The organism is Stenotrophomonas sp. YJH_SMC_8, assembly GCF_059371315.1.
The window spans coordinates 224,780-280,352 of sequence record NZ_JCAFUL010000003.1 but is presented as its reverse complement, the minus strand read 5'-3'; the positions used below and the strand labels follow the sequence as shown (position 1 = coordinate 280,352).

The 55,573-nt window shown below is 66.9% G+C and carries 51 protein-coding genes (2 of these 51 cut by a window edge); 18 read left to right on the top strand and 33 right to left on the bottom strand.

Annotated elements, in window-relative coordinates; all coding sequences use genetic code 11:
• Window positions 1–830, bottom strand: the 5' portion of a protein-coding gene (locus AC5P88_RS05100; RefSeq protein WP_099553086.1) for a M20 family metallopeptidase. It extends 664 nt beyond the left edge of the window; 830 of the gene's 1,494 nt are visible here — the first part of the coding sequence; the start codon lies at window positions 828–830; its stop codon lies beyond the left edge, outside the window.
• 200 nt (window positions 831–1,030) lie between these two features.
• On the opposite strand from AC5P88_RS05100, the gene AC5P88_RS05095 reads away from it, so the two are divergent.
• The 4 genes from AC5P88_RS05095 to AC5P88_RS05080 all read left to right on the top strand — a co-directional run bounded on the left by AC5P88_RS05095 (window position 1,031) and on the right by AC5P88_RS05080 (window position 4,165).
• Window positions 1,031–1,357 (top strand): ComEA family DNA-binding protein, encoded by a 327-nt coding sequence (locus AC5P88_RS05095; RefSeq protein WP_239503787.1) that lies wholly within the window; start codon window positions 1,031–1,033, stop codon window positions 1,355–1,357.
• Window positions 1,358–1,709: 352 nt separating this feature from the next.
• Window positions 1,710–2,783 (top strand): L,D-transpeptidase, encoded by a 1,074-nt coding sequence (locus tag AC5P88_RS05090; protein ID WP_495224497.1) that lies wholly within the window; start codon window positions 1,710–1,712, stop codon window positions 2,781–2,783.
• Between the two features lie 16 nt (window positions 2,784–2,799).
• Window positions 2,800–3,525, top strand: coding sequence for a murein L,D-transpeptidase catalytic domain family protein (locus AC5P88_RS05085; RefSeq protein ID WP_004147404.1), 726 nt, complete (start codon window positions 2,800–2,802; stop codon window positions 3,523–3,525).
• 34 nt (window positions 3,526–3,559) lie between these two features.
• Window positions 3,560–4,165, top strand: a complete 606-nt coding sequence (locus AC5P88_RS05080) for a HutD/Ves family protein (RefSeq protein WP_495224496.1) — start codon at window positions 3,560–3,562, stop codon at window positions 4,163–4,165.
• Between the two features lie 136 nt (window positions 4,166–4,301).
• Here AC5P88_RS05080 and AC5P88_RS05075 read toward each other — a convergent pair whose 3' ends face one another.
• From AC5P88_RS05075 to AC5P88_RS05015, 13 genes are all read right to left on the bottom strand, one after another.
• Complete coding sequence (locus AC5P88_RS05075; RefSeq protein ID WP_495224494.1) at window positions 4,302–5,906, bottom strand: sulfite reductase subunit alpha; 1,605 nt, start codon at window positions 5,904–5,906, stop codon at window positions 4,302–4,304.
• Window positions 5,903–6,874, bottom strand: coding sequence for an FAD:protein FMN transferase (locus AC5P88_RS05070; RefSeq protein WP_495224493.1), 972 nt, complete (start codon window positions 6,872–6,874; stop codon window positions 5,903–5,905). The genes AC5P88_RS05075 and AC5P88_RS05070 overlap by 4 nt, the downstream gene beginning before the upstream one ends.
• A 52-nt stretch (window positions 6,875–6,926) precedes the next feature.
• Entirely contained in the window at window positions 6,927–7,730 is an 804-nt protein-coding gene (locus AC5P88_RS05065; protein ID WP_495224491.1) for a DUF4198 domain-containing protein, read from the bottom strand.
• A gap of 121 nt (window positions 7,731–7,851) precedes the next feature.
• Complete coding sequence (locus AC5P88_RS05060; protein ID WP_099590125.1) at window positions 7,852–8,370, bottom strand: DUF2271 domain-containing protein; 519 nt, start codon at window positions 8,368–8,370, stop codon at window positions 7,852–7,854.
• Between the two features lie 26 nt (window positions 8,371–8,396).
• Window positions 8,397–9,035: a PepSY-associated TM helix domain-containing protein gene (locus AC5P88_RS05055; protein WP_106549249.1), complete on the bottom strand. Its 639-nt coding sequence runs from the start codon at window positions 9,033–9,035 to the stop codon at window positions 8,397–8,399.
• 306 nt (window positions 9,036–9,341) lie between these two features.
• Window positions 9,342–11,762, bottom strand: coding sequence for a TonB-dependent receptor domain-containing protein (locus AC5P88_RS05050; RefSeq protein WP_495224489.1), 2,421 nt, complete (start codon window positions 11,760–11,762; stop codon window positions 9,342–9,344).
• Between the two features lie 144 nt (window positions 11,763–11,906).
• Window positions 11,907–12,308 (bottom strand): hypothetical protein, encoded by a 402-nt coding sequence (locus AC5P88_RS05045; protein WP_111112786.1) that lies wholly within the window; start codon window positions 12,306–12,308, stop codon window positions 11,907–11,909.
• 165 nt (window positions 12,309–12,473) lie between these two features.
• A complete protein-coding gene (locus AC5P88_RS05040) occupies window positions 12,474–13,151 on the bottom strand; it encodes a Fe2+-dependent dioxygenase (protein WP_495224488.1) in 678 nt (225 codons plus the stop codon).
• 10 nt (window positions 13,152–13,161) lie between these two features.
• A complete protein-coding gene (locus AC5P88_RS05035; RefSeq protein ID WP_495224487.1) occupies window positions 13,162–13,881 on the bottom strand; it encodes a tetratricopeptide repeat protein in 720 nt (239 codons plus the stop codon).
• Between the two features lie 68 nt (window positions 13,882–13,949).
• Window positions 13,950–16,241: a TonB-dependent receptor gene (locus AC5P88_RS05030; protein ID WP_495224486.1), complete on the bottom strand. Its 2,292-nt coding sequence runs from the start codon at window positions 16,239–16,241 to the stop codon at window positions 13,950–13,952.
• Window positions 16,242–16,386: 145 nt separating this feature from the next.
• Window positions 16,387–16,791, bottom strand: a complete 405-nt coding sequence (locus AC5P88_RS05025; RefSeq protein ID WP_495224485.1) for a hypothetical protein — start codon at window positions 16,789–16,791, stop codon at window positions 16,387–16,389.
• 175 nt (window positions 16,792–16,966) lie between these two features.
• Complete coding sequence (locus tag AC5P88_RS05020; protein ID WP_012479365.1) at window positions 16,967–17,299, bottom strand: non-heme iron oxygenase ferredoxin subunit; 333 nt, start codon at window positions 17,297–17,299, stop codon at window positions 16,967–16,969.
• Window positions 17,296–17,835: a GNAT family N-acetyltransferase gene (locus AC5P88_RS05015; protein ID WP_495224483.1), complete on the bottom strand. Its 540-nt coding sequence runs from the start codon at window positions 17,833–17,835 to the stop codon at window positions 17,296–17,298. The genes AC5P88_RS05020 and AC5P88_RS05015 overlap by 4 nt, the downstream gene beginning before the upstream one ends.
• A gap of 214 nt (window positions 17,836–18,049) precedes the next feature.
• On the opposite strand from AC5P88_RS05015, the gene AC5P88_RS05010 reads away from it, so the two are divergent.
• Complete coding sequence (locus AC5P88_RS05010) at window positions 18,050–18,700, top strand: transposase (RefSeq protein ID WP_495224482.1); 651 nt, start codon at window positions 18,050–18,052, stop codon at window positions 18,698–18,700.
• 15 nt (window positions 18,701–18,715) lie between these two features.
• Here AC5P88_RS05010 and AC5P88_RS05005 read toward each other — a convergent pair whose 3' ends face one another.
• The 6 genes from AC5P88_RS05005 to AC5P88_RS04980 are packed head-to-tail and all read right to left on the bottom strand — an operon-like array spanning window position 18,716 to window position 24,347.
• Entirely contained in the window at window positions 18,716–19,972 is a 1,257-nt protein-coding gene (locus AC5P88_RS05005; RefSeq protein WP_106549258.1) for a cysteine desulfurase, read from the bottom strand.
• On the bottom strand, window positions 19,969–21,231 hold the full coding sequence (gene sufD / locus AC5P88_RS05000) for a Fe-S cluster assembly protein SufD (protein WP_106549259.1): 1,263 nt from the start codon (window positions 21,229–21,231) through the stop codon (window positions 19,969–19,971). The genes AC5P88_RS05005 and sufD overlap by 4 nt, the downstream gene beginning before the upstream one ends.
• Complete coding sequence (gene sufC, locus AC5P88_RS04995; RefSeq protein WP_106549315.1) at window positions 21,231–21,995, bottom strand: Fe-S cluster assembly ATPase SufC; 765 nt, start codon at window positions 21,993–21,995, stop codon at window positions 21,231–21,233. Before sufC ends, sufD begins: the two co-directional genes overlap by 1 nt.
• A gap of 2 nt (window positions 21,996–21,997) precedes the next feature.
• Window positions 21,998–22,402, bottom strand: coding sequence for a hypothetical protein (locus AC5P88_RS04990; RefSeq protein WP_495224480.1), 405 nt, complete (start codon window positions 22,400–22,402; stop codon window positions 21,998–22,000).
• Window positions 22,399–23,874, bottom strand: a complete 1,476-nt coding sequence (sufB, locus tag AC5P88_RS04985; RefSeq protein WP_106549261.1) for a Fe-S cluster assembly protein SufB — start codon at window positions 23,872–23,874, stop codon at window positions 22,399–22,401. Before sufB ends, AC5P88_RS04990 begins: the two co-directional genes overlap by 4 nt.
• Before the next feature lie 17 nt (window positions 23,875–23,891).
• Window positions 23,892–24,347: an SUF system Fe-S cluster assembly regulator gene (locus AC5P88_RS04980; RefSeq protein WP_005408436.1), complete on the bottom strand. Its 456-nt coding sequence runs from the start codon at window positions 24,345–24,347 to the stop codon at window positions 23,892–23,894.
• Between the two features lie 208 nt (window positions 24,348–24,555).
• On the opposite strand from AC5P88_RS04980, the gene AC5P88_RS04975 reads away from it, so the two are divergent.
• Entirely contained in the window at window positions 24,556–25,023 is a 468-nt protein-coding gene (locus AC5P88_RS04975; RefSeq protein WP_010483549.1) for an SET domain-containing protein, read from the top strand.
• An 80-nt stretch (window positions 25,024–25,103) separates the two neighbouring features.
• Here the strand turns inward: AC5P88_RS04975 and AC5P88_RS04970 are convergent, their stop codons facing one another.
• From AC5P88_RS04970 to AC5P88_RS04955, 4 genes are all read right to left on the bottom strand, one after another.
• Window positions 25,104–25,700 (bottom strand): YceB family lipoprotein, encoded by a 597-nt coding sequence (locus AC5P88_RS04970; RefSeq protein WP_005408439.1) that lies wholly within the window; start codon window positions 25,698–25,700, stop codon window positions 25,104–25,106.
• 82 nt (window positions 25,701–25,782) lie between these two features.
• Window positions 25,783–26,313 carry a hypothetical protein gene (locus tag AC5P88_RS04965; protein ID WP_106549263.1) on the bottom strand — a complete coding sequence of 177 codons (531 nt, stop codon included), beginning with the start codon at window positions 26,311–26,313 and terminating at the stop codon, window positions 25,783–25,785.
• A 51-nt stretch (window positions 26,314–26,364) separates the two neighbouring features.
• Window positions 26,365–26,673 (bottom strand): DUF3861 family protein, encoded by a 309-nt coding sequence (locus AC5P88_RS04960; RefSeq protein WP_106549264.1) that lies wholly within the window; start codon window positions 26,671–26,673, stop codon window positions 26,365–26,367.
• Window positions 26,674–26,928: 255 nt separating this feature from the next.
• Window positions 26,929–27,327, bottom strand: coding sequence for an HU family DNA-binding protein (locus AC5P88_RS04955; RefSeq protein ID WP_010483539.1), 399 nt, complete (start codon window positions 27,325–27,327; stop codon window positions 26,929–26,931).
• 371 nt (window positions 27,328–27,698) lie between these two features.
• Between AC5P88_RS04955 and AC5P88_RS04950 the strand changes: the two genes are divergently transcribed.
• The gene (locus tag AC5P88_RS04950) at window positions 27,699–28,130 is read left to right on the top strand and encodes an OsmC family protein (RefSeq protein ID WP_106549265.1); all 432 of its coding nucleotides are present in this window, start codon (window positions 27,699–27,701) and stop codon (window positions 28,128–28,130) included.
• An 80-nt stretch (window positions 28,131–28,210) separates the two neighbouring features.
• Here the strand turns inward: AC5P88_RS04950 and AC5P88_RS04945 are convergent, their stop codons facing one another.
• Window positions 28,211–29,089, bottom strand: a complete 879-nt coding sequence (locus AC5P88_RS04945; protein WP_495224479.1) for a PhzF family phenazine biosynthesis protein — start codon at window positions 29,087–29,089, stop codon at window positions 28,211–28,213.
• Window positions 29,090–29,178: 89 nt separating this feature from the next.
• The gene (locus tag AC5P88_RS04940) at window positions 29,179–30,051 is read right to left on the bottom strand and encodes a PhzF family phenazine biosynthesis protein (protein WP_495224478.1); all 873 of its coding nucleotides are present in this window, start codon (window positions 30,049–30,051) and stop codon (window positions 29,179–29,181) included.
• Window positions 30,052–30,126: 75 nt separating this feature from the next.
• Between AC5P88_RS04940 and AC5P88_RS04935 the strand changes: the two genes are divergently transcribed.
• From AC5P88_RS04935 to murD, 3 genes are all read left to right on the top strand, one after another.
• On the top strand, window positions 30,127–32,721 hold the full coding sequence (locus AC5P88_RS04935; RefSeq protein WP_106549268.1) for a bifunctional aspartate kinase/diaminopimelate decarboxylase: 2,595 nt from the start codon (window positions 30,127–30,129) through the stop codon (window positions 32,719–32,721).
• A 76-nt stretch (window positions 32,722–32,797) separates the two neighbouring features.
• Entirely contained in the window at window positions 32,798–34,150 is a 1,353-nt protein-coding gene (gene murL, locus AC5P88_RS04930; protein ID WP_495224477.1) for a UDP-N-acetyl-alpha-D-muramoyl-L-alanyl-L-glutamate epimerase, read from the top strand.
• Window positions 34,131–35,540, top strand: coding sequence for a UDP-N-acetylmuramoyl-L-alanine--D-glutamate ligase (murD, locus tag AC5P88_RS04925; RefSeq protein WP_495224476.1), 1,410 nt, complete (start codon window positions 34,131–34,133; stop codon window positions 35,538–35,540). Before murL ends, murD begins: the two co-directional genes overlap by 20 nt.
• 124 nt (window positions 35,541–35,664) lie before the next feature.
• Here the strand turns inward: murD and AC5P88_RS04920 are convergent, their stop codons facing one another.
• A complete protein-coding gene (locus AC5P88_RS04920; RefSeq protein ID WP_495224475.1) occupies window positions 35,665–36,258 on the bottom strand; it encodes an SMI1/KNR4 family protein in 594 nt (197 codons plus the stop codon).
• 129 nt (window positions 36,259–36,387) lie between these two features.
• Between AC5P88_RS04920 and AC5P88_RS04915 the strand changes: the two genes are divergently transcribed.
• Entirely contained in the window at window positions 36,388–37,173 is a 786-nt protein-coding gene (locus tag AC5P88_RS04915; protein WP_495224474.1) for a dienelactone hydrolase family protein, read from the top strand.
• 112 nt (window positions 37,174–37,285) lie between these two features.
• Here the strand turns inward: AC5P88_RS04915 and AC5P88_RS04910 are convergent, their stop codons facing one another.
• Complete coding sequence (locus tag AC5P88_RS04910) at window positions 37,286–38,284, bottom strand: polyprenyl synthetase family protein (RefSeq protein WP_106549274.1); 999 nt, start codon at window positions 38,282–38,284, stop codon at window positions 37,286–37,288.
• A gap of 214 nt (window positions 38,285–38,498) precedes the next feature.
• On the opposite strand from AC5P88_RS04910, the gene AC5P88_RS04905 reads away from it, so the two are divergent.
• Entirely contained in the window at window positions 38,499–40,112 is a 1,614-nt protein-coding gene (locus AC5P88_RS04905) for an alpha-glucosidase family protein (protein ID WP_106549275.1), read from the top strand.
• 246 nt (window positions 40,113–40,358) lie between these two features.
• On the opposite strand, the gene AC5P88_RS04900 is transcribed toward AC5P88_RS04905, so the two are convergent.
• Complete coding sequence (locus AC5P88_RS04900) at window positions 40,359–43,115, bottom strand: TonB-dependent receptor (protein WP_495224473.1); 2,757 nt, start codon at window positions 43,113–43,115, stop codon at window positions 40,359–40,361.
• Window positions 43,116–43,340: 225 nt separating this feature from the next.
• Window positions 43,341–45,395 (bottom strand): glycoside hydrolase family 97 protein, encoded by a 2,055-nt coding sequence (locus tag AC5P88_RS04895; RefSeq protein WP_495224472.1) that lies wholly within the window; start codon window positions 45,393–45,395, stop codon window positions 43,341–43,343.
• Between the two features lie 237 nt (window positions 45,396–45,632).
• On the opposite strand from AC5P88_RS04895, the gene AC5P88_RS04890 reads away from it, so the two are divergent.
• From AC5P88_RS04890 to AC5P88_RS04870, 5 genes are all read left to right on the top strand, one after another.
• Window positions 45,633–47,825, top strand: a complete 2,193-nt coding sequence (locus tag AC5P88_RS04890) for an MGH1-like glycoside hydrolase domain-containing protein (protein WP_495224471.1) — start codon at window positions 45,633–45,635, stop codon at window positions 47,823–47,825.
• Window positions 47,822–49,309 (top strand): MFS transporter, encoded by a 1,488-nt coding sequence (locus AC5P88_RS04885; RefSeq protein WP_495224469.1) that lies wholly within the window; start codon window positions 47,822–47,824, stop codon window positions 49,307–49,309. The genes AC5P88_RS04890 and AC5P88_RS04885 overlap by 4 nt, the downstream gene beginning before the upstream one ends.
• Window positions 49,309–51,024: an alpha-amylase family glycosyl hydrolase gene (locus AC5P88_RS04880; RefSeq protein WP_495224468.1), complete on the top strand. Its 1,716-nt coding sequence runs from the start codon at window positions 49,309–49,311 to the stop codon at window positions 51,022–51,024. Before AC5P88_RS04885 ends, AC5P88_RS04880 begins: the two co-directional genes overlap by 1 nt.
• 181 nt (window positions 51,025–51,205) lie before the next feature.
• Window positions 51,206–51,592 (top strand): SseB family protein, encoded by a 387-nt coding sequence (locus AC5P88_RS04875; protein WP_106549280.1) that lies wholly within the window; start codon window positions 51,206–51,208, stop codon window positions 51,590–51,592.
• Window positions 51,593–51,732: 140 nt separating this feature from the next.
• Window positions 51,733–52,191: a GNAT family N-acetyltransferase gene (locus AC5P88_RS04870; protein ID WP_495224467.1), complete on the top strand. Its 459-nt coding sequence runs from the start codon at window positions 51,733–51,735 to the stop codon at window positions 52,189–52,191.
• 129 nt (window positions 52,192–52,320) lie between these two features.
• Here the strand turns inward: AC5P88_RS04870 and AC5P88_RS04865 are convergent, their stop codons facing one another.
• Both AC5P88_RS04865 and AC5P88_RS04860 read right to left on the bottom strand, forming a co-directional pair.
• Complete coding sequence (locus AC5P88_RS04865) at window positions 52,321–52,695, bottom strand: hypothetical protein (protein ID WP_495224466.1); 375 nt, start codon at window positions 52,693–52,695, stop codon at window positions 52,321–52,323.
• Between the two features lie 10 nt (window positions 52,696–52,705).
• Window positions 52,706–53,605: a hypothetical protein gene (locus AC5P88_RS04860; protein WP_495224465.1), complete on the bottom strand. Its 900-nt coding sequence runs from the start codon at window positions 53,603–53,605 to the stop codon at window positions 52,706–52,708.
• A 225-nt stretch (window positions 53,606–53,830) separates the two neighbouring features.
• Here AC5P88_RS04860 and AC5P88_RS04855 point away from each other — a divergent pair, with 225 nt between their 5' ends.
• Entirely contained in the window at window positions 53,831–54,145 is a 315-nt protein-coding gene (locus tag AC5P88_RS04855; RefSeq protein ID WP_495224463.1) for a hypothetical protein, read from the top strand.
• A 109-nt stretch (window positions 54,146–54,254) separates the two neighbouring features.
• Here AC5P88_RS04855 and AC5P88_RS04850 read toward each other — a convergent pair whose 3' ends face one another.
• Window positions 54,255–55,573, bottom strand: partial view of a M1 family aminopeptidase gene (locus AC5P88_RS04850; protein WP_495224462.1) — the 3' end only. 2,266 nt of this gene lie beyond the right edge of the window; 1,319 of the gene's 3,585 nt are visible here — the last part of the coding sequence; its start codon lies off the right edge, out of view — the gene reads right to left on this strand; it ends in the stop codon at window positions 54,255–54,257.

The following is a 55,573-nucleotide window of genomic DNA, read 5'->3' as shown; positions in this document are numbered from 1 at the left end:
GCGGCACGCTTGGCCTGTTCCTGGCGTTCGGCCGGAATCTCGACGTTCATGCCGTCGATCAGGATGCGGCCGGTGTCCTGGTCCTCGATGCGCGAAAGGATCTGGCGCAGCAGGCGGAAGCTGGACGGGATCACGCCGGAGGCATCGCCGGAATGCACGCCTTCGTTGAGCACCTTCACGGTGAAATTGCCGCCGGTCAGGCCGCGCAGCGAGGTGGTGCACCACAGCTGGTCGTAGTTGGCGCAGCCCGAATCCAGGCAGACCACCAGCGACGGCTTGCCGATGCGGTCGGCCAGGTGGTCGACGTAGGCCGGCAGGTCGTAGCTGCCCGATTCTTCACAGGCTTCGATCAGCACCACGCAGCGGGCGTGCGGCAGGCCCTGGGCCTGCAGCGCCAGCACCGCGGCCAGCGAGCCGAAGATGGCGTAACCGTCATCGGCGCCGCCGCGGCCATACAGCTTGTCGCCGCGCAGGACCGGGGTCCACGGGCCGAGGTCGTCGTCCCAGCCGGTCATTTCCGGCTGCTTGTCCAGGTGGCCGTAAAGCAGGATGGTGTCGTCGCCGGTTTCGGCGCCGGTGGCCGGAATTTCCAAGAAGATCAGCGGGGTGCGGCCTTCCAGGCGCACCACTTCGACCTTCAGGCCGGGCAGCTGCTGGGCCTTGGCCCAGTTCTCCATCAGGGTGACCGCCTGTTCCATGTAGCCGTTCTGCACCCAATTGGCGTCGAACATCGGCGACTTGTTGGGAATGCGGATGTAGTCGACCAACTGCGGGACGATCTCGCTGTCCCACTTGTCATTGACGAATTGGCCGAGCTTGGCGCTGTCCATCTGAAACTCCGGTTGCATGGGCTGTGATCGCGCCATTCTACGCCTGTGCCGGGGTAGGGTTTTTCCTACATCACGTCGGGTATTTGGCTGGCTTACGGAAATCCGGGAAACCGATAGGCTGTGCACATGTGGTGACGGACACTGTTCCTACCGACGGGATTGCCGGTCGGGGCGGCCAGAATCACAAGGAGATACACGTCGTGCCTTGGTTTGTCGTGTTGAGGGTGCTGGTACTGGTAATGGGGATCGCTGGGGCGCATGCCGCCGAACCGATCGACATCAACCGCGCCGATGCCCAGGCGCTGCAGCAGGGATTGACGATGGTCGGAGCCGCCAAGGCCGAGGCAATCGTCGAGCACCGGCGCAGACACGGCCCGTTTCATCGCGTCGAGGACCTGACGCAGGTGAAGGGAATAGGGAATGCAATCGTCGAACGGAATCGACAGCGGATCACCGTAGGCAACAGGCTGTTGCCGGCGGATCCGGTACCCGGATCGGTACCGGTGCGAACCGTACCCAGGCGCTGACAGCAGGAATCGTCGGAACCGGCAGGAGGCTGGTTCACCGGACACGGGCAGGACGCCTGTGACCACCGACCGCCGCAGGACGCGGCACCAATCACCAGGATGGTGGCATCACAGACCTGTGGAAGGGGCTGAGATACAAACAGGACAGACGCGGCCGCGTGCAGGATGCAACGCTACCCCCACAGCGCAGGATGCGAGGGGGCGGCAGCAGGCCGACAGGGACGTAACGATTGCCCGGTACGACACATGGCTGTGTCGCCGGGCAGTTTCATTTCAGGCGCCCGGTTTTGCCGCGGCCACCACGGGTCGATGGTGTACGGTGGCTGCTCCGCATGGAAAGGACACCCGCTGGATGTTTCCGCATCGCCCCACGACCCTGATGCTCGCCCTTGCACTGGCCCTGCCGCTGCTGGCCCAAGCTGCGCCGCCGTCGGCTGCCAAGCCTGCCGCTGCGGCCACCGCCGAGGTACGCGGGCCGACCGACCTCAAGCCGGGCGAATACCTGTGGCATCCGGAAATCTCGCCGACCGGCCCGATCGTGCTGGTGGTCAGCCTCGATGAGCAGCGCGCCTACGTCTACCGCAACGGCATCGCCATCGGCCTGACCACGATCAGCTCGGGCAAGGCCGGGCACGAGACGCCGACGGGTGTGTTCACCATCCTGCAGAAGGACAAGGACCACAAGTCCAACCTCTACAACAGCGCGCCGATGCCCTACATGCAGCGGCTGACCTGGGACGGCATCGCCCTGCATGGCGGCAGCCTGCCCGGGCACCCGGCCTCGCACGGCTGCGTGCGACTGCCACAGGCCTTCGCGCAGAAGCTTTTCAGCGAAACCCAGCGCGGCGATACCGTGGTCGTGGCCGATGCCAAGAGCTCGCCGATGACCCTGGCCTATCCGTCGGTGCTGGCACCGGTGAACGCGCGCGGGCAGGCGTTGCCGGAAACCGAGGGGGCGGCCACCCAGGCATGGTGGAACGACAGCGCGGCCCCGGCCGGGCAGGTCGGCATCCTGGTCAGCCTGCACGACCAGCGCCTGTACGTGCTGCGCGATGGTGTGATGATCGGCGAGTCGCCGTTGAAGGCCGACGCGCTGCCGGCCTTCCAGGGCACCACCCTGTTCGTGATGGGGCAGGGTTACAGCGACACCCCCAGCCCGCTGGACGCGAACCAGCGCCTGCACCAGTGGACGGCCTACCCGCTGCTGGGCCAGGACCGGGCCCAGGCCACGCCGGACCTGCTGGCCACGCCCTCGCTGCCGATGGCGCTGCCGGCCGATTTCGCCCGCCAGCTGTACCAGGTGCTGGTGCCGGGCACGACCCTGCTGGTGACCTCGCTGCCGGCGGTCCGCCCAAGCCCGGCTGAATCCGGAATGCAGCCGGTCTTGGAATCCGAGCCGCCAGGGTCCACCCTCAAGGGCAACTGACGCCCTCGTTGTGCCCATGACTGCATCCCGCCTGTGCCGGCTGGCCGCGTTCGGCCTGCTGGCGACCTCGGCCAGCGCCCCGGCGCTGGCACAGACGCCCGCCCTCGCCACCTCTGCCGATGATCTCGCTGCCCTGCTGTCGCGCAGCGCGCCCAAGGCCGACCGCCACGTGCTGCAGCTGGCGGCGCATGCCATGCGCTGCGCACTGCAACGGCCGGAGCTGGGCATCAACGGTGATCGCCTCAGCGTGATCGACTACTCGCGGCCGTCCACCGAGCCGCGGCTGTGGGTGTTCGACCTGGCCCACCAGCGCCTGTTGTTCGAGGAATGGGTGGCGCACGGCCGCAACAGCGGCGAGAACCGCACCGAGCATTTCTCCAACCGCGACGGCAGTTTCATGTCCAGCCTCGGCGCGTTCACCGCGCAGGAAACCTACATGGGCGGCAACGGTTATTCGCTGCGCCTGGCGGGGCTGGAACCGGGCTTCAACGACCGGGCGCGGGAACGGGCCATCGTCATCCACGGCGCGCCTTACGTGAACCCGGCAACCGCGCAGCTGCAGGGACGGCTCGGCCGCAGCCTGGGCTGCCCGGCGGTGCGCCTGTCGGTGGCCAAGCCACTCATCGACGCGTTGCGCGGTGGCACGATGGTGTTCGCGTATTACCCCGATCAGGACTGGCTGAAGCACTCGCAGCTGCTGGGCGGGGAGTGTGGTGGCCAGGGCACGCTCGCCACGCGGTGATGCACGACGGCACGCGGCATGATGCAATGCGCCGATGAACATCGACTCCCTGCTGCACACTCCAAGCCAGGTCATTTCCAGCCTGGACTATCGTCGCGAACGCTGGCGGAATGGACTTGGCTGGACCCGCGAGATCCTGCGCCTGCCCGCGCAGGGCGATGACTGGGCGCTGCGCCTGTCGGTGGCCGAGATCGAGCAGGACGCCGCGTTCTCCGCCTTCCCCGGCGTGGAGCGCGAGCTGGTGCTGCTGCAGGGCAATGGCGTGCGCCTGCGCTTCGAGGATGGCCGCGTGGCCGAAGTGTTGCCACCGCATGGGCGGGTGCGCTTTGCGGGTGAGGAAACACTGCACGGCGAACTGGTGGACGGCACCACCCACGACTTCAACCTGATGTGGAAGCGCGAGCTGCTGCAGGCCGAACTGCTGCACCGGCCGCTGGTGGGGTCGATGTTCTTCTTCTGCGAACCGGGCGTGGCCTGGGCGCTGCATCTCTTGGCCGGGCACGCCGAGTTTGGTGCTGACAGTGGATTGCCGGCCATGCAGGCCGGCGATACCGCGTGGTTGGCAGCCGGTGAACGGCAGCGTCATGCGGTGCAGGGCGGCGGCGAGCTGCTGGCGATCCGGGTAACGAGCGCCGGGTAGCGTCGGGCCGCGCCCGGCGTCACGGTGCGAACCAAGGTTCGCACCCACCAGGAGGCGGTTCGCACCCATCAGAGAGCATTTGTGGTTGGGGGCAGAGCCCTTTCCTGCGGAAAGGGATCCGACCCCGATGGTTCGTTCAATACACATCGCGCCGGTAACGACCGGCCAGCAGCAACGCTTCCTTGCCGTCGATACCCAGCACCTGCTCGATCACCGCATCCACCGCCGGGGCCATGCCCTGCAGGCTGCCGCAGACCAGGATCGTCGCGCCTTCCTCAATCCACTGCTTCAACGTGGCTGCCTCGGCCAGCAGCCGGTCCTGCACGTAGCGGTGCGCACCGCCATCTCGGCTGAACACTGCATCCAGCCGCGCCAGCGAGCCGTCGGCCAGCATCGCCCGTAGTTCTTCACCGAAGTGGAAGTCGTGGGCGGCGGTGCGCTCGCCGAACAGCAACCAGGTGCGGCGCGCGCCACTGCGTGCGCGTTCGTGCAGGTGCGCACGCAGGCCGGCGATGCCGGTGCCGTTGCCGATCAACAGCAGCGGCACGTCGGCGGCGACGCCATGGAAGTTGTCGTTGCGGCGCAGCCGCAGCTGCACCGGCTCGCCGATGACCGCGTGGTCGCACAGCCAGCCGCTGCCGATGCCGGGCGTGCCGTCCGCGCGCAGCTGGCGGCGCAGCAACAGTTCCACCGCGCCATCGGCCATCACCGAGGCGATCGAGTATTCACGATGCGGTAGCGGCTGCAGCGCTGCCAGCAAGGCAGGCAGGTCGCCCGGCGGAACCAGCGAAGGCAGATGCGAGCGCTCAACGCGAGCCAGCAGCGTCTGCCCATCATCCAGCACGGTATCCGCATTGAACCCCTGCGCGTCCAGCCACGCGCGCGCACTGTCCCGTGCGTGTTGTGGTCCGATCTCGGCAATGTCGCCGGCCTGCCAATGTGCGTTGTTGCCTGCCGGTGGCTGCAGGCGCAGCCAGTACACCGCGCCGCCCGGGCTGCCGGGATTCAGATGTGCGCGCTGCAGCAGCGTCCATGGCTGATACTCAGCCGGGCTCCAGTCGGGCAGCTCGCTGGCGCCGCCGCCGAGCTGGCCCAGCAGCTGCTGCCAGTGACGCAGCGCGGCCGGATCGGCGTTGTCGACTTCGATTGCATCGAACAGCGGATGCGCACCGTGCTGGCGCAGCCATTGGTCGAGCTGATGGCCGAATCCACAGAAGTGTCCGTAACTGCGGTCGCCCAGTGCGAGCACGCCGTACTGCAGGTGCTGCAGCGAGGGCGGCGCGGCCATCACCCCGCGCAGGAAGGGCAGGGCGTGGTCGGGAGGGTCGCCCTCACCGGTGGTGCTGGCGATGAACAATGCACGCTGGCTGTCGGCCAGCAAGGTGGCATCGACCTCATGCAGACCGCGCACGCGCACCGGCACGCCGGCACCACGCAATGCCTCGGCACTGCGTTCGGCCAGTTCGCGGGCGAAGCCGGTCTGGCTGGACCAGACCAGCAGGATCGGCGCGATGTCGCCAGAGGCAGCATCGTCGCGTGGTCGCCCACGCCACCACAGTGCGGCGCAGGCCAGCGCATACAGCGCGGTGGCGATGATGGCGATCTGCGATTGCCGTGCCGGCGGTGCACCCTGCCACCAGGCTTCGCCGAGATGCAGTCGCAGCAGCGCCCAGGCGATCAGCGCCAGCAGGATCAGTACAAGCGCGTTGCCAAGCAGTGCGCGCGACGGCCGTGCGCTCATGCGTCCTGCTCGTCGAGCAGGCGCTGGAAGGCGCTGCTGAGGAATTCGCGGGGGCCTTCGGCGGCCCGTTGCAGGTAACGCACGGCCAGTCCTTCGCGTTCGGCCAGCGCCATGCCCTGTTCGTGGCCGAGCACGGTCAGTGCGGTGGCCCAGGCATCGGCGTGCATGGCGTCGTCGGCGACCACGGTCACGGCGGCGGCCACCTGGCGCACCGGTCTGCCGGTACGCGGGTCGAGGCTGTGGCTGTAGGCCTCGCCATCGGCCTCGTACTGGTGCCAGCGATCACCGGAGGTGGCGACCGCCTTGCCGCGCAGCGCCAGCACCCGCGGTGGTGTTCCGGTGTGCGCGTCTTCTTCCGGCGCCGATTCCACCAGTACGCGCCACGGCTGGCCGTCCGGCTTGCGACCATAGCCAGCAAGTTCGCCACCGACCTCGATCAGTGCCGCAGCGATGCCCTGATCGCGCAGCCATGCGGCGACGTGATCGACACCGAACCCCTTGGCGATCGCAGAGAGATCCAGCTCCAAACCGCCCGCCTGCAGCAGTGCATCGTCCTGCCAGTGCAGGCGCTGCCAGCCGCAGCGTTCACGCGTGGCTTGCAGCGTGGCGGCATCGGGCTGGCGGCGTTCACCGGCATGGGCGCCGAAGCCCCACAGTGCCACCAATGGGCCGACGGTGGGATCGAATGCGCCATCGCTGGCGGCGGCGATGGCCTGAGCGCAGGCCAGCACTTGGCGCGTCTCGGCCGGCAGCGTGCACCACTGGCCAGCGGCGGCGTGGTTGAAGCGGCTGAGGTCCGAGCCGGCGTCCCACGTGCTCATCTGCGCGACCACATCATCCAGCCGCGCCTGGATGCCGGCGTGCAGCGGGTGCAGGTCGCGCCGGCGCGGCGCGACCAGCGACACGCTCCACGTGGTGCCCATGGTGGTGCCGCCGAGGCGGGCGATGTCGAGCAGGGAATCGGTCATGGTGAGGCGTTGCGGCTGCGATGCCGGGGTATGCCCGGCATCGCGGTCCCCATTACTGCGGCAGCACTTCCAGCGTGGCGACGTAGCTGAGGCGGCGCTTGGCGGCCTGCTTCACCGAGGTCTTGTTGTCTTCGGTGCCGGTTTCCAGCCAGTACATGCCGGCTTCCGGCCAGGTCACCTTGATCTCACCCTTGGCATCGCTGGTCAGCTTCAGTTCGTCCTGCGCGTTGCGGTAGCGGGTGGCGCCACGCACGATCTCGAATTCGAGGCCGGCGGTCGGCTTGCCATCGACCAGCACGCGGAAGGTGGCTTCCTCGCCGGCGAACAGGTCGTTCGGATGGCCGACAGCCACCAGTTCGATGCCGCGGTTGGTCGGCTTCAGCGCGGTGGCGTTCGGCGCACCGTTGGTGACGAAGGTCTCCACGCGGCCGACCGACTGGCTCACTTCCAGCTTCTTCGCATCCTTCGGCAGTTCACCGAAGGTGGCAACGCTGCCGCGCCAGCGCTTGCGCTCGCCGTTCTGTTCGTAGGTGGCGAACAGGCCGTCATTGACCGAGGCGATGCGGTAGGTGCCCGCCTGCTTCAGTTCCAGGTCGAACACGCTGCGGTACTTGCCGGTGGAGGCGTTCTGCGGCTGCACGCTGCTGCCGTCCGGCGCGGTGATCACCAGCGATTCCAGGCGCAGCGGCACGTGGTTGAAGTAGAACAGGTCGTTGGAGACCGCACCGTCGACGGTGATCCACGGCGCGTTGCCGGCGATCACGGTCTGCGAGGGCAGCAGCCAGGCCTTGTGGGCCAGGGCGGAGAAGGGAAGGGCAGCGGCCAGAGCGGCGGCGAGGACGAGCGTGCGCTTCATGCGGAAGACTCCAGTTGGAAGGGGTCGGATCCCTTTCCAACGGAAAGGGCTCTGACCCCGGGGATGTGGCGATGGGGTCAGAGCCCTTCCTGTGGAAGGGATCCGACCCCGGCTCAGACAATTACGGTTTGACGGCGAGGGTGACCTGGCCCAGTTCGGTGGCGCCCTGCGCCTTGCCGTTCTGCGCGGCGGTGGCTGGCCAGGTGAAGGGGATCTTCAGCAGTTCGCGGCCACCGACTTCGCGCACCGCTTCCACCACCAGGGTGTAGTTGCCCGGTGCCAGCTGCTTCAGTGCCGGCTGCTTGTCGTTGAACGACAGCGCGTGCTTGCCGGCCGGGCGGGTCGGGCCGGTCACGCCGTCCACCGGCACCTGCAGGGTGCGGCCGCTCTTGCGCCACCACTGGCGCAGGTCGGGCAGCCACTTGGTGCCGTGGCCCTCACTGTTGCTGGTCTGCTGGTACCAGACCGACAGGTTGGCCGCGACCTTCTGGTCGGCGCCTTCCAGCCACACCGCCACATACGGGCGGTGGTATTCGGCCACGTTGAGCTTGGGCACTTCGACGTTGATGTCGAGGGTGGCGGCATAGGCCGGCGAGGTGGCCAGCAGGCCGCTGAGGGCGATGGTCAGGGTGACGCGCATGGGGCGGCTCCGGAAACGAGGGAAAGTCAGTGGATCAGCAGCAGGGCGATCAGCAGCGGGATCATCAGGCCCAGGCCGACCAGCGGCCAGGTCATGCGCCGTTGCCGCGCATGCAGGTGCAGCAGGAACAGGCCGGTGATGCAGAACACCAGGCAGGCCACGGCGAACAGGTCCAGGAACCAGCCCCACGCCGGGCCCGCGTTGCGTCCCTTGTGCAGGTCGTTGAGGTAGGACACCACGCCGCGCGAGGTTGATTCGTACTCCACCGCGCCGGTTTCGCGATCGATGCTCAGCCAGGCGTCGCCGCCGGGGCGTGGCAGCGACAGGTAGATCTCTTCGGCCGACCACTCGGCGGGGCGACCGCCGATGGCGATGCCCAGCTGTGTATCCAGCCATTGCCGGGCCGGACGCGGGATCGGCGCATTGCCGTCTTCGCGCGTGCCGAGCTGGCTGAGCAGATCGGCCGGCAGTTCCAGGTGCTGGTTCTGCACCTGTGGCTTGGCCTCGATCTTCGCCGCGTGGTTGAGGGTCAGGCCGGTCACCGCGAACAGCAGCATGCCAATCAGGCACACCGCCGAGCTGATCCAGTGCCACTGGTGCAGCGTCCGCAGCCAGAAGCCACGGCTTTGTTGCTGCTGCACGGTGGAAGAGGCAGGACGGCTCACGGCACGGTTCGAGGCGGACGGGGACTGCCCATTACATCATTGATGAGAATAGCTCGCAATTGCGTGTCGTTCTGTATCCCGGAGGCGGTGTTATCGCCTGCCGGCCAGCGGCCGGCACTACCGCTGCCGCGGGTCGGTAGATCCACGCCACGCGTGGATGAAGCGGTGCCAACCAAGGTTGGCACCCACCAGGACAGGGCGGTGCCAGCCAAGGTCGGCACCCAGGATTGGTAGATCCACGCCATGCGTGGATGAAGCGGTGCCAACCAAGGTCGGCACCCACCGAAGCAGGGAGGTGCGCGGCGATCAGAACTTCGCGTTCAACGAAATCCAATAGCTGCGGCGCTGGTCCTTGGTCGCATAGTCGTCCACGCAGTTGAACTCGCTCTGGCTGATCAGCAGGCACGACTGCGAGACGAAGTTCTTGTCGAACAGGTTGTTGACCCGCGCATTGACCGTCAGCCACGGCGTCGCCTTCCAGCTGCCACCCAGGTGGAAGATGGTGTAGTCCTCGTAGTAACGGGTCTGACTGACGCCGTTGGCGTCGAGCAGCGTGTCGCGGTAGCGGTCGTAGCGGCCCTCGCCGATCAGCGACAGGCTGATGGCCTCGTTGAGCTGCCAGTTCAGGCTGGCGTTGGCCATGTGCTTGGCCGGGGTGGTGCCGGTGATCGGCAGCCCCTTCTGCGGGCCACTGGTCTGCTCGCTCTTGGTCCAGGTGTAGTTGCCGCGCAGCTGCAGGGTGTCGAGCAGGTCGATGTGGCCGGCCAGTTCCGCGCCGCGGGTTTCGGCCTTGTCGATGTTCACGCTCTGGGTGAAGGTGCTGTAGCCCAGTGCGGCCCAGCCCGGGCCGATGTCCACGCAGTAGCCGCTGCCGGCCGGCGCCACTTCACAGTTCGGGAAGGTGCCGCCGCTGGCGATCTTGTCCTCGAACTTGTTGATGAAGCCGGTGACGTTGAAGCCCCAGCGCTGGCCTTCGTAGTACGCGGCCAGCTCGTAGTTGGTGCTGGTTTCCGGCTTCAGGTTCGGCGAGCCCACCAGCGGCAATACACCCTGGCCACCAAAGCCGGTGATGCCCGGGAACAGCTGGTCCGGACGCGGGGTCTTGTAGCCGGTGCTGACGCCACCCTTGAAGGTCCACGCATCGCTGGCGTTCCACACTAGGTAGCCGCGCGGGCTGAGATGGCTGCCGAAGATGTTGTGGTCGTCGTAGCGCAGGCCGAAGGTGGCAGTCAGGGTGTCGGTCAGCGCCCAGTTGTCCTCGGCGAACAGCGCCCACATGCGGTGCTTCTGCTTGGTGTTGCTGCGGTAGCCGGCGCCGTCCATGCCGAACACGCCGTCGATCATGTCGGTGTCGTTGTACTGGCCGCCGACAGTGAGCTTGTGCGCGCCGAAGTCCAGATCCAGCATGGTGTCGAGCACGTAGCCTTCCAGTTCCATGGTGCGCAGCGGACGCGGCAGGAACGCCTGCAGGCGCGCCATTTCGCTGGGATTGAGCGCAGTCAGCGCATTGCCACGGCCGGCCGCGCAGTTGTGGGCCGCCCCGGTGCGACGGCAGACGTCATTCCACAGCGTCTGCAGGTTGGCACGCTCGTCCAGGGTCAGCGGCAGCGAGCGGCCAAGGTTGCTGCTCTTGCTGTGGGTCAGCGAGGTCTGCCAGGTGCCGAAGCTGTAGCGGCCCTGGTGGGTCAGCGACAGCTGGTCGCGCTCGTAGCGCTGGTAGGCGGTGTAGCCCACGCGCGGCTGCACCACGCGGCGGGTGACCGTGCCGCTGCCGTTCGGGTTGGGAATGACCGCATTGCCGACGCGCCACAGGCTGGCCAGGCTGTCGAGGGTACCGGTCTGGCCTTCGCTGTTGTCGTACTTCTGCCGCGACACGTCGTAGTCCAGCCACAGCTCGTGGTCATCGTTGACGCGGAAGTCCAGGCGCACGCCGGTGTTCCAGTTGGTGTTGGCCACCGACTTGCCACCGCCACCGAAGCCGATGCTGCGCTCCCACAGCGTGCCGTCGGGCAGGGTCAGTGCATCCCATTCCGGATTCGATGCCTTGGCATCGTAGTAGCTGCCGCGCACGGCGAGGCTGAGGCGGTCCTTCAGCAGCGGGCCGCTGAGGTACAGGTCGGTGGTGCGTGCATCGCCGAACTGGTCGTCCTGCTGCACGGTGAAGCCCTGGGTGAGCGCGCCATGCCAGCTGTCCTGGTTGCGGCGGGTGATGATGTTGATGACGCCGCCCATCGCGTCCGAGCCGTACAGCGTGGACATCGGGCCGCGCACCACTTCGATGCGCTCGATGGCATCCAGCGGCGGCAGGTAGGCGAACTGGCCACCGCCGAAGTTGTTCGGGTACAGCTGGCCGACATTGCTCTGGCGGCGGCCGTCGATCAGCACCAGGGTGTATTCGGAGGGCAGGCCACGCATCGAGATGGTGGCGCGGCCGTTCTTGTCGGTGGCTTCCAGGCCGACGTCGATGCCTTCGACGTCGCGCAGCGCATCGACCAGGTTGGTATACGGGCGCTTGCTCAGCTCCTCGCGGCTGACCACGCTGATGCTGGCCGGCGCATCGACCACCTTCTGTTCGAAGCCGGAGGCGGTGACCACCACCTTGTCCAGCGTCTGCGGGGCGCCGGCGATCTCTGCATGTGCGAAAGCAGGGGCCGCCATCGCCGCCAGCACGGCGCTGGTCAGCAGGGGGCGGGACAGGGACGAACGGACACGATGGCGCTGGGCCATGGCAGTTACCTCGAAAGATGCAGAGAGGTGCGATGCCGGGCGCGAAGGGCGCGGCATGCACGGGAAGCCCGGTCAGGGCGGCAGGGATGAAGCAGGCAGCGGCGTGCGGGCGCGACCGCGCAGGCGGTCACGTCGGGCCGTGGATCAGGCGAGCGGCGGCGCCTGGCCGCGTTGCTGGCGACGCCCGGGCGCGTCGGCCCAGGGCGTGTCCGGAGCGGCCAGCGGCCAGTCCGGGCGCACGCCGGGCATGGCCGGCGTGGCGGGTACGAGTTCAAGTTCGGTACGCAGCCACTGGCTGGCCAGCAGCAGCGGCGGACGTGCCTTCTCGGCCGCTTTCACCGGGGTGGAGGCACAGCGGCGCAGCTTGGCCGGGGCTTCTTCCTGCAACGGGCCTTCGCCGCCGCGTTCTTCCAGCGGTACCTGCACGGTCGCTGCTGTCGCCGGGTGCGGCAGCAGCGGCAGGGTGCCCAGCAGCAACGCCAGCATCGCCACCCACGCCAGCAGGCTGGCCAGCGCAGGACGCTGGCCGCGCATGGCGGCACCCATCTTGCGATGGATCAGTGGGCGAGGGCGGAGCGGGCGCAGCAAGTGGGGATCCCCAGGTGGTTTGCCGGCAGCGGCCAGCATCAACGGGGCGTGATTGTAATGAGAGCTGTTAGCTGTTGCAAATGAGAATGATTGCCAAAATGTCGCAGGCCGGCCAGATGGGGCTCAGACTTCGCTCCAGCGACGCAGCAGGTTGTGGTACACGCCGGTCAGCTGCAGCACCGCTTCGGCGTCGCCGCCGGTCTGCCGCAGGCGTTCGATCGAGCCGTCCATCTCCCACAGCAGGCGCCGCTGCACGTCGTCGCGGATCATGCTCTGCACCCAGAAGAACGAGGCCACGCGCGCGCCGTCGGTGACCGGCCGCACCTGGTGCAGGCTGCTGGACGGGTACACGATCAGGTCGCCGGCGGGCAGCTTCACTTCATGCTCGCCGTAGGTGTCGCTGATGATCAGCTCGCCACCCTCGTACTCGTCCGGATCGGACAGGAACAGGGTGCAGGAGATGTCCGATCGCAGCTGTTCGCCGTTGCCCAGGTTCATCACCGCGCCGTCGACATGGAAGCCGTAGGTGCCGCCGCCGCTGTAGCGGTTGAAGCGTGGCGGCAGGTACTTCAGTGGCAGCGCCGCGCTGAAGAACAGCGGGTGCCGGGCCAGCGCGACGAGGATGATCTCGCCCAGCTCGCGGCGCAGCGGCGAGGCCTCGGGCAGCTGCTGGTTGTGCTTGGCCTGCGCACCCAGATGGCCGACCGTCTCGCGGCCATCGGTCCAGTTGGCAGCGTCGAGGCGGCGGCGGAACTCGGCCACCTGCGCGGCGCTGAGGATGTCGGGGATGTGCAGCAGCATGCGGAATTCCTCAGAGGGACGGCGGTGCGACCAGGGCGCGCACCTGCGGATGTGGGGACGCCGCCAGCTCCGGCACGATGTGCGCCATGAACGCCGGGCTGCCGTGGGCCAGCGCCAGCCGCAGCCAATGCACGGCCTGGTCGACCTGGCCGGCCTGCAGCAGGATCGATGCGTAGTTGGCCTGGCCGCGGAAATCGCCGGTCTCGGCGGCGCGCAGGTACCAGTCCAGCGCGGCCTGCGGATCGCGCTCGATCTCCAGGCCGTCCTCGAGATGGCGGGCCAGCAGGTTCATCGATTTGGCGTGGCCCATGTGCGCGGCGCGGGTGTACAGCGCCAGCGCCTGCGCGCGGTCCTGCGGCACACCGCGGCCGGTGGCCAGCAGGTTGGCCAGGTTGTACAGGCCCCAGTCCAGGCCGGTGTCGGCCGCGCGCCGGTACCAGACTGCGGCCAGCGTCGGGTCGGCGACGGTGCCTTGGCCCAGCTCATGGCAGCGGCCGAGCATGTTCATCGCCATCGGTGCGCCGTTGTTGGCGGCGGTTTCGTACCAGAGCAGCGCGGCAGAGGCATCCTGCGCGGTGCCTTTGCCTTCCATGTGCATCTGCGCGAGCAGCAGTTGTGCATCGACCTGGCCGGCCTGTGCGGCATCGCGGATGTGCGCGAACGCGGCTGCCAGGTCGTGCTGCAGCAGCTCGGCCAGGGCGTCGCTGTCGATGGGGGTGCGGTTGGCCATGCAGTGAGTATCGCCGGAAACAAAAACGGCGGCAGGAGACCCTGCCGCCGTGGTGGAGCAACGCTGGATCAGAACTTCACGTTCAGTGCCAGGGTGGCCGAGCGACCCGGGGCGATGCTCGCGTAGTGCGAGGCATAGGCCTTGGTGAAGTAGGTCTTGTCGGTCAGGTTCTGCACGTTCAGCTGCAGGCTGATGTTGTCCTGGATCGCGTAGCTGGCCATCGCGTCAAAGCGGGTGTAGCTGGCGATCCACTTGGTGTTGGCCACATCACCGTACTGCTTGTCCGAGTAGAACGCACCTGCGCCGATGGTCAGGCCGATCGGGAAGCGGTAGGTGGTCCACAGGTTGGCGCTGTGCTTGGCGGTGTTCGGGAACTCATTGCCGTTGTTCGGCGACGGCACGTAGACGTTGGACGGGCAGGTGCGGCCCACCGGTGCGCCACAGACAAAGCCGTTGTCCTTCAGCTCCGAATCCAGGTAGGTGTAGCCGCCGTACAGGCTCCAGGCGTCGGTCAGCTGGCCGTTGAAGCCCAGCTCGAAGCCGTTGATCTCCTTCTTGCCGGCGTTCTGGCTGGTGCCGTTGTCGATGGTCACGCGTGCGTTGTTCATCACGGTGTGGAAGATCGCGGCGGTCAGGTTCAGGCGGTTGTCGAGCAGGTCCCACTTGGTACCCAGTTCGAGGTTCCTGGTGTCCTGCGGCTTGAGGTCGGCCACGGCCGCGCTCAGGCCATCGGAGCCGTCACCACCGTCCATGCCCGGCGGGGTCGAGGAGGTGCCCCACGACACGTAGATGCTGCCGTTGGCGGCCGGCTTGAACACCACGCCGGCCTGGTAGTTCAGGAAGTCGTTGTCATTGCGCACGCGGGTCGGGGCCTTGCCCGCCACCGGGGTGGTCAGGGTGGTGCTGTAGTCGTCGTAACGCAGGCCGACGTTGAAGCTCCACTGTGCGTTGAGCTCGAGGGTGTCGAACAGGTAGGCCGACTTGGTCTTGGTGCGCTGTTCGACGTCCAGCGCCTTGTCGCTGCGGTACACCGAGTGGGTGGCCGCCCACGGATCGTTCGGGTTCGGGTTGGCGAAGCTGGTGCAGTTGTAGCCGGTGGCCGCGCCGGTGGTCGGGCACTTGCTGTTGCCGGTCAGCGGGTTGCTGGTGCCCGGGGTCATCAGGTAGCTGCCGCGGGTCATCTTCTCGTCGCTGTACTCCACACCCGCGCTGTAGCTGTGCTTGAGCGCGCCGGTCTGGAAGGCACCGGTCAGGCCCAGCTGGTCGGCGAAGCTCTTGACGTCGACCGCGCGGCTGTTGGTACGGCGCCACAGGGTGCCGTAGTTGTTCGGGTTGCCCTGGCTGTCGTCCGGCTGGGTCCACAGGTAGTCGTTGCTGGTGTTGCCCAGCCGCGCGATGTTGCGCAGCTTGTGGCCGCCGAAATCGTAGCTGGCGTCCAGGGTGCTGATGTCGGCGCGGGTGCGCTGGAAGTCACGATCAACCAGGCCGTAGTAGTTGTTGCGGTCCGGCACCATCGGGCGGCCATCGACCCACTTCGAGGCCGGCGCACCGTTCGGGTTGCCGTACGGGAAGCCACCCGCGTCCGGCAGGTCATCGCTCTGCATGTGGTAGTGGCTGGCGATCAGCTGCGCCGGGCCGTTCAGGCCGAACGCGATCGACGGCGCGATGCCCCAGCGGCTGACGTTGGCCGCATCACGACCGGCGATGTCCGACTCGTGCTTCATCAGGTTCAGGCGGGCAGCGATGCCATCGCCCAGCACGTAGTTGGCGTCCACGGTGCCGCGGGCGTAGCTGTCGGTGCCGATGCCCATGCTGGCGCTGGTCTCGTTCTTCAGCTTCGGCGTCTTGCTCACCAGGTTCAGGCTGCCACCACCGGAGTCACGGCCGCCGTAGGCCGAGCTCGGGCCCTTGACCACTTCCACCTGCTCCAGGTCGAAGATTTCGCGGGTCTGCGAACCGACGTCGCGCAGGCCGTCGACGAACACGTTGCTCTGCGAATCGAAGCCACGGATGAACGGGCGGTCACCGGTCGGGTTGCCGCCTTCGCCGGCACCGAAGGTGATGCCCGGCACCATGCGCAGCGCATCCTGCAGGTTGGTCGCGCCGGTCTCGGCGATCAGCTTCTCCGACACGATCGACACCGACTTCGGGGTGTCCAGCAGGGCGGCGGTGAACTTCGGCGAGGACGGATTGAACCAGCTGCCGCGCACCTGCACCTTGTCCAGGTCGGTGGCCTTGTTGGCGCCGGAGGCGGCGCCGTCGGCGGCCTGTGCGGCCAGCGGTGCGAAGCCGGCGGCCAGGGTGGCCGAGGCGAGCAGGGAAACGCGCGGGGCGTACTTGCGGGTCTTGATATGGGTCATGGCGGTGGGTGGTGGCTTGGATCGGGAAAGGGCGCGGACCGGCACGCAGGCGTGGCGGCAGGCAGGAGACGGGTGCTGTAGAGCCGAGCCGATGCTCGGCTGGCCCGAAACGCAATGAGGCGAACGGCAAAGGCCGCAGGGCGCCTCAGCTGGCGTGCGGTGCGGGCGGTGCGTGGCCGGGGTTCAACCGCAGTGCGGGATCGTGCAGCTGCCAGCGCAGGGCGTCGGAGCGCCACCGCGGGATGTGTGCGACCAGCGCGGCGCGCGGTGACGCCAGGCCGGTGCAGGGTGTACTGCCCTCGCCATCAAGCGGCGGCTCGGGGGCAGGGGCGGCGTGTTGTGGGCATTCGTCGGCCGGCGTTTCCGGCAGCGGCATGGCCTGCAGCAGATCATCCGCGTGTGCCTGCCAGCCGTGCGCGGCCGGATCGCTGCCGCGCCCCTCGTGCAGCGCCGACCAGCCCAGCAGCAGCGTCAGCAGCACGGCCACGAGCAGTGGCCACCCCTGGCGGGCGAGCTGGCACAACGTGGCGGTGGGCGCGGGCGAAGCCATGGCGCAGGGGCGGAGTCGTTACAAAGATGTTACGTAGAATAACATCAACGATAATGATTCGCATGTACGGGGTGTGGCGGGCCGCCAGGGAACCCCCGAAACGCCCTGGGAAGGCCCTCAAGGCGTTTCTGTGGATCCGCCCCATGGGTGGATGCCCTCAGCCGGGCGCGCGGCCTCAATCCCGGTCGTCGCGGGTCCAGACCGCGTCGTGCTCCCGCTTCACCGGGAACTTGGGCACCGGGGTATAGGCCGGGGCGCACAGGGCGCGGCCATCGCGCACGTCGAAGCGCGCGCCGTGCAGCACGCACTCCACGCTGCCTTCGGTCGTGTTGAACTCGCCGGAGGACAGCTCGAACTCTTCATGCGTGCACTGGTCTTCCAGTGCGTACAGCTCGCCGTCGAGGTTGAACACCACGATCGGCGTGCCGGTCACTTCGTCGAACACGCTCTTCATTTCACCCGGCAGCAGCTCGTTGCCGGCACAGACAAAGGTCCAGGCCTCGCTCACGCGGCGGCTCCGGCCAGCGGCTTTTCCAGGATCTCGAAGCGCAGGTCGTCGCGCTTGGGGATGCCGAAGCGTTCGTCGCCATACGGGAACGGCTTCTTGATGCCGGTGCGGCTGTAGCCGCGACGTTCGTAGAAGGCGATCAGTTCGTCGCGCACGTCGATGACCGTCATCTGCATCACCGGCACGTTCCATTCGCGCGCGGCGTGTGCTTCGGCGGCCTCCATCAGCTGCTTGCCGACGCCACCGCCCTGCTGGGCAGGGTCGACGGAGAACATGCCGAAGTAGCCCTTGCCATCGACATCGGCAACGTGGGCGCAGGCCACCAGCTGGCCTGCGCGTTCAGCCAGCAGGATGGTCGAGCGCGGGCGATCGAGGTCGGCCTGGATGCCCTCGGCGTCGATGCGGGCACCGTCCAGCAGGTCGGCTTCGGTTGTCCAGCCGACGCGGCTGGCGTCGCCACGGTAGGCCGAGGTGACCAGGGTGATCAGGGCGGGGATGTCGGCCGACGTGGCGGCACGGAAGGTCAGGGTGCTCATCGGTCCATTCTAGGTGGGCCGTGGGCGGGCGCAAATGGGCGGGGGGCCGTGGGGTCAGATCCCTTTCGCGATGCGAAAGGGATCTGACCCCGGCGTCTACTGACCCAACGGCAGGCCATGCACCGACTGGCACCGGCGCGGAATCGGCAGATGCTCGGGGTCAGATCCCTTTGCGCAGCGAGGGGGCTCTGCCCCCTGTCTCCAGGAGAAGCCCATGCCAAGGCCACGACGCATCGATGCGCCCGGGTACCCGCAACATGTCGTTCAACGTGGCAACAATCGCCAGCCCGTGTTCTTCACGGATGGCGACCGCGTGGCCTACCTGCGCCTGCTGTGTGATCACGCGGACCAGCAGCACTGCCGGGTTCACGCGTATGTGCTGATGGACAATCACGTCCATCTCCTGGCGACGCCTGATGTCTCCGGCGGCTTGTCGCGGATGATGCAGGCCGTGAACCGGACCTACGTGCGGCGGGTGAATGATCGGCAGGGCCGCACGGGAACCCTGTGGGAGGGGCGTTTCCACTCGACGCTGGTCGATACGGATCGCTATCTGCTGGCCTGCCAGCGCTACATCGAGCTCAACCCGGTTCGGGCGGGGAGGGTGGCGCGCCCAGGGGACTATCGCTGGTCGAGCTATCGGGCGAATGCGCAGGGCATGCCGAATGCGCTGCTCGAGCCGCATTCGGCATTCGAGCTGATTGCCCTGGATCTGGATGAACGGCGCAGGCGCTATGCGGAGTTCATTGAGGAGGGTATTCCTGCCGCGGATGTGGCGGCGATCCGGCGAGCATTGCAGTCGCAGCGACGGTTGGCCGGTTCGCTGATGGGGTCAGAGCCCTTTCGCGATGCGAAAGGGCTCTGACCCCGTCTGCCGGGCTCAGCCCAACAGCTTGCGTACCTTGGTCAGTGCGGTCATGAAGCGCTCGATCTCGGCGTGGGTGTTGTAGAACGCCAGCGAGGCACGGCAGGTGGCTGCGACGCCGAAATACTGCAGCAGCGGGTGTGCGCAGTGCTGGCCCGAACGCACGGCCACGCCTTCCAGATCAAGCAGCGTGGCCAGGTCGTGGGCATGCGCGCCGTCGATCAGGAACGAGACCACGGCAGCCTTCTCCGGCGCTTCGCCGATGATGCGCAGGCCGTCGACGCGGCGCAGTTCTTCGGTGAAGTGCGCGAGCAGTTCGGCTTCGCGCGCTTCCACGTTGTCCTGCCCCAGCTGCTGCAGGTAGTCGGCGGCCACGCCCAGGCCGATGAAGCCGGCGATGTTCGGGGTGCCGGCTTCGAACTTGTGCGGGGCGTCGTTGAAGACCGTACCGTCGAAGCTGACTTCCTTGATCATCTCGCCACCGCCGAGGAACGGCGGCATCGCGTCCAGGTGCTCGCGGCGCGCCCATAGCGCACCGGTGCCGGTCGGGCCACACATCTTGTGGCCGGTGATGGCGTAGAAGTCGCAGCCGATCGCGGCCACGTCGACCTTGCGGTGCGGCACCGCCTGCGAGCCATCGACCACGGTGATGATGCCGCGCTTGCGCGCTTCACGGCAGATCTCGCGCACCGGGTTGACCGTACCCAGCACGTTGGACACATGGGTGACCGCCAGCAGCTTGACCTCGGGGGTCATCGCCGCACGCAGCGCATCCAGGTCGAGCGCGCCATCGGGGGTGATCTCGGCCACGCGGATGGTGGCGCCGGTACGCTGCGCGACCAGCTGCCACGGCACGATGTTGGCGTGGTGCTCCATGCGCGACACCAGGATCACGTCGCCGGCCTTCAACCGCGGCAGGGCCCACGAATACGCCACCAGATTGATGGCAAAGGTGGTGCCGCTGCACAGCACCAGGTCGCTGGGGCGCACGTTGAGGAAGCGGGCCAGCTTGTTTCGCGCGCCTTCGTAGGCGTCGGTGGCTTCGCTGCCGAGCGCGTGCACCGCGCGGCTGACGTTTGCGTTGTAGCGGCGGTAGAACTCGTCCACCGCGCCGATCACCTGCACCGGCTTCTGGCCGGTGTTGGCATTGTCGAAATAGACCAGCGGCTTGCCGTGCACTTCGCGCATCAGCAGCGGGAAATCGAGGCGGACGCGGTCCCAGTCGGGCGCGCCGCTGGGGGTTTCGATCGGGCGCGGGGTGGACAGGTTCATGCCACACCCGCCTCGGCCAGGGCCTTGTCCAAACGGCGTGCCAGCTGCTCGCGCAGGGCTTCCGGCAGGATCTTCAGCGGCTCGTGGCAGAACGCGGCACTGAGCAGTGCCTGCGCCTGTGCCTGCGGCAGGCCGCGCGAGCGCAGGTAGAACAGCGCGTTGGCATCGAGCTGGCCGACGGTCGCGCCGTGCGCGGCCTTCACTTCATCGGCGTCGATCACCAGCGTCGGCTGGGTATCGATCTCGGCGTCGGCCGACAGCAGCAGGTTCTTGTTGGACAGGTTCGCATCGGTGCCGTCGGCGCCTTCGCGGATCTGGATGCCACCATGGAACACCACGCGGCTGCGGTTGGCGGCGACGCCACGCCACAGCAGCTCGCAGCTGGTGTCGCGCGCGATGTGATCGATGCCCAGGCGGGTCTCGACGTGGCGGCGGCCATTGCCGAGCAGCACGCCGTTGGCGGTCAGCTGGGCGTTGTCGCCTTCCAGGCGTACGTTCAGTTCGTGGCGGCTGAGTGCGGCGCCCAGTTCCAGGTCGACGCGGTGGTACTGCGCGTCGCGGGCCAGCACCGCGTCGGTACGCAGGAAGCTGGTCTGGCGCGCGCTGCCGGTCTGCACGCGGGCGTGCTTGAGCACGGCATCGCGGGCGACATGGGCGTGCAGCACGGTGTTGTCCAGGTGGGCCGAATCGCCGACGCTGAAACGGTGCTCGACCACGCCCAGGCTGGCGCCGGCACGCAGTTCGATCAGGTGGCGGTGGTGCCAGGCCAGATCGGTCTCGCCGGCGACGCTGGCGAACACCAGCTGCAGCGGCGCTTCGACCTGCACGCCTTCGTCCACGCGCAGCACCACGCCTTCATCGGCCAGTGCGGCGTTGAGGCGGGCGAAGATCTCCTCGCTGCGCTCGTAACGGCGGCCAAGGAAACGCACGGCGTCTTCGCCGGATGCCAGTGCGGCCGACAGCGGCTGCAGCTGCACGCCGGCCGGCAGGGCCTGCACGTCGCTCAGCGCGGCATCCAGGCGGCCGTTGACGAACACCAGGCGCGGTGCCGGGATGTCCTCCAGCAGCGCGGCATCCAGTGCCGGCGGGGCCAGCGGTGCAGCTGCGAACGCACGGCGCTCCAGCTGGCGCAGCGAGGTGTACTTCCAGGCTTCGTTGCGCGCGGCCGGCAGGCCATCGCGCAGGGCCGCGTCGAGCACTTCGCGGCGCGCATCGCTGCCGCAGAAGGCCTGGGCCATGGAGTCGAGCAGGGCGCTCATCAGACCGCCGCCTCGCGCACCACGCGATCCTTCAGGAAATCGTAGCCGTGCGCTTCCAGTTCCAGGGCCAGCTCCGGGCCACCACTCTTGACGATGCGGCCATCGGCCAGCACGTGCACCACGTCCGGCTTGATGTAGTCGAGCAGGCGCTGGTAGTGGGTGATGACCAGGAACGAACGGTCGGCCGCACGCAGTGCGTTGACGCCGTCGGCCACGCTCTTCAGCGCGTCGATGTCCAGGCCCGAATCGGTTTCGTCGAGGATCGCCAGCTTCGGCTCCAGCACGGCCAGCTGGAAGATCTCGTTGCGCTTCTTCTCGCCACCGGAGAAGCCTTCGTTGACGCCACGGTGCAGCAGTTCGTCCTTCAGGTGCAGCACGGCCAGCTTCTGGCGCACCAGCTTCAGGAACTGCATGGAGTCCAGTTCGTCTTCACCGCGTGCCTTGCGCTGGGCATTCAGCGCGGCGCGCAGGAAGTAGGTGTTGTTCACGCCCGGGATTTCCACCGGGTACTGGAACGCCAGGAACAGGCCGGCGGCGGCGCGCGCTTCCGGGTCCTGGTCGAGCAGATCGACGCCGTCGAACTGCACGCTGCCTTCGGTCACGTCATAGCCGTCACGGCCGGCCAGGACATTGCCCAGGGTGGACTTGCCGGCGCCGTTGGGGCCCATGATGGCGTGCACCTGGCCGGGCTTCACATCCAGCGACAGGCCCTTGAGGATTTCCTTGTCGCCGATGCGGGCGTGGAGGTTTTCGATCTTCAGCATGGTCATGACTTGGTTGATTTCGGGGCTGCGGGGTCGATGCGGACGATCTGCACCGTGCCGTTGCCGGGCTGCCCAGGTTGAGCGGGGAGGGCGGAGAAGACCACGAGGATCTCTTCACCGGGTTCTTGCAGGCAGGGGACCGGGAGGGAGGCCTGTCGGATGGATTCGGCAGCGGCGCGATCCAGCTCACGGTTGCGCGAACTCAGGAGCGGCCGGATCGCGTCGAAGCTGCCGTCCTGCCGCGTCGTCAGCAGCATGGAAAATTCTTTCGGCGTGGAGATGACCGTGCCGGCGGGCAATTTGACCGGGGTCGCACCCGCCAGGTCTTCGGGGGTGCAGGCCGCGTTTGCCACCGCCCAGGGCGAAAGGCCCAGCAGCAACAGTGCGGGCAAAGACGTACGCATCATCCGACGCTTCCCTCCAGCGAGACTTCCAGCAGCTTCTTGGCTTCCACCGCGAACTCCATCGGCAGTTCGCGGAACACCTGCTTGCAGAAGCCGTCGACGATCATCGACACCGCGTCTTCCTGGCTGATGCCACGGGCGCGGCAGTAGAACAGCTGGTCGTCGGAGATCTTGGAGGTGGTGGCCTCGTGCTCGACGGTGGCGCCGGGGTTCTTCACCTCGATGTAGGGGAAGGTATGGGCACCGCACTGCTTGCCGATCAGCAGCGAATCGCACTGGGTGTAGTTGCGCGCGCCATCGGCGTTGCGGTCCACCTTGACCAGGCCGCGGTAGGTGTTCTGGCCGCGGCCGGCACTGATGCCCTTGCTGACGATCTTGCTCTTGGTGCGCTTGCCGACATGGATCATCTTGGTGCCGGTGTCGGCCTGCTGGCGGTGGTGGGTCAGCGCCACGGAGTGGAACTCACCCACCGAATCGTCGCCCAGCAGCACGCAGGACGGGTACTTCCAGGTGATCGCCGAGCCGGTCTCGACCTGGGTCCAGGTGACCTTGCTGCGCGCGCCACGGCATTCGGCACGCTTGGTGACGAAGTTGTAGATGCCTCCGACGCCGTTCTCGTCGCCCGGGTACCAGTTCTGCACGGTGGAGTACTTGATCTCCGCGTCTTCCAGCGCCACCAGTTCGACCACGGCGGCGTGCAGCTGGTTCTCGTCGCGCATCGGCGCGGTGCAGCCTTCCAGGTAGGACACGTAGGCCTTGTCCTCGCACACGATCAGGGTGCGCTCGAACTGGCCGGTGTGGCCGGCGTTGATGCGGAAATAGGTGCTCAGCTCCATCGGGCAGCGAACGCCCTTGGGGATGAACACGAAGCTGCCATCGGAGAACACCGCCGAGTTGAGCGCGGCGAAGTAGTTGTCGCCCACCGGCACCACGGTGCCCAGGTACTGGCGGACCAGTTCCGGATGTTCCTTGATGGCCTCGGACATCGAGCAGAAGATGATGCCCTTCTCGGCCAGTTCCTTGCGGAAGGTGGTACCGACGGACACCGAGTCGAACACCGCGTCCACTGCCACGCCGGCCAGCTTGGCACGCTCGTGCAGCGGCACGCCCAGCTTGTCGTAGGTGTCGAGCAGTTCCTTGGGCACGTCATCCAGCGAGGCGTACTTCGGGCCCTTCGGCGCGGAGTAGTAGCTGAGCGCCTGCAGGTCGATCGGCGCGATCTCCAGCTTGGCCCAGTCCGGCATCGGCATGGTCAGGAAGTGGCGGTAGGCGTCCAGGCGCCACTGCGTCATCCATTCCGGCTCCTCCTTCTTGGCCGACAGGGCACGGATGGTGTCCTCGTCCAGGCCCGGGGGCAGGGAGTCCGATTCGATGTCCGTGATGAAGCCGGCCGAATACTTGCGGCCGAGCTGCTCGTGGATCTCGCGGTTGGGGGTGTCGTCGTGGGCGACGTTTTCGATGGTTTCGGTGGCCATGGGGGGCTGCCTACGGATCAGGAGACGACGTCGACAGCGATGGTGCGGCGCTGTTCGTCATCGGCAAGGGGGAGAGGGGGCAGGATCTGCGCCAGGGTGACATCGCGCAGGGCCTCGGAGACCACGTCGTTGATCAGCCGCCAGCTGCTGCGCGCGCCGCACTTGGGCGCCATGCCGCACTGGTGGTGGTCGTGGCTGCATTCGGTCAGGGCCAGCGGCCCTTCCATCGCTTCGACCACTTCGAACAGTGAGATCTCGATGGCCGGGCGGGTCAGGCGGTAGCCGCCACGGACACCGCGCAGGCCTTCGACCAGGCCGGCCTGGGCCAGCGGCTTGAGCACCTTGCTGACGGTGGGCGGCTCCAGTCCGGTGAATTCGGCCAGCTCGGTGGCACTGAGCACCTCGCCCGGACGGGCGGCAAGCACGGTCAGTACCACGGTGGCGTAATCGGTGAGCTTGGTGACACGCAACATGGGAATGCGAGCGGTTCTTAAAGCGGACTGAAATTGTACGCTTTTATTCGCCGGCATCCAACCCGGGCATTCAGCCGGCGCTGGGACGGCCCGGGACGACGCACCGGGGCCACTGCCGGGGCGCAATGCTGCGCCAACGGGGTGATTTTCGCAATCACCCGGAATGGGCGAGAATCAACGTTCCTTTCGCTGCAGACCTCCCTTGCCGATGCCCAAGAAGATCCAAGCCCGCAAGTCCGCCATCCACGGCAACGGTGTGTTTTCCGTGGCCCCGATCAAGCAGGGCGAGCGCGTGATCCAGTACAAGGGCCTGCTGCGCAGCCACGGCGACGTTGATGCCGATGACAGCGGCGACGTTGAAAGTGGCCATACCTTCCTGTTCACCCTCAATGACGACTGGGTGATCGATGCCAACTACAAGGGCAATGACGCGCGCTGGATCAACCACAGCTGCGACCCGAACTGCGAGGCGGTGATCGAGGAAGACGAGGACGGCGACAGCCGCGGCGACAAGGTGTTCATCGAGGCACTGCGTGACATCAAGGCCGGTGAGGAACTGACCTACAACTACGGCATCACCCTGGCCGAGCGCCACACCGCCAAGCTGAAGAAGATCTGGGAGTGCCGCTGCGGCTCACCCAAGTGCACCGGCACCATGCTGCAGCCCAAGCGCTGACCCGGTAGCGCCGGGCCATGCCCGGCGAGCGCGAAGCGCGGTCGGAACCAGAAGACGCCGGGCACGACCCGGCGCTACCGTTACTTGCCCAGCACGCCTGCCGGCACCAGGTTGCCCAGGTTCTGGTTGAAGGTGACCACCAGCTTGCCGTTCTTCACCTGCGCCGACTGCACCTGCAGAGCGCCGAGTACCCCGGCCACGGCCGGATCCAGCTTGTAGATCGGCTCACGCTGGGCGTAGTCGCTCAGCCAGGCGTTGAGCAGGCCGCGGGTACGTGAGTCGAGACGACCGCCCTGGTTGGCGGGGGTGAAGTCATCCACGCTGGGCTGCTGCAGGTGGAAACCCTGGGTCTGCGCGTCGTAGCGCAGGCCGCTGCTGAGCTTCACCGTACCCAGTTTGGCCGGATTGCCACCGGCGGTGGCCAGTGCGACGTCCATCCCCAGGTTCAACCGTTCGCCGGCTGGAAGGCTCAGCTGCGGATGGCTCATGGTCAGGGCGATCAGGCCCCCCAGGGCGTCCTGGGTGCGCGGGAAGCTGCCATCGAGGTACTGCTGCACGTCGCTGGCACCGACCGACAGTTCGCGGCCGGAAATGGAAGGGGCGGCCTGGGCACCGATCGCGGCTGCGATCAGTACGGTGGAGGCGGCGAGGCGGGTCATCAGGGAACGCAGGCGCATGGCGGTGACCGCTGGATAGGGAATGGATGGAGGAAAGAGTAGCCGGGGCGGCTGAATCGTGCGTGCATGCCGCTGCAACGGTTCAGTCCAGCGTTGGCCGCAGTTGCGCCGACTGGATCTGCCAGGCGCGGCCATCGGGGCTGGGCTGCACGCGATACCAGCCGCCGAAGCGGAAGGTGCCTTGTGCGGTGGTCGCGCGGAGCCGCACCGGCACCTCCAGCAACCGGGATGGCTGCCGGCCGTCGCGTGCCAGCGGGGTTCCGCTGTCCAGACGCAGCGTGCGCAGGTCCTGCAACTGGCGTATCGCAGCGTCATCTGCGCGGTGCGGATCGGCCGGTGGAATCGCCCATGCCGCGTCGCTGGCGCTGCGGTCGCGGTTGAGCAGCGCGATCACGTAGCGGTTGAGCATCACCGAAGGTGATTCGGCGTCGGCAGCGACCGCGGCGAACAGCGGATCGATCGTTGCTGACTGCAGGGACGCTGCGTCGGTGCCTGCAACGGCCTGTGCTCCCGCGCTGGCGGGTGATGGCGCAGGCGCAACGTCCGGTTGTGCAGTGGGTCTGGAACAGCCCAGCAGCACCAGTGGCGCGATCAGGAAAAGAGTCCTGCGCATGCCTCCTCCCCGAGGCGATGTGGAGAAGTCAGTGTATCGACTGTGCCCCAGTCAGCGGGAGGTGGGCAACTGTTCCAGTGCATCCAGCGCCGGCAGCACCTGCCCGGCGATGGCGGCCAACGCGTGTCCATCGGTTTCAGCGTGGCGCTGCACGATGTCGCGCAGCAGCTGGGTGGCAATCACCAGGGTCGCACGTTCATCGCCGCTGAGCCCGCCGGTGCGCGGTGCGGCTTCCAGCAGGCGCATCAGATCGCGGCTGGCGCGATGTTCCAGTTCGATGGTGCAACGCCCGGTGCACTGCACCCCGTCCTTTTCGATGGGGGTCACCGAGATCCGGTAGCGGGTGGAGGGGCTGGCCATGAGGGGATGCTCGCCGTAGCTGTGAAGGATGTGCCAACGATAGGCAAGGCCACGGCCGGCGGCGACGGCCGGCGCTGCACGCAGTGTTCCACCCGGTACGTTCCGGCACCGCAGCAGGCGGGGCCCAGCCAATGGCGACGGGCCTGTACGGGCATTCCCTGGGGATGCGGCAACGCTGTGTTGCGGGCCGTGGTTGGGACAAAAAAAACGGGACGGCCAGAGCCGTCCCGTCGGAATCCGCGTTGGGGCGCGCGCTTACAGCGCGGCGTCCTTCAGCTTCTTCAGCGGACGCACCTTCAGCTTGGTGGTAGCCGGCTTGGCGGCGAACCACTGTTCTTCCTTGGTGAACGGGTTGATGCCCTTGCGCTTCGGCTTGGCCGGCACATTGACGGTGGTGATCTTCAGCAGGCCCGGCAGGGTGAAGGAGCCAGCGCCCTTCTTGTGCACCGAGGATGCGACGGCGCTTTCCAGCGAGGCCAGCACAGCGCGGACGTCCTTGGCGATGACGCCGGAGGCTTCAGCGATGTGTGCAACCAGGCCGGACTTGGTCAGCACTTCCTTGATCGGCTTCGGAGCGGCCGGCTTTGCGGCTGCCTTCGTCGCGACTTTCTTCACTGCCTTCTTCGGGGCAGCCTTCTTAGCGGTCTTTGCCATGGTTTCCTGTTCCGTGAACGGTTGGTTGTTTGGTCGGCGCCGAACCCCGTCGGCAAGCGCAATGTAGGGCAACTCTCGGGCGCCGCCAATAGCCCGAAGCGCGGAAAGTGCATGTTTTTTCATATCCAGGCCGATTCAGTACATGGCCGGCGATGGGGGGCGGGGGTGTCGGGACGCGGCTGGCCGCCAGCGACCGGTCATCGGCGGAATGCGCGAAACCACTGAAAACAAGGGGGAAATGCGTTTCAGGCTGGCGAGGAAGTGTCCATCTGCCGGGCGCCGGAGCGACGGGGCGCGTGCGGCGGAGCGACGCAGGGCTAACGCGCCACGTGCGAGGGTGATTGTTCATCACCGTCACGCAGGAGCAGCACATGGGAATCTCGCGACACGCCACCGCGCACTGGGAAGGCGACCTGAAGTCGGGCAAGGGGCAGTTGAGCACGCCGCAGAGTGGGTTGCTGGACAAGACCCGCTACGGCTTCAACAGCCGCTTCGGCGACGAGAAGGGCACCAATCCGGAAGAACTGATCGCTGCCGCGCATGCCGGCTGCTTCACCATGGCGCTGTCGGCCAAGCTGGGCGAAGCCGGTTTCACCCCGACCTCGCTGGATACCGAAGCCAAGGTCGATCTGTCGCTGGAAGGCGGCCCGCAGCTGTCGCAGATCCGGCTGAAAGTGAAGGCCGTTGTGCCGGGCATCGACGCGGCGAAATTCCGCGCGATTGCCGATGACGCCAAGCAGAACTGCCCGGTGTCCAAGGCGCTGAGTGCGGTGCCGATCAGCCTGGAAGCCGAGCTGGTCTGATAGGCGGTAGCGCCGGGTCATGCCCGGCGAACGCAGCGGGAAGGCGCCGGGCATGGCCCGGCGCTACCGCATACGGGCAATCACCAATCGATGGTGCCGGTGATGACGGTCTGCACCTGTCCCCCGGACCAGACCTCGCCGTCCTCATCGACCAACAGGGTCAGTCGCGCATCATGGCCGACTTCGCGGCCCTGGCTGATTTCGAACGGCGCACGGCCCCGCGGCAGGGCCTCGCGCAGGTCCAGCCACGCCGCGAGCACGGCGTTGGCGGCGCCGGAGGCGGCATCCTCGAAGCGGCGGCCATTGCCGACGAAAGCGCGCACGGCCAGATCGAAACCTTCGCTGCCATCGCTGAAGGCATAGGCGAACACACCCATGCTGTCGGTGGACTCGGCCAGCGCAGCCACCGCATCCCAGTCCGGTTGCAGCGCACGCAACGCGGCTTCATCGGCCACCTGCACCACCCACCAGCTGCGGCCACCCTGCATGCGCGCGGGTGGCAGCGTGCCCAGTGGCCAGTCCCTAAGCGCGGCCTGCAGGCGCGGATCGGTGGCCTCGGCGGTTTCGGCCAGTTGCGCGCGCGGGGTGCGGATGGCGATGCGCTGCTGTGCGCCTTCGCCACTGACACGCAGCGGAAGGGCACCGGCAATGCCGTCCTGCACCAGCACACCGTCGACCGGTGCGGCCAGGCCCGCCTGCAGCACCGCATGCGCGGTACCGACGCTGGGGTGGCCTGCGAACGGGACTTCCTTCTGCGGGCTGAACATGCGCAATCGATAGCTGGCGCCGGGCACCTGCGGCGGGAACACGAAGGTGGTCTCGGGCAGGCGCGTCCAGCGCGCGATGGCCTGCATGCCGGCGTCGTCCAGGCCTTCGGCGTCGAGCACAACGGCCAGCGGATTGCCGGCGCCGGCGCGCGGGGAGAACACATCCAGCTGCAGGAAACGGCGGGTGGTCATAGGGGCAAACTCCGTAAAACGAGAGGGATACGGTAGCGCCGGGCAATGCCCGGCGTCCGTGTGCTGCGTTCGCCGGGCGTGGACCGGCGCTACCAATGGATGCTGCCGTCGATCACGCACTGCACCTGGCCGCCAATCCATACCGTGCCCTGCGCATCGACCTGGACCTGCACGCGACCGTCGCGGCCGACTTCGCGGCCCTGGCTGGCCACGTAGCGGCCCTCGCGGCCGGGCAGGGCATTGCGCTGCCGCAGCCAGGCGCCGATCAGCGCATTGGCGCTGCCGGTCACCGGGTCCTCGGGCACGCTGGGGGCATCAGCAGGGCAGAACGCGCGCACCACGCGGGTGTGGTTGGTGCCGGCTTCGTCGGCGAACACCGCCACGCCAGTGGCATCGGTCGCCCGACTCCAGCCGGCCAGCGCGGCCATGTCCGGCACCAGGCTGCGCATGGCGGCGGCATCGCGCAGCGGCAGCAGCCACCAGCGTGCGCCGTTGTCCCACAGCTCCGGCACATGGCCGTCGGCAGCCAGCGCCAGCAGCCCCGCGGGTGCCGCGTCGGCTGCCGTTGCCAGCTGCCGGGCCGGAGGGCTGGCCAGCTGTATCTCCAGTGCTTCGGCCGGGCCGCTCACCTGTACCGGCAACAATCCCGCCGCGCACTGCTGGACCAGCGCGCCGTCGCGCGGCTGGGCCAGGCCGCAGGTCACCGCTACCCACGCCGCGCCGACGCTGGGATGGCCGGCGAACGCCAGTTCCCGGGTCGGGGTGAAGATGCGGATGTGGTAGTCGGCGCCGGGCGCGCTGGGGCGCAGGAAGAACACCGTCTCGGACAGGTTCAGCCAGGCGGACAGGGCCTGCATCTGGCTGCCGGAGAGCCCATCGGCGTCCAGGATGGCGCCCAGTGGATTGCCGGTGCCGGGGCGGGGGGCAAAGACATCTAGCTGCAGGTAACGAAGGACGGCCATCTACGGGGATATTGCGCTTAGAATCAAAGGTTCCGCCCCCGAGGGCGGCTTCCCCACATTCTACATAGCCAATCCATGTCAGCTTCCCCCCTTGTCGATCGTTGGATCGTACTGAAGTTCGGCGGCACCTCGGTGTCGCGTCGTCATCGCTGGGACACGATCGGGAAGCTGGCGAAAAAACGTGCGGAAGAGACCGGCTCGCGCGTGCTGGTGGTGGTTTCGGCGCTGTCCGGGGTCACCAACGAACTGACCGCGATCGCCGATGGCGCGCCGGACAGCCGTGATCGCGTGGCCGCGCTGGTCGAGCGCCACGAGGGCTTCCTGGTTGAACTGGGCCTGGGCCGCGAGGTGCTGGCCGAACGTCTGGCGGCGCTGCAGGGCCTGTTGGATGACGCGCGCGCCGCGACCCGTCCGCTGGACTGGCAGGCCGAAGTGCTGGGCCAGGGCGAGCTGCTGTCCTCCACCCTGGGTGCGGCCTACCTGCGCGCGTCAGGCCTGGACATGGGCTGGATGGATGCCCGCCAGTGGCTGGATGCGATGCCGCCGCAGCCGAACCAGAGCGACTGGTCGCAGCGCCTGTCGGTGAACTGCCAGTGGCGCGCCGACGCAGAGTGGATGCAGGGCTTCCGCGCGCAGCCGACCCGCCTGCTGATCACCCAGGGCTTCATCTCGCGTCACGCCGATGGCGGCACCGCCATCCTCGGCCGCGGCGGCTCGGATACCTCGGCGGCGTACTTCGGCGCGCTGCTCGGCGCCAGCCGCGTGGAGATCTGGACCGACGTGCCGGGCATGTTCAGCGCCAACCCGAAGGATGTGCCGGACGCGCGCCTGCTGACCCGCCTGGACTATTACGAAGCACAGGAAATCGCCACGACCGGCGCCAAGGTGCTGCACCCGCGCTCGATCAAGCCGTGCCGCGATGCAGGCGTGCCGATGGCCATTCTCGATACCGAGCGCCCGGAACTGCCGGGTACCAGCATCGATGGCAGTGCCGCGCCGGTACCGGGGGTGAAGGCGATCAGCCGCCGCAACGGCATCGTGCTGGTGTCGATGGAAGGCATCGGCATGTGGCAGCAGGTCGGCTTCCTGGCCGATGTGTTCAACCTGTTCAAGAAGCACGGCCTGTCGGTGGACCTGATCGGTTCGGCCGAGACCAACGTCACCGTGTCGCTGGACCCGTCCGAGAACCTGGTCAACACCGATGTGCTGGCCGCGCTGTCGGCGGACCTGTCGCAGATCTGCAAAGTGAAGGTGATCGTGCCGTGCGCGGCCATCACCCTGGTCGGCCGTGGCATGCGCTCGCTGCTGCACAAGCTGTCGGACGTGTGGGCCACGTTTGGCCGCGAGCGCGTGCACATGATCTCGCAGTCGTCCAACGACCTGAACCTGACCTTCGTCATCGACGAAGCCGATGCTGACGGCCTGCTGCCGATCCTGCACGCCGAGCTGATCGACAGCGGTGCGATGCCGGTGGAAGAGACCGAGGTGTTCGGCCCGCGCTGGCGCGAGATCGCCGGCACGGTGCGCCCGCGTGGCACGCCGTGGTGGCGTGGCCAGCGCGCACACCTGCTGCAGCTGGCCGATGCCGGTACGCCGCGCTACGTCTATCACCTGCCGACCGTTCGCGCCCGCGCCCGCGCGCTGGCCGCGATCAAGCCGATCGACCAGCGCTACTACGCGATCAAGGCCAACAGCCACCCGGCCATCCTGCAGTTGTTGGAAGCCGAGGGCTTCGGCCTGGAGTGCGTGTCGCACGGCGAACTGAAGCACGTGTTCCAGCACCTGCCGGAACTGTCGCCCAAGCGCGTGCTGTTCACTCCCAGCTTCTGCCCGCGCAGCGAGTATGAAGCCGCATTCGCGATGGGCGTGACCGTCACCGTCGACAACGTGGAAGCGCTGCAGCGCTGGCCGGACCTGTTCCGCAACCGCGAACTGTGGCTGCGCGTCGACCTGGGCCGTGGCGAAGGCCACCATGCCAAGGTGCGTACCGGCGGCAAGGATTCCAAGTTCGGCCTGCCGATCGCCCGCGTCGACGAGTTCGTGCGCGCGGCCACCGATCTGGGCAGCCGCGTGGTCGGCCTGCACGCGCACCTTGGCAGCGGCGTGGAGACTGCCCAGCACTGGCGCCTGATGTGCGATGAGCTGGCCGGTTTCGCCCGCCGCATCGGCAGCGTGCAGACCATCGACATCGGCGGCGGCCTGCCGATTCCGTATTCCGCCGAGGACGAGCCATTCGACCTGGATGCGTGGGCCGAGGGCCTGGCCGAGGTCAAGGCGCTGCATCCGGCATTCCGCCTGGCGATCGAGCCAGGCCGCTACCTGGTGGCCGAATCGGGCGTGCTGCTGACCCACGCCACCCAGGTGGTGGAAAAGGACGGCGTGCGCCGCGTCGGCCTGGACGCTGGCATGAATGCACTGATGCGCCCGGCGCTGTACGACGCCTGGCACGACATCGAGAACCTCAGCCGCCAGGGCGGATACGCCGAAGCGGCATTCGATGTGGTCGGCCCGATCTGCGAATCCAGCGATGTGTTCGGCAAGCGGCGCAAGCTGCCGGTGTCGACCGCGCCGGACGATGTGATGCTGATCGCCGATGCCGGTGCCTATGGCTATTCGATGGCCAACACCTACAACCAGCGGTTGCTGCCGCGCGAAGACGTGATCGAGTGATCGCCACCCGCGCCCTGCACCCGCCCACCGACACGCCCCGCGCCCTTGCGCGGGTCCGTGCCTGACCGGATACACCATGACTGCTTTCGACAAACACCAGGTTTCCCGCTTCCGCTTCGTCCGCTGCGAATTCGCTGCGGAGACCGGCGTGGCCAAGCTGGTCTACGCCTTCGATGACGGCCCGGAGATGGTGGAAACCATCACCGTGCCCGGCGCCCCGTTCGTGCTGGACGAGGCGCGCACCGCCGCCGTGCAGCGCGCGCTGCAGCTGCTGCACCTGATTGCCGGTGTCAGCTACTACAAGGCCGGCGTGCCGGAGGCGGTCAGCATCGACAGCTACAGCATCGATGCCGATACCGCGGCGCTGGTGGAGACGGTCTACCTCAACGGCCTGGGCGAATTCGCCTACCGCAACGGCCTGAACCTGCGCGGGCGTTTCCGCCTGCCGGTGCAGGGCGAAGCGGTGCAGGCGCCGGTGCTGGGCCTGCAGGCGCATGCGCTGGTGGCCATCGGTGGCGGCAAGGATTCGCTGGTCAGCATCGAAGCACTGCGCCGTGCCGGCGTGGACGAAACGGTGACCTGGATCGGTGGTTCGCAGCTGATCCGCGCCTGTGCCGAGCGCACCGGCCTGCCGACGCTGAACCTGGGCCGCGCGTTGGCGCCGGAACTGTTCGAGCTCAATCGCCAGGGCGCGTGGAACGGGCATATCCCGGTCACTGCGGTGAACTCGGCGATCATGGTGCTGGCCGCGCTGCTGCAGGGCGTGGACCAGGTGGTGTTCTCCAACGAACGTTCGGCCAGCTACGGCAGCCAGATTCCCGGCACCGGTGAAGTGAACCACCAGTGGTCCAAGGGCTGGGCGTTCGAGCAGGCGTTCGGCAGCCATGTGCAGAAGCACGTCGCGGCGGACCTGCACTACTACTCGCTGCTGCGCCCGATGTCCGAGCTGGCGGTGGCCCGCCAGTTCGCCAAGACCGACTTCTACGACGCGCACTTCTCCAGCTGCAACCGCAACTTCCACATCCTCGGCGAGCGCCCGGTGAACCGCTGGTGTGGCGTCTGCCCGAAGTGCCATTTCGTGTTCCTGGCGCTGGCTCCGTTCATGCCCAAGACGCGCCTGGTGCGCATCTTCGGCCGCAACCTGCTGGACGATGCCGAACAGGCCGGTGGCTTCGATGCACTGCTGGAGTTCCAGGACCACAAGCCGTTCGAGTGCGTGGGCGAAGGCCGCGAATCGCGTGCGGCGATGGCGACCCTGGCGCAGCGCCCGGAATGGAAGGAAGACGTGCTGGTGAAGCGCTTCTGCAATGAGATCCAGCCGCAGCTGGATGCCGCCGAACTGGAACTGGCGCCGCTGCTGCAGCTGCAGGGCGAGCATCGTGTTCCGGCTGCGCTGTGGGAACGGGTGCGTGAAGATTTCGAAGCTTGAGGGAAAGCGCGTTGCGCTGTGGGGCTGGGGCCGCGAGGGGCGCGCCGCGTTTGCGGTACTACGCGCGCGCCTGCCGACGCTTGGCCTGAGCCTGTTCTGTCCTGCAGCTGAAGCCGAAGGCGCGCGTGCGGAAACGCAGGGCGCGCTGCGGGTGCTTGGCGAACCCTCGGCCGAAGCGCTGGCGGCGTTCGATGTGGTGATCAAATCGCCCGGCATCAGCCCCTACCAGCCGATCGCGCTGGCGGCGGCAGAGCAGGGCACCACGTTCATCGGCGGCACCGCGCTGTGGTTTGCCGAGCACGCCGGCGACGATGGCATCGTGCACGACACCGTGTGCGTGACCGGCACCAAGGGCAAGAGCACCACCACCGCGCTGGTCGCGCAGCTGCTGCGTGCCGCCGGTCATCGCACCGGCCTGGTTGGCAACATCGGCCTGCCGCTGCTGGAAGTGCTGGATCCGCAGCCGGCGCCGGAATACTGGGCGGTGGAACTGTCCAGCTACCAGACCGGCGAAGTGGCGCGCAGTGGCGCCCACCCGCAGGTGGCGGTGGTGCTGAACCTGTTCCCGGAACACCTGGACTGGCACGGCAGCGAACAGCGTTACATCCAAGACAAGCTGCGGCTGGTGACCGAAGCGGCGCCGCGCATCGCCGTGCTCAATGCCGCCGATCCGCACTTGGCCGCGCTGTCGTTGCCCGACAGTGAAGTGGTCTGGTTCAACCAGCCGCAGGGCTGGCACATGCGCGGTGACATCGTGCATCGCGCCGAACAGGTGGTGTTCGATACCCGCAACACGCCGCTGCCGGGCCGCCACAACCGCGGCAACCTGTGCGCGGTGCTGGCTGCACTGGAAGCACTGGGCTTGGATGCAGTGACATTGGCACCGGCGGTGCAGGACTTCCGTCCGTTGCCGAACCGCCTGCAGCGCATCGGCGTGGCCGATGGCCTGACCTACGTTAACGATTCGATCAGCACCACGCCGCACGCCAGCCTGGCCGCGCTGGAATGCTTCGCCGGCCAGCGCATCGCGCTGCTGGTGGGCGGGCACGATCGTGGGCTGGACTGGACCGATTTCATGCAGCACATGGCGCACGATGTGCCGCCGGTGGAGATCGTAACGATGGGCAGCAACGGCCCGCGCATCCACGCCATGCTGCAGCCGCTGGCCGACGCCGGTCGCTTCGGCCTGCACGCCGCCGCTGATCTGCCCGAGGCGATGGCGCTTGCACGCGCGGCGCTGGGTACGCAGGGTGGCGTGATGCTGCTGTCGCCGGGGGCGCCGAGCTTTGGTTCCTACCGCGATTACGTGGCCCGTGGCCGCCATTTCGCCGAACTGGCCGGGTTCGATCCGGACAGCATCAGCGCTATCCCTGGCTTGGGCATCGCCTGAGGGGTAGTGCCGGCCGCTGGCCGGCAACCTACCGGAAACGCATCCACGCATGGCGTGGATCTACTGCAGGGCCGAGCTTGCGCTCCTCGTTGTTTGTAGAGCCGAGCCCATGCTCGGCTGGATTTCAGTCGTCCTGATCGATGAACGCATAATCGCCATCCATCAGCTGCTGCAGATACGCATCGAAGCTCGGCGCGATCACCGCGTAGCTGTCCGGATCGTGCAAGTAGCGCACTACCTGGCCGACTGTGCCGCCCGGTGCCGGATCGAAATCCAGGTACAGCATCGAGGTGCCGCCGTTGTTCATGCAGTGCGAGAAGCACAGGCGGCGGTTCATCGGTAGATCGGCATCGATGCCATCGCCGAGGATCTCCGGCTCGTCATCCAGCCATTCCTCGTAGATGGAACGGATGCTGTCGTCCCACTGCTCCTGGTCCTCGAAGATCTGCGCCACCGAGCGCAGGTAGTACGGATAGCCGCCATCCTCCACGTCCGAACCCAGCATCAGCACACAGACCTCGCCATCGGGGTACTCGCGGAAGTGCGTGCCATCCACGCGCGACAGCAGTTCCACCAGGCTGTCCGGCACCAGCGGCCACTGCGCACGCAGGCGCTGCAGGTCTTCGGCGCTGGCGCCCTGCACACGGGCCCACTGCGGGGCATCGTCAGCAGGCAGGCGTGGGATCAGGCCAGACAGAAAGGGATCAACAGGATTCATGCGAAAAAGGGGACGGAGGGGATCAAGTCGTATCCAACCACACCTGCGTCACGCCGCCAATGCAGAATGCGACGCGGGAGGGGCGAATACGACTTGATCCCCTCCGTCCCCTTTTTCTGGAGCATGCGCATGAATCGGTGGCGATGCGGTGTGGCGATGGTGCTGGGGCTGGCGGCGATGCCGGCGTGGGCGGCGATGAAGACGCAGCCGGTGGAGTGGAAACACCAGGGCACGACCTTCAGCGGCGTGCTGGTCTATGACGACGGCGAGCATGACAAGCGCCCGGGCCTGGTGATGGTGCCGAACTGGAAGGGCGTGAACGAATCGGCCATCGAGAAGGCCAAACAGCTGGCCGGCGACGATTACGTGGTGCTGGTGGCCGATGTGTATGGCAAGGGCGTGCGACCGAAGACCGATGCCGAAGCCGGGCCAGTGGCGACCAAGCTGCGCAACGACCGGCCGTTGCTGCGTGCCCGCGCGCTGGAGGCGGTGAACGTGCTCAAGGCGCAGGCCGGAAGGGTGCCGCTGGATGCCAGCCGGATCGGCGCGGTTGGTTTCTGTTTCGGCGGCACCACGGTGCTGGAGCTCGCCCGGGCCGGCGCGCCGTTGGCCGGTGTGGTCAGCCTGCACGGTGGGCTGGGTTCGCCGCTGCCGGCGCAGGCCGGTGGCACGCACCCGTCGGTGCTGGTGCTCAACGGGGCCGACGACAAGAGCGTGACCGCCGAGGACATCGCCGGTTTCCAGAAGGAAATGAACGCGGCCAGGGTCGATTGGGAATTCACCAACTACAGCGGCGCGGTCCACTGCTTTGCCGAGCGCGATGCGAACAGCCCACCGGGCTGCCAGTACAACGAGCGTGCGGCGAAGCGCGCCTGGAAGGCGCTGGATGAGTTCTTCGAGGAGCGTTTCCGGTAAACAAAGGCGTGCCGACCAAGGTTGGCACCCACCGATGTTCCAGTGCCGACCAAGGTCGGCACCCACCCACAGCGGCGGTAGTGCCGGCCGCTGGCCGGCACACTTCAACCCATCAATGCGAGCGCTGCACCGCGTAACGGGCCAGACCACGCAGGGCGGCCACGGCGTCGTTGTCAGCCAGGCCATCGAGCGCGCGCTCGGCGGCCTCAGCGTATTCCTCTGCACGCGCCCGGCTGTACTCCAGGCCGCCGGTGGCGCGGATCGCGGCCAGCACTTCCGGCATCGCCGAGGCATCGCCGTCCTGCACGATGGTGCGCAGGCGCTCACGGGTGGCGTCGTCGGAGTGCGCCATCGCGTGGATCAGCGGCAGCGTCGCCTTGCCTTCGGCCAGATCATCACCCAGGTTCTTGCCCAGCTCGTCGGCGTTGGCCGAGTAGTCCAGCACGTCATCGGCGATCTGGAACGCGTAGCCCAGGTGCATGCCGTAGTCGAACAGGGCCTGCTGGGTCGCCTCGTCCACGCCGCTGGCCAGCGCGCCCAGGCGGGTACCGGCGGCGAACAGCACCGCGGTCTTGCGCTCGATCACGCGCAGGTACGCGGCTTCGTCGGTATCGGGGTTGTGCACGTGCAGCAGCTGCAGCACCTCACCCTCGGCGATGCGGTTGGTGGCATCGGCCAGGATCTGCATCACCGACATGCGCTCCAGCTCGACCATCAGCTGGAAGCTGCGCGAGTACAGGAAGTCGCCGACCAGCACGCTCGGCGCGTTGCCCCACAGCGCGTTGGCGGTGCTGCGGCCACGCCGCAGGCTGGATTCGTCCACCACGTCGTCGTGCAGCAGGGTGGAGGTGTGGATGAACTCGATGATCGCGGCCAGCTGGTGGTGGTCCGCGCCGACATTGCCGACCGCACGGCCGGCCAGCATCACCAGCATCGGGCGCAGGCGCTTGCCGCCGGCGGAAATGATGTGATCGGCGATCTGGTTGATCAGCACGACGTCCGAGGACAGCCGGCGCCGGATCAGGGCGTCGACGGCGGCCATGTCGGCCGCGGCAAGCGACTGGATCTGGGGCAGGCCCAGGGCGGGACGGGTGTCTTCGGTGATGGTCATGCGATCAGGCTTTCAGGCTCACCACTGATTATAGGCGCTGGCCGTGAATTCGGGCGCAAACCGGGCTGGCCGGCGTCTGCGGCCCGGCCAAGGCTGCCGCCTGCGTGAATACGTATGCAGGTTGCGCCATGCCCGGGAGGCCGCCGCTAAGCTTGCCGGAACAGGATTTCGGCCCGCTTCCGGCGGGCCCTGCATGCCCGGAGGGGGGCTGTCGATGTCGCACTATCCATGGTGGCGCGGAGCCGTCATCTACCAGATCTACCCGCGCAGCTACCTCGATGCCAACGGCGATGGCGTGGGCGACCTGCCGGGCATCATCGAGCGGCTGGACCACATTGCCGCGCTGGGCGTGGACGCGATCTGGATCTCGCCGTTCTTCAAGTCGCCGATGGCCGACTTCGGCTACGACATCGCCGACTACCGCGACGTCGACCCGCTGTTCGGCAGCCTGGACGACTTCGACCGCCTGCTGGCCAAGGCGCACGGCCTGGGCCTGAAGGTGATGATCGACCAGGTGCTGAGCCATACCTCGATCGAGCATGCCTGGTTCCGCGAGAGCCGCCAGGACCGCCACAATGCGAAGGCGGACTGGTACGTCTGGGCCGACCCGCGCGAGGACGGCACCCCGCCCAACAACTGGCTGTCGCTGTTCGGTGGCGGCGCCTGGCAGTGGGAGCCGCGCCGCGAGCAGTACTACCTGCACAACTTCCTGGTCGACCAGCCGGACCTGAATTTCCACCACCCGGACGTGCAGCAGGCCACCCTGGACAACGTGCGGTTCTGGCTGGACCGCGGCGTGGATGGCTTCCGCCTGGATGCGATCAACTTCTGCTTCCACGACGCGCAGCTGCGCGACAACCCGCCCAAGCCGGCGGACAAGCGCGTGGGCCGCGGCTTCAGTCCAGACAACCCGTACGCGTACCAGTACCACTATTACAACAACACCCAGCCGGAGAACCTGCCGTTCCTGGAGCAGCTGCGCGCGCTGCTGGACGAGTACCCGGGCGCGGTCAGCCTCGGCGAGATTTCCTCGGAGGACTCGCTGGCCACCACCGCCGAGTACACCCAGGACGGCCGCCTGCACATGGGCTACAGCTTCGAGCTGCTGGTGGACGACTACAGCGCGGCCTACATCCGCGACACGGTCTCCCGCCTGGAAGCGGCGATGACCGAAGGCTGGCCATGCTGGGCGGTTTCGAATCACGACGTGGAGCGGGCGGTCAGCCGCTGGGGCGGCCATCCAGCCGATCCGCGGCTGGCGCGGATGCTGGTGGCGCTGCTGTGCTCGCTGCGCGGCTCGGTGTGCCTGTACCAGGGCGAGGAGCTGGGCCTGGCCGAGGCCGAGGTGCCGTTCGAGGCGCTGCAGGACCCCTACGGCATCACCTTCTGGCCGAACTTCAAGGGCCGCGACGGCTGCCGTACCCCGCTGCCGTGGACCGACGCTCCGCTGGCTGGCTTCACCTCCGGCAAGCCCTGGCTGCCGATCCCGGCCGAGCACCGGGCGGCGGCGGTGGCCGTGCAGGAGCGCGACCCGCACTCGGTCCTGGCGGCGTTCCGGGCGTTCCTGGCCTGGCGGCATGGCCAGCCGGCGCTATTGCATGGCAGCATCCGATTCATCGAAAGCGCCGAGCCAGTGCTGCTGTTCGAGCGTATGCTTGCAGATGAAACCCTCCTGCTGGCCTTCAACCTGTCGGCCGAGGCGGTGAGCCATCCGCTGCCGCCGGGCAACTGGCAGCAGGTGGCGGTGCCGGGCCCGGATGCGGGCACGGTGCAGGGCAATGAACTCCAGCTGCCGCCGCGCGCGGTGTATTGCGCCCGACGCAGCTGACCGTTTTCTCCGGTGGCGGTACTTGCGGGGACGGGGCCGAAGCGCCCCGTCCCTTTTTTGTGGGTGCGGTTGGTGAAAGGCATCCACGCATGGCGTGGATCTACCGATGGGGGCGTTGCTCGGTAGATCCACGCCATGCGTGGATGGGCTTTGCAGACCCTCGCCGGCATTCGCGCAAAGGAAAACCCGCTGCCTGCGCAGCGGGTTTCCGGTGATCCGGGGCGCCGGGCAGGGCCCGGCGCGACCTCAGAACTTGTAGTTCACGCCCAGCATGTAGGTGCGGCCCCACTCGATGTACTCCAGCGGGCGGTCCTTGCTGCCGGCGTAGGTGCGGTACGGTTCGTTGGTCAGGTTGCTGCCCTGCAGCAGCAGGGTCAGGCCACGCAGGGCGCTGCTGTCGCTGAAGGTGTAGCTGACCTGCGCATCGGTCACGTTCTCGCCCACCACGTAGCGCAGGCTGCGGTTGCCGTTGAAGTTGCCGATTTCACCGATGAAGTCCGAACGACGGCGCTGGCTCACGCGTGCCTCGAAGCCGCTGCGCTCGTAATACGCGGTGAAGTTGTACACGCGCTTGGACAGGCCCGGCAGGCTGATCGGATCGGTGCCCACGCTGGACGCGCTTTCCGGATCCAGGATGGTGATGTCGCTCTTGTTGAAGGTGGCGCTGGCCTGCACGCCGAAGCCGCGCAGGCTGTCGGTCAGCATGTCCAGCGGGAACGACGCGGTCAGTTCCAGGCCCTTCAGCGTACCGCCCTTGCCGTTCTGCGGCGCGGAGAAGGTGCCGGTGGTCAGCACCGGCGAGGTCATGCCCGGCGGCGGCACGTAGCTGCCCAGCAGCGCGGTGAAGTCGTAGTTGTCGACCGACTGGGTGTAGACGTAGCTCTTCAGGTCCTTGTAGAAGATCGCGGCGGCCACGTAGGCCTTTTCACCGAAGTACTTCTCGTAGGACAGGTCGAGTGCGGTGGCGCGCCACGGGTCCAGCAGCGGGTTGCCGCCGCTGCCGCCGGGGCGGCCGGTGCCGGTGTCCACGCCGAATTCCAGGCCGGCGCGCATCTGGTCCACGCGCGGGCGTGCGACCTGCTTGGCGGCCGCGAAGCGCAGCGTCTGCTGGTGCGGGAACATGAAGGCCAGGTTCAAGCTCGGCAGCCAGTCGTTGTACTTGCGGCCTGCGGAGTAGGGCTGGATGTTGCTGCCGGCCGGCTGCGAGCTGTCCCAGTAGCGCGAATCCGAGCTCTGGTCGGTGTGCTGCATCTGCACGCCGATGTTGCCGCGCACGCCGACCACGCCGATGTCGGTGTTGATGTTCAGGCGCGCCCAGGCGGTGGTGATCTTTTCCTGCACCGTCCACGACTTGGGAATCAGGTAGTCCAGGTTGTCGACCGGGTTGAAGGTCATGTAGCGACCGACCGCGGCCGGCACGTTCCAGGCCGGGATGGTGCCGAGGCCGGCGAAGCTCAGGTCCACCGGACGGTACTGCAGGTCCGAGGCGATGTTGGCATCGCCCTGGGCACCGAGCAGGATGTTGCCTTCGGACTGCGTCTTCACTTTGCGGCGGTCGGCGTAGTTCACGCCGATGTCCAGGTCCGGTGCCCACGAAGCGATGGCCTCGGGCAGCGCAATCGTCGCGGCCAACTTGCCGCCCTTCAGGCGGTCTTCCACCTGCGGCACCTTGCCGTAGCCAGAGCCATAGATGGTGTTGGTCAGGAACAGCGCGTCGGGATTGGAGTAGTTCAGGCCCGGGCTGATCTGCGAGAAGCCGTTCTGGCGGATCGACACACCGACCGTATCCAGCTGCGGCATCGGCGTCAGCTGCAGGTTGTTTTCCAGGTTCAGCTCATCGCGGGTGGCCTTGGAATAGTTCAGGTCGGCGACCAGCTTGAAGCCACTGAAGTTGAACTCGTTGTTCCAGCCGAACGCGTCGATCTTGTCCTTGCGCTTGTTGTACATGCCGCGTACCAGCGGGTATACGCCGCTGGCGGTGCCACCGGTGAACGAACCATTGGCGTTGACCTGCGGATTGCTGACCAGCAGGCCGGGCGTGTAATTGCCGTTGTAGTTGCTCAGGTTGAGCTCGAACTGGTTGGCGGTGTCGATCTGCTCGGCTTCGGTGTGGAACGCGTCGAAGGTGCTGGTCCAGCTGTTGTTCGGCCGGAACTGGATCGTGGCCATCACGCCGTCGCGCTTGTTGTTGCCGGTGCGGCGCAGCGCCTTGATGCCATCGGAGAAGTAGGTGCCGGCGGCAACGCCCGGGCGGTTGCCCTTGTCGGTGTGCTCGGTGGTCCACGGTTCATACAGGCCAACCTGGTTTTCCTGGATCGGCATGTCGCTGTGCGCGTAGCCGATGGCGATGCCCAGGGTCTTGTCCAGGAACTGGTCGATGTAGCTGGCGCTGAAGCGGTTGCCGTACGGATCGACATTGGCGGCGCGGCCGAGCGAGCTCTTCTGGTAGCGGCCGCTGACCGCGATCACGCGTTCGCCGAAGCTGAGCGGGCGTGCGGTCTGCATGTCGATGGTGCCCGACAGGCCCTGGCCGACCAGCGCCGCATCCGGAGTCTTGTACACGGTCACGCCGTTGACCAGCTCGGACGGGTACTGGTCGAACTCGACGCCGCGGTTGTCACCGGTGCTGACCACTTCGCGGCCATTGAGCAGGGTGGTGGCGAAGTCCGGCGACAGGCCGCGCACGCTGATCACCTGCGCACGGCCGGCCACGCGCTGCGCGGCCAGGCCGGGCAGGCGCGAGATCGACTCGGCGATGCTGACGTCGGGCAGCTTGCCGATGTCTTCGGCGGAGATCGCCTCGACCACCGAGGTGGCGTCCTGCTTGACTGCGATCGCGCTCTCGATGCCGCGGCGGATGCCGGTGACCTGCACCGTATCCAGGTTGGTGGCGGCGGTGCCGGCCGGCGTGGTGGTGCTCTGCGTGGACTGTGCGGACGCCAGCGTCGGCGCCAGCACAACGGCCAGCGCGAGACTCAGCGCACTGCGCTTGTGGTTCAACATTTTCCCCTCCCAGGCAATGTTGCAGATCGATTCGTGAGCGTCCCGGCGGGGCCGAGGACGTGCGACGCGGTGGCCGCTGTCGTCGCCGCTATGGTAGGCAGCGCATTCTTCGCGGGAATCACCCTGCATACGTATTCAATGGTGTTTGCAGGGGTGTAATCGCTTTCAGGTCCCCGCCACGGTAGCGCCGGGCCATGCCCGGCGAACGTCATGCGGGGGCGTTCATCAATCCAATGGCGTGAAGCGAACGGCCTGTCCACCACCCGGCGCCAGCACCAGCGTCATGGCATCGGCGCTGGTCACCTCGCGGGTTTCGCGGGCGAACGCGAACGGATTGCTGCGGAAATCGGCGCCGTCACCATCGCGGTAGATCTCTGCGCGATAGCGCACGCCCGGTTCCAGGAAGCCCAGTGACACCGGAAGCACGCGTCCGTGTTCATCGGTGATGCTGCCGAGGAACCAGTCGCGGCTGTTGCGGTCGCGGCGCACGATGGTCACGTAGTCGCCCACTTCGCCATCGAGCACGCGGCTCTGTTCCCAGTCCACCGCCACGTCCTCGATGAAACGGAACGCCTCGCGGTGCTGCAGGTAATGCTCGGGCAGGTCGGCGGCCATCTGGATGGGGCTGTACAGCACCACGTACAGCGCAAGCTGGCGGGCCAGCGTGCTGGGGATGGCCTGGCCGTGACGGCCCTTCAGGCTGAGGATGCCGGGGGTGTAATCCATCGGCCCGGCCAGCATGCGGGTGAACACCAGGTTGACCTCGTGCTCGGGCGGGTTCGGCGGCTGGCCCCAGGCGTTGTACTCCATGCCGCGCGCGCCTTCGCGCGAGATCCAGTTGGGGTAGGTGCGGCGCAGGCCGGTGTCCTTGATCGGCTCATGCGGGTTCACCGACAGGTGCCGGCGCGCCGCCTCCTGCACCACCTTCAGGTGATGGCGGGCCATGAACTGCCCGTCGTGCCACTCGCGCCAGAGCGGGCCGCCAGCCGGATTGCGGCGGTCGACCTGGCCGTCATCGCAGACGTAGCCGGTCTTGAACTGGTCCACGCCCAGCCGTGCGTACAGGTCCAGCGCAGCGCCCAGCTGATCCTCGTAGTGCTCGATGGCGCAGCCGGTTTCGTGGTGGCCGATCAGGTGCACGCCCTTCTTCAAGCCATACGCCGACAGCGCCTCGATATCGAAATCGGGCGTGGCGCGGGTGAAATCGAAGTCGTAGCCGTTGCCCACCCACATGCCGTCCCAGCCCGGATTCCAGCCTTCCACCAGCACGCCGCGGAAGCCGTGTGCGGCGGCGAAGTCGATCACCTTCTTCGTCTTGGCGGTGGTGGCCGCATGCTTCGGGCCGGTGGCCCAGCTCTCGTTGTCCAGGTGCATCGACCACCACACGCCCAGGTATTTGGCTGGCTTCACCCAGCTCACGTCGCCCAGCGCGTTGGGCTCGTTGAGGTTGAGGATCAGGTCCGATTCGACCAGCCCACCTGCGCGGTCAGCAATCTGCAGCGTGCGCCACGGTGTGGCGAAGGGCAGGGCGCGGCGCACCTTCCAACCTTCGGCCGAGGGCGAGAGCTGCGCGCGCAGGCGCTGGCCCTCGGTGCGGCGCAGCCACATGCCGGCGTAGTCCACCAGCGCGGCCTCATGGATCGCCACGTGCAGGCCATCACGGCTGCGCAGGGTCATCGGCGTATGCACCAGCGGCACTTCGCGCAGCGGGGTGCGCTGGTACAGGTATTCGTAGTGGATCGGTTCGCCGGCAGGAATCCACCAGGCGGTTGATTCCGGCGCAATGGCGAACTCGGTCAGCTCGTCGTCGATGATCGCCTCGCGCAGGTTGGGCTGCTCGGGGAACACGTAGCGGAAGCCGAGGCCGTCGTCATAGACGCGGAACACCACATCCAGGCGGCGCCTGCTGCCAGTGGTCTCAGCCAGCTGCACTATCAGCTCGTTGAAGTGGTTGCGGGTGACCCGGCGTTCGCCCCAGGGCTGTTCCCAGCTTTCATCGACGCTGCGCTGCTGCTGGCCGATCACCGCGAAATCACGATCCAGCCGGCCGTCGCGCAGGGCGAAGCCCAGCTTCGAATCCTCCACCACGGTCTCGCCGAAACGCTCGACGCGATAGCGCGCCGTGCCGCCGTCCAGCACCAGGCTGGCCCTGAGCACTTTGCCCGGCGATTCGACGCTGACAACCTGCGGCGCAGCCTGCGACAGCGCCGCCATTCCCAGCAATGCGAGGCCGAACACATGCGCGAGCGCACTGCGTACAGCAGTGGGTGACATCGGCATTTCCCCTCCCAAGGCGCCGTTGGCAGACCCGGACCATAAGCCAGCGCAGCCGGCGCGCTACCGCGCAGCGCCATGAATACGTATGCAGCTGGGCGCAGTCGACAGCCCCGCGTCTACCATGGGGCCAAGGCCCCTTGAGGGAGGGGCCGCGCCCGCCCGCCGGCAACGACGGTACGGACCTACAACGCGTGCAGAGAGGGAGGGAGGCCGACGGGCGCAAGCCGGTCCGCCGCTTCGATGCTGAAGATCATTTGCCTGACCGCTGCCCTCGGGGCAGCGCTGGGATCGACCGCGCAGGCGGCCGACCTGCAATTCGACGGCCGCCACGCGCGCGCCGAAGCCGCTGCCAACGGCAGCTTCGTGCTGCATGCGCCGAAGGGGGCAGTCCAGATCGCAGCCGCACCGATGCGCAGCCGCACCGGCAGCGTGATGTTCGATGCACTGTTCGCGCTTGCCCAGCAGGAGATGGACCAGGACCGCGTGGACGCGATCCGTGATCCTGCCTTCGACGAAGGCCGGCCGGTGCCGTGCGAGTGTTTCCAGACCGGCGCACGCTGGCCCTATGTCTGGACCCGTGATGTCAGCTTCGCCGCCGATCTTGCGCTGGCGCGGCTGGACCCGCAGCGCACCCGGAAGTCACTGCAGTTCAAGTTGTCGGCGGCGCGCGACGGGCACACGCCCGGCCTGTTCGTGGCGCAGGACACCGGTTCCGGCGGCAGCTGGCCGATCAGCAGCGACCGCGTGGTGTGGTTCCTGGCCGCGCGCCACCTGCTGGATGATCCGGCGTTCGCCGATCAGGTCTGGCAGGCGCTGCAGGGTACGCTGGCACAGGACCGTGCGATGGTGTTCGACGCGCAGATGGGCCTGTACCGCGGCGAGACCTCGTTCCTGGACTGGCGCGAGCAGACCTATCCGGACTGGACCCGCGAGGATGTGCGTTTCATCGGCGATTCCTATGCGTTGTCCACCAACGTGCTGCACTACCAGGCGCTGCGCCTGGCCGAGCAGCTGGCCGCCCAACGCGGTGACGCCCGTGCGGCCGAATACAGGGCCCGGGCCGATGCGCTGGCGCAGCAGATCGATGCACGCTTCTGGCGCGAGGACATCGGCCTGTACATGAGCTACATCGGTGAAGCCGCGCACCCGGTGCCGTATGCCAAGGTGGATCTGCTCGGCCTGTCGCTGGGCATCCTGGCCGACGTGCTGCCGCCCGAGCGTGCGCGCCGTGCGCTGGCGGCGTACCCGATCGGGCCGGCTGGCAGCCCGGTGGTCTGGCCGCAGGAAGCGCAGCAGCCGATCTACCACAACCGTGCGATCTGGCCATTCGTCAGCGCCTACTCGCTGCGTGCAGCGCGGCAGCTGGATGATGCGCCGCGCATCGCCGCCGAGATCCGTTCGATGATGCAGGGTGCCGCGCTGGCCGGCTCCAACATGGAGAACTACGAGCTGGTCACCCAGGCTGTGCATGTCGATGAAGGCGCGCTCAGCGGCCCGGTGGTCAATTCCGAACGGCAGCTGTGGTCGGTGGCGGGGTACCTGTCGATGGTGGTCGAAGGTGTATTCGGCGTGCAGGACGATGGCCGTGTGCAACCCAAGCTGCCGGCGGTGCTGGTGCCGGAGCTGTTCGGCACGCAGCGCAGCATCACGCTGCAAGCCAACGACAAGCGCTATGTGCTGGAGCGCCCGCAGACCGTGGGCGACGGCCTGCTGGTGGCGGGCAGGACCACCACGCGCGGCACCACCACGACCGTGCAGCTGATCGCCGCACCGGCAGCGACCGGTTTTGCGACCACGACGGCGGATGCCAACGCGCGTGCACCGGCCACACCGGTGGCGCCGCAGGCCCTGCGCAAGGGCGCGGGCTGGGACGTTCAGGTCGCCGCGCATCACGTGCTGTGGCAGGACGGCCAGGCAGTCACCGCCAGCAACGGCGTGGCGCGCATCAGCGACGATGGCCTGCAGCACTGCCTCAGCCTGACGCGCCGCGAAGGCGGGCTGGAATCGCTGCACGGCCCGACGGTCTGTGTCGGGCCGGAGCAGCGGCTGAAAGGAGAGCAGCGCTGGCAGTTCACCTCGGCCAAGGCTGGACACGTACGGCTGCGGTTGCAGTACGCCAATCCAAACGGGCCGATCAATACCGGCGTCACCGCTGCGGTGAAGCAGCTGGTACTGCAGTGCGCGGGCCAGCCAGTGCAACGACACACGGTTGCGATGCCGCATAGCGTGGCCGTGCAGGACTCCACGGCGGCGACGTTCGCGGTGCCCAAGGGCCGCTGTACGGTAGCGCTTGAGGAGGGCTTCAACATGAGCGCGCTTGAACACTTCGCGCACTACACCGGCGGCAAGGGTGGGCGCGACGGCGTGCTCAACCAGGCGTGGGTGCAGGCGTTGAAGGTGGCGCAGGTTGCCTTGGACGAGGACGCACGATGAATCGTCCCGCCAAACCGCAGCTGTCGTTCTGGCAGATCTGGAACATGTGTTTCGGCTTCCTCGGCATCCAGTTTGGTTTCGCCCTGCAGAACGCCAATGCCAGCCGCATCTTCGAGACGCTGGGCGCGGACATCGAAGCGGTGCCCGGCCTGTGGATCGCCGCACCGCTCACCGGCCTGCTGGTGCAGCCGGTGATCGGTTACCTGTCCGACCGCACCTGGACGCGCTGGGGACGCCGTCGCCCGTTCTTCATGATCGGTGCGGTGCTGACCACGCTGGCCCTGCTGGTGATGCCGAACTCGCCGACGTTGTGGATCGCCGCCGGCACGTTGTGGGTGCTGGATGCCTCGATCAACGTATCGATGGAGCCGTTCCGCGCTTTCGTCGGCGACCAGCTGGCACCGCGGCAGCGCCCCACCGGCTATGCCATGCAGAGCTTCTTCATCGGCGTGGGCGCGATCGTCGCCAGCTTCCTGCCGTTCATCCTCGCCCACTTCGGCGTGGCAAATACGGCGGCTGCCGGTGAAGTGCCGGACACCGTGCGCTATGCGTTCTACTTCGGCGCGGTGGTGCTGCTGGCGGCGATTACCTGGACCGTGGTGAGCACACGCGAGTACTCGCCGGCACAGCTGGCCGCATTCGACGATGCCGAGCCACCTTCGCACCATACCGCGCGCGTGGTCAGCGGACCGGCACCGTGGACGCAGGTGGCGCTGTGGCTGGGGCTGGGTGTGCTGCTGGCCCTGCTGATCGCCTGGCGCCAGGGTGACAGGATGCTGTACGTGCTGGCGGGGTTGTGTGCAGGCTATGGCGTGCTGCTGGCCGTGGCCCGCGTGTTGCCTGCCACGCATATGCTGGCCGCCATCGTCGGCGATCTGCGGGCGATGCCGGTGACCATGCGGCGGCTGGCCTGGGTACAGTTCTTCTCGTGGTTCGCGCTGTTCGCAATGTGGATCTACACCACCGCGGCGGTGGCCGGTGTCCATTTCGGTTCGGCCGATCCAAAGACGGCGGCCTACAACGAGGGCGCCAACTGGGTGGGCGTGCTGTTCGGCGCATACAACGGCTTCGCTGCGCTGGCCGCGGTGCTGATTCCACCGATGGTGCGTGCCATCGGCCTGCGCTGGAGCCACCTGGTCAACCTGTGGCTGGGCGGAGCGGGGCTGGTCTCGCTGATGTTCATCCGGGATCCGCACTGGCTGCTGCTGTCGATGGTCGGCGTTGGTTTCGCCTGGGCGTCGATCCTGTCGCTGCCGTATGCACTGCTGTCCGACAGCGTGCCAGCGTCGAAGATGGGCGTGTACATGGGCATCTTCAATTTCTTCATCGTGATCCCGCAGCTGGTCGCGGCCAGCGCGCTCGGCTTTGCCCTGCGCGCGTGGCTGGGGGGCCAGCCGATGCATGTGCTGGTACTGGGCGGCTGCAGCCTGTTCGTCGCCGGCCTGTGCGTGCTGCGGGTTCCGTCCCGTCCGGAGGTGGTGTGATGCGTGCTGCGTTGGCTGTTGCTGTTTCCCTTGCCCTGTTCGCCGGCCAGGCCGTGGCCACACCGCGCCCGGACTACGTTGGTACCACCGAGCCGTTCGCCAGCGATGCGGTGTACTTCGTGGTCACCGACCGCTTCGTCAACGGCGATCCGTCCAACGATCACCGCGACCAGGGCGGCAAGCACCGCACCTTCGATATCCCGGTGCCGTGCCCGGACAAAGTGGACGGCAACATCGGCTACCTCGGCGGTGACTTCCGCGGCGTGCTCGACAATGCGCAGTACATCCGCAACCTCGGCTTCGGCGCGGTGTGGATCACGCCGATCGTGGACAACCCGGACGAAGCCTTCACCGGCAGCAAGCCGATCAGCTGCACCAGCACGCTGACCGATCGCGGCAAGACTGGGTACCACGGCTACTGGGGCATCAACTTCTACAAACTCGATGAGCACCTGCCCAGCAAGGATCTGGACTTCGCTGGCCTGACCAAGGGCCTGCACGGCGCCGGCCTGAAGGTGGTGCTGGACATCGTTGGCAACCACGGCTCGCCGGCCTGGACCATGCCCACGCGGCAGCCGCAGTTCGGCCAGATCTTCGACAAGGATGGAAAGCTGATTGCCGACCACCAGAACCTGCCGCCGCAGAAGCTGGATCCGAAGCACAACCCGCTGCACGCGTTCTACAACAATATCGGTCCGGTCGACAGCAAGGACGGATCGATCTTCGACGGCAACCTGGCCGAGCTGTCCGACTTCAACCAGGACAATCCGGCGGTGATGGACTACCTGGTTGGCGCCTACCTGCAGTGGACCGCGCAGGGCGTGGATGCGCTGCGCATCGACACCATAGGCTGGCTGCCGCACCCTTGGTGGCACGAGTTCGTCAGGCGCATCCGCGCGCAGCATCCGGGCATGTTCATGTTCGGCGAAGCGTTCGACTACGATGCCGCGCGCATCGCCGAGCACACCTGGCCGGCCAATGCGAACGTGAGCGTGCTCGACTTCCCGTTGCGCGGTGCTCTGGAGCAGACCTTCGGCACCGCCGGAAAGGGCTTTGAGACGCTGGCCGAGCCGCTGCACCTGAGCGGTGGTCCGTACGCCAACCCGTATGAGCTGATGAGCTTCTACGACAACCATGACATGCCGCGCCTGCAGGCCAGCGACAGCGGCTTCATCGATGCGCACAACTGGCTGTTCACCGCACGGGGTATTCCGGTGGTCTATTACGGCTCGGAAACCGGCTTCATGCGCGGCCGCGCCGAGCATGCCGGCAACCGTGCCTACTTCGGCCAACCGCGCGTGGACGCTGCGCCACAGAGCCCGATCTTCACGCCGCTGCAGCGCATCGCCAAACTGCGTGAAGCGACCCCGGCACTGCAGCGTGGCCTGCAGGTGAACGAGCGGCTGCAGGGCGACGAGGCGGTGTTCTTCCGCGTGCTGCAGCACGGTGACGTGACGCAGACGGCGCTGGTGTTGTTGAACAAGGGCGATGCGGCGCGCACCTTCGAGGTGGGGCATTACCTGCAGGCAGGCACGTGGCGTAATGCGCTGGACGGTGGTTCGCTGATCGTGGACGGCACCCTGAAGGCAGAAGTGCCCGCGCATGGGGTGAAGGTCTACGTGCTGGATGCGCCAGTTCAGCAGCCGGCATTGCAGGCCGAACTGGACAAGGCGATGGCCGACCAGCGGGCGCGGGACCAGCGGCTTGGGCGCTGAAGGAGCCGCCAGGCATGGCCCGGCGCTACCGCTCTGGTGGGTGCCAACCTCCGCTCTGGTAGGTGCCAACCTTGGTTGGCACTCCCGCTCTGGTAGGTGCCAACCTTGGTTGGCACGCTCTTCGAGCAGTCGAGCAAGCTCGACCCTACAATAGGCACCCCTCACGCCCCGCCGTACCGCCATGACCGACCTCGCCCCGCAGACCCCGATCGAAACCCTGCTGAAGGCGGCCATGGACGGGGCAGTGCCGATCCGCGCCTTCATGGAGGCCTTCGTCGCCTCCGAGGTGGTGCTGCTGACCGGTAGCCTGGTCACCCCCGACGGCAGCGGCTTCGACCCGCTGCTGTTCGACAAGCAGGGCACCCTGCACGTGGCCGTGTTCACCGACCCTGCGCGTGTGGGCATCTACAGCCAGCAGGTCCCCCACCAGATCCGCTGGCTGATGCTGGACGTGCTGCGCCGCGTACCGGGCGGGTACGGTGTCGTGATCAACCCCGGCACGTCGCTGGGCTTCGAGATCTCGCCCAGCGGCATCGGCGAAATCCTGAAAGACTTCGCCCAGGGCTGATTGTCCTGTAGAGCCGAGCCCATGCTCGGCTGCCGTTCGCACAATGCCAGATCAGTCGAGCACGGCTCGACGCTACAGAAGGCTTTCCTTCGAGCGTCGTACGTGATCCCCTTGGATGACATCAGGATCGAGGCTCAGCTATGGAATTCAGGGTATTACCCAGCGGCGCGCCGGAACGGCAACAGCTGGCGCAGTGGTACCACGCGCAATGGGGCCGGGATGCGGGCCTGTCGCTGGAGCAGGAACTGCAGCGGCTCAGCCCGCCGCAGGACGCCGAAGGCTTCCCGCACCTGATCGCCGCATTCGAAGATGGGCAGATGGCCGGCGCAGTCCAGCTCAAGCGCCGCGAGATGCAGGCGTTCCCGCAGTACGAGCACTGGCTGGGCAGCGTATTCGTGGCCGACAGTCATCGTGGGCGTGGACTGGCCAGCGCTCTGGTCGAGCAGGCGGCCGCGCAGGCGATGAGGATGGGGGTTTCCGATCTCTACCTGCAGACCGAGTCCCTGGACGGTGGTCTGTATGCGCGGCTGGGCTGGGAGCCACTGCAGGAAGCCGACAACCACAGCTATCGCGTGCTGGTGATGGTGCGTTCACTGTAAGAGAAGTGCCTTGGTGCTCCGTCCAGTCAGTGAACTGAATGCGCCCGTTGTAATGAGCACGGGAGCGCAGGCTCACCGCTGGCGGAACGGAGGTAGCCTCAGGGTTTGGAGACATCGGATATCGAATGCTCAATCGGCAGCCAGGTTGCCCGCCACCAGGACAGCGTTGTGTCGCACATCGTCACGCTCGATGTATCGCAGGAGGTCCTGTGCGAGAACGCGTTGGCTGATTGCTGCCAAACGCGCATTCTCCGCATCCGTTTTGCCCTGAGAACTGGCAGAGAGCAAAAGCATGTTGACGATGTGGGATGAGACCCTGGACTGTAGTTCAGTATGAGATCTTGCTTCGCCATCCTCGTCGAACAGCAGATGGACGGACATCGCGAGATCATCGCTGTACTGGCGCTTCAGGCTGGGGAGTCCATGGGTGATGTGAAATGCCCCCAGAAGTGAGAACGCGACGGCGACCAAGGAATGCGTTCCCAGTTGCAACCATATCTTCATGACGGATCTCCTAGCGGGGGCGGATCCATTCGCAGCGATCCAGTTTTCCGTTTACCGATCCGCATCGGTAATAGCCGCCACTGAAGTTGTAGCGGATCTCGTGAGGCCAATCCCCCTTGTCGATATCAATATCAATCTGTCCCCCATTCTTAATGGTGTCTGATTCAGGTAGTGCCTGGCCGAAAACATCTTTGGCCGTGCCCTTGATCAGTCGAGCCGCTCCTCTCGCCATTGGATTGATCTGCCAGCAAGCGGTGTCGCCGTTGTCCATCAGAAGGCAGCCGCCAACGCCTCTCCCGAAGAAGTACTCGAGTGACCGGAAGAGTGAGCCAAGGAGATTTCCATTGATCTGCCCGTGTTGCCAGGCCGGATTATTTGCCGTGTGCGCGATTCGGATCGCATCATCCACTGCTGGAATGAATTGGTTTGCGACATGCAGGCTAGAGAAGTAGCCGCTGTCATTTGCGGGTTTTATGAACACCCATTCTTTCGACATGCGGACAATCGCTTCAAGCTGAAGTCGTTCGGTGTCTGCCAAACCCTGTGAACTGCTGTCGAAGTCACCTTGCCCATACCGGGTCAGCACCGGTTGGCTCGGTAGGCGCCAGCTTGGAACGTTGATGTCAGCAGCGACTGCCAAATCGCCTTGGGGAGAGGCTTGGGGGAAGCGCTTGGGAACCTCGCCAGGAGGAATGTAGTTGACGGTGACATAAAGCGCTTGGGCGGTGTTGGGGTTGACCACGAGGTAGACCTCCCAGCCACGACGGAACCCATGAGCCATCTCGCCAGCGGATTCGTATTGCCAGGATTGAGTGCAATTGCCACAGGTGACTACCTGGACCGCGTTCGCATCAAACGGGGAAAGCGCGGAACCTGCCAGAATCAAGGTGGCTGCAGAGATCATTTTCACAAAGTGACTCCTTGGACGAGTGGGTGTACCTGCTGCGGGTACACCTCCCTGATCCACGGCGTTCCCACTGATTCACCTTGCGCTTCGTGGCGATTGCCGCGTATCGGTATCCGCCGTGCAGTTCGTCAGAGATCCGAGGATCTTGATGTCAGGCATCCAATCTGGCTCCGATGGGGCCAACTGCTGCATCCAAGGTCAGTCGGCGCTATTCTGGAAGCGGACTCCATGCTTCTGGTGGTTGATAACGTGACCATGGCCACACCACGCCATTCGCGCTCCGCCCTGATCTTCCTGATCTCGGCGATCGTTGCCGCGCTGGTGGCCATACCGCTGCTGCGCGCGGTGGGCATGGTGCTGTGGCCGATGTTCGTCATTGCCTGGCTGATCAACCTGGGCGCGGCCTGGCATCTTGCGCAGTGGGCACGCCAGCAGGGCCGCTCGGCGTGGGCATTCGGGGTGCCGGCGGCGCTGGGCACCGTCGCCTCGATCGTGGTCTTCGTGCTGCTGGCGTTGCTGGGGCCGAAGTCCCTGGTGCGCTGAACCTTCGCGGCTATCGTGGACAATGTGCCGAGCATGGCTCGGCACTACAGTAAGCCAAGCCCGCACATGTTGCGTGGAGCGCCGGCGCATAGGCCGGCGCCCCGCTGCCTCACATCGTCACCTTGCGCCGGTTGTCGTCGCTCACCCGGTCGATCAGCTTGTTGTAGGGGTCGAAGCCCGCTTCATCCGGCTTCTCGTCCACCGTCACCGTGATCTTCGGCTCGGCACTGGTGATGTGATGGCGCTGCAGGTACAGCACCTTCTGGTCGCGTTCCTTGCCTGAAGGTCCGTTGGCGAACACGCCGATCTCGATCCAGTCGTCCATCGTGCCGTCGCTTTCCTGGCCCTTGCCGTCGGCATACTGCTTGGCCGCGTGCAGGTCCAGGGTCACGTCGTAGCGGCCGTCATCGCGCTTGCGGGCGCTGGCGGCCATCACGCGGTTGTCGTAGAAGCTGATCTTCTCGAACAGGTCGGTGACCAGCTGCTGGCGATCGGCCGGAGTCTCTGCGCGGATGTAGGCCAGCAGTTCGCGTGAGGTGGTATACGGCGGCTGCTGGTACCCCTTGTCCTGCAGGAAGCGCTTCAACGCCCGGTTCAGCGCCTGCTCGCCGATCTCCTCGCGCAGCCGGTAGAACACCAGCGACCCCTTCTGGTAGTGAATGTACTGCTGGTTCTCCACGCGCTCCAGCGGCTGCTCCTCGATGGCCTCGCCACCACGCCCGGACAGGTAGCCGTCCAGCTCGCGCTTGAGGAACTGGCGCATGTGCTGGCGGCCGTATTCCTGCTCCATCACCATCAGCGCCGAGTACTGCGACAGCGACTCGGACAGCACCGTGGCGCCCTGCACGTTGGCACCGATCACCTGGTGTGCCCACCACTGGTGTGCGATCTCGTGCGCGGTCACATAGAACACGTAGTCCACCTTGTCCGGGTCACGCAGGTCAGCGATGAAACCGATGGCCTCGGAGTAGGGAATGGTGTTGGCGAACGACTGCGCGAAGCGCGCATAGCCTGGGAACTCGATGATGCGTACCTGGCGATGCTGGTACGGCGTGAAATTGGCTTCGTAGTAGGCCAGTGACTTCTGCACCGCCTCGATCATCCGGTCCACGTTGTAGCCGTGTGCCGGGTCGAAGTAGACCTCGATCGGAATGTCCTTGTACTTGCCCTTGCGTACCTCCCAACGCGCCGACAGGTAGGCATAGAAGTTCAGCATCGGCCGGTCCATGGCATAGCTGAAGCAGCGCCGGCCATTGACCGTGGTCTCGTGCTGCAGATAGCCCGGGGCCAGCGCAACCTGGTCCGGTGCGGTGCACACCGTGGTGCGGAAATCGAGCCAGTCGGCATCGTTGGAAATGTAGGTGTTGGCGCGCGCGGCTTCATCTTCCAGCTTGGGCATGCGCCGCGGCTCGCCCAGGTCACGCTTGC

Excerpts from the sequence above, each read along its gene's own strand:
- AC5P88_RS04940 (WP_495224478.1), bottom strand. The coding sequence starts at position 30,051 with ATGGCCGTCCTTCGTTACCTGCAGCTAGATGTCTTTGCCCCCCGCCCC.
- AC5P88_RS04970 (WP_005408439.1), bottom strand. The coding sequence starts at position 25,700 with ATGCGCCTGCGTTCCCTGATGACCCGCCTCGCCGCCTCCACCGTACTG.
- sufC (WP_106549315.1), bottom strand. The coding sequence starts at position 21,995 with ATGCTGAAGATCGAAAACCTCCACGCCCGCATCGGCGACAAGGAAATC.
- AC5P88_RS05065 (WP_495224491.1), bottom strand. The coding sequence starts at position 7,730 with ATGAAGCGCACGCTCGTCCTCGCCGCCGCTCTGGCCGCTGCCCTTCCC.
- AC5P88_RS04935 (WP_106549268.1), top strand. The coding sequence starts at position 30,127 with ATGTCAGCTTCCCCCCTTGTCGATCGTTGGATCGTACTGAAGTTCGGC.
- AC5P88_RS05070 (WP_495224493.1), bottom strand. The coding sequence starts at position 6,874 with ATGACCGATTCCCTGCTCGACATCGCCCGCCTCGGCGGCACCACCATG.
- AC5P88_RS04905 (WP_106549275.1), top strand. The coding sequence starts at position 38,499 with ATGTCGCACTATCCATGGTGGCGCGGAGCCGTCATCTACCAGATCTAC.
- AC5P88_RS05010 (WP_495224482.1), top strand. The coding sequence starts at position 18,050 with ATGCCAAGGCCACGACGCATCGATGCGCCCGGGTACCCGCAACATGTC.
- AC5P88_RS05025 (WP_495224485.1), bottom strand. The coding sequence starts at position 16,791 with ATGGCTTCGCCCGCGCCCACCGCCACGTTGTGCCAGCTCGCCCGCCAG.
- AC5P88_RS04875 (WP_106549280.1), top strand. The coding sequence starts at position 51,206 with ATGACCGACCTCGCCCCGCAGACCCCGATCGAAACCCTGCTGAAGGCG.
- AC5P88_RS05005 (WP_106549258.1), bottom strand. The coding sequence starts at position 19,972 with ATGAACCTGTCCACCCCGCGCCCGATCGAAACCCCCAGCGGCGCGCCC.
- AC5P88_RS04870 (WP_495224467.1), top strand. The coding sequence starts at position 51,733 with ATGGAATTCAGGGTATTACCCAGCGGCGCGCCGGAACGGCAACAGCTG.
- AC5P88_RS05085 (WP_004147404.1), top strand. The coding sequence starts at position 2,800 with ATGACTGCATCCCGCCTGTGCCGGCTGGCCGCGTTCGGCCTGCTGGCG.
- AC5P88_RS04950 (WP_106549265.1), top strand. The coding sequence starts at position 27,699 with ATGGGAATCTCGCGACACGCCACCGCGCACTGGGAAGGCGACCTGAAG.
- AC5P88_RS04960 (WP_106549264.1), bottom strand. The coding sequence starts at position 26,673 with ATGGCCAGCCCCTCCACCCGCTACCGGATCTCGGTGACCCCCATCGAA.
- AC5P88_RS04975 (WP_010483549.1), top strand. The coding sequence starts at position 24,556 with ATGCCCAAGAAGATCCAAGCCCGCAAGTCCGCCATCCACGGCAACGGT.
- sufD (WP_106549259.1), bottom strand. The coding sequence starts at position 21,231 with ATGAGCGCCCTGCTCGACTCCATGGCCCAGGCCTTCTGCGGCAGCGAT.
- AC5P88_RS04880 (WP_495224468.1), top strand. The coding sequence starts at position 49,309 with ATGCGTGCTGCGTTGGCTGTTGCTGTTTCCCTTGCCCTGTTCGCCGGC.
- AC5P88_RS05080 (WP_495224496.1), top strand. The coding sequence starts at position 3,560 with ATGAACATCGACTCCCTGCTGCACACTCCAAGCCAGGTCATTTCCAGC.
- sufB (WP_106549261.1), bottom strand. The coding sequence starts at position 23,874 with ATGGCCACCGAAACCATCGAAAACGTCGCCCACGACGACACCCCCAAC.
- AC5P88_RS04920 (WP_495224475.1), bottom strand. The coding sequence starts at position 36,258 with ATGAATCCTGTTGATCCCTTTCTGTCTGGCCTGATCCCACGCCTGCCT.
- AC5P88_RS04855 (WP_495224463.1), top strand. The coding sequence starts at position 53,831 with ATGCTTCTGGTGGTTGATAACGTGACCATGGCCACACCACGCCATTCG.
- murL (WP_495224477.1), top strand. The coding sequence starts at position 32,798 with ATGACTGCTTTCGACAAACACCAGGTTTCCCGCTTCCGCTTCGTCCGC.
- AC5P88_RS04955 (WP_010483539.1), bottom strand. The coding sequence starts at position 27,327 with ATGGCAAAGACCGCTAAGAAGGCTGCCCCGAAGAAGGCAGTGAAGAAA.
- AC5P88_RS04895 (WP_495224472.1), bottom strand. The coding sequence starts at position 45,395 with ATGCCGATGTCACCCACTGCTGTACGCAGTGCGCTCGCGCATGTGTTC.
- AC5P88_RS04945 (WP_495224479.1), bottom strand. The coding sequence starts at position 29,089 with ATGACCACCCGCCGTTTCCTGCAGCTGGATGTGTTCTCCCCGCGCGCC.
- AC5P88_RS04865 (WP_495224466.1), bottom strand. The coding sequence starts at position 52,695 with ATGAAGATATGGTTGCAACTGGGAACGCATTCCTTGGTCGCCGTCGCG.
- AC5P88_RS04915 (WP_495224474.1), top strand. The coding sequence starts at position 36,388 with ATGAATCGGTGGCGATGCGGTGTGGCGATGGTGCTGGGGCTGGCGGCG.
- AC5P88_RS04900 (WP_495224473.1), bottom strand. The coding sequence starts at position 43,115 with ATGTTGAACCACAAGCGCAGTGCGCTGAGTCTCGCGCTGGCCGTTGTG.
- AC5P88_RS04890 (WP_495224471.1), top strand. The coding sequence starts at position 45,633 with ATGCTGAAGATCATTTGCCTGACCGCTGCCCTCGGGGCAGCGCTGGGA.
- AC5P88_RS05030 (WP_495224486.1), bottom strand. The coding sequence starts at position 16,241 with ATGACCCATATCAAGACCCGCAAGTACGCCCCGCGCGTTTCCCTGCTC.
- AC5P88_RS04980 (WP_005408436.1), bottom strand. The coding sequence starts at position 24,347 with ATGTTGCGTGTCACCAAGCTCACCGATTACGCCACCGTGGTACTGACC.
- AC5P88_RS04885 (WP_495224469.1), top strand. The coding sequence starts at position 47,822 with ATGAATCGTCCCGCCAAACCGCAGCTGTCGTTCTGGCAGATCTGGAAC.
- AC5P88_RS04910 (WP_106549274.1), bottom strand. The coding sequence starts at position 38,284 with ATGACCATCACCGAAGACACCCGTCCCGCCCTGGGCCTGCCCCAGATC.
- AC5P88_RS05015 (WP_495224483.1), bottom strand. The coding sequence starts at position 17,835 with ATGAGCACCCTGACCTTCCGTGCCGCCACGTCGGCCGACATCCCCGCC.
- AC5P88_RS05040 (WP_495224488.1), bottom strand. The coding sequence starts at position 13,151 with ATGCTGCTGCACATCCCCGACATCCTCAGCGCCGCGCAGGTGGCCGAG.
- AC5P88_RS05035 (WP_495224487.1), bottom strand. The coding sequence starts at position 13,881 with ATGGCCAACCGCACCCCCATCGACAGCGACGCCCTGGCCGAGCTGCTG.
- AC5P88_RS05090 (WP_495224497.1), top strand. The coding sequence starts at position 1,710 with ATGTTTCCGCATCGCCCCACGACCCTGATGCTCGCCCTTGCACTGGCC.
- AC5P88_RS04965 (WP_106549263.1), bottom strand. The coding sequence starts at position 26,313 with ATGCGCAGGACTCTTTTCCTGATCGCGCCACTGGTGCTGCTGGGCTGT.
- AC5P88_RS05050 (WP_495224489.1), bottom strand. The coding sequence starts at position 11,762 with ATGGCCCAGCGCCATCGTGTCCGTTCGTCCCTGTCCCGCCCCCTGCTG.
- AC5P88_RS05045 (WP_111112786.1), bottom strand. The coding sequence starts at position 12,308 with ATGGGTGCCGCCATGCGCGGCCAGCGTCCTGCGCTGGCCAGCCTGCTG.
- AC5P88_RS05075 (WP_495224494.1), bottom strand. The coding sequence starts at position 5,906 with ATGAGCGCACGGCCGTCGCGCGCACTGCTTGGCAACGCGCTTGTACTG.
- AC5P88_RS04990 (WP_495224480.1), bottom strand. The coding sequence starts at position 22,402 with ATGATGCGTACGTCTTTGCCCGCACTGTTGCTGCTGGGCCTTTCGCCC.
- AC5P88_RS05060 (WP_099590125.1), bottom strand. The coding sequence starts at position 8,370 with ATGCGCGTCACCCTGACCATCGCCCTCAGCGGCCTGCTGGCCACCTCG.